Origin of the sequence: Streptomyces sp. NPDC093221 (genome assembly GCF_044753885.1) — a bacterium.
GTDB lineage: Bacteria > Actinomycetota > Actinomycetes > Streptomycetales > Streptomycetaceae > Actinacidiphila.
In genome coordinates, this window is the sequence record NZ_JBIVOA010000001.1 from 227170 (window position 1) to 284517 (window position 57348).

Below are 57348 nucleotides of genomic sequence, written 5' to 3' on the forward strand. Positions count from 1 at the left end.
GCGTGGGCAACTGCTCCCCGCCCGCGCGGGGCTGTTCCCCCATCTGGACGGCGAGGATCTGGGCCTGCTCGCTGCTCCCCGCCCGCGCGGGGCTGTTCCCAGGGCGCCGACCTGGATGCCGCGCCAGGTCGCCTGCTCCCCGCCCGCGCGGGGCTGTTCCCCTGCGGTCCAGCCGTAGCCCGCGCCAGGTCGCCTGCTCCCCGCCCGCGCGGGGCTGTTCCCTGCGTGCTTCCGGAGCCCTGCGGATAGGCGTACTGCTCCCCGCCCGCGCGGGGCTGTTCCCCGATCGGCGAGGCACACGGACCCGGGTGGCAGCTGCTCCCCGCCCGCGCGGGGCTGTTCCCGACTGGCCGGGCCGCCTCGGGTACGTCCACAGCTGCTCCCCGCCCGCGCGGGGCTGTTCCCGATCCGCTCGATGGCGTTGCCCTTCACGTCGACTGCTCCCCGCCCGCGCGGGGCTGTTCCCTCGTAGAGGGCGTCCGCATGGAAACCCATGCACTGCTCCCCGCCCGCGCGGGGCTGTTCCCTGGCGGTCACCGGACCCCTGGGGGTAGGCGTACTGCTCCCCGCCCGCGCGGGGCTGTTCCCCCCGCCGGGCCGTGCGGCCCGGCCACCGAAGGCAGCTCCCCGCCCGCGCGGGGCTGTTCCCACGTCCAACACCGTCGCGGAGCGCACCCGTTCCTGCTCCCCGCCCGCGCGGGGCTGTTCCCGCTTACGTTGGACGTGTGCTCCCCGCGCGCGGGGCTGAACCCCAGGTGCAGGCGATCACGGCGAACCTCTTGTAGTGCTCCCCACACACGTGGGGTTATTCAGCCGGGTCGGTCTGCATCGAGAACTTCCGCTGTGTGGCGCAAACTTGGCTTGTCGGACTTGATGGCGGCAACTGGGCGGCGCCTCAGCCTGTCGACGCTCTACTCGGCGTCGGTCTTATGAGGGTTGCTCCGTAGGTCTGCATCTCGCGCACCGGCAGCGTGCGACAGGAGGTCGGGTCAAGACTCGCGTCCCTGTTGGTTAGACCCTCGGCGTTGGCCCCTACCTGGGTCCGTGCCGGGATCCGTGCCCTGGGAGGCGTGCAGGCGGCACGCGGTTTCAGTAGATCTATGCCGAGCAATCAGGGTTCGCTGAGGTCAATTAACCAGGTACAGGTAGAACAAGGCGGACCTCCCTGTGTAAAAGGCAGTGAGTGCCACCTTCATGTGCGTGCGGTGTGCGCGTGCGGCTCGTCATTGCTGCTACGCCTCCAACGACCCGTCAGCACAACACCGTTGGCGAGGCGAGAGCGAGAGGCGTGCTCCAGGAGAGCATGCTCTTCGTCAAAAAAATGACCGGGCCCATGTGTGCGATCCGTTCCAGCGGAGGCACGAGCCCGGTCATGTCCTTCCCCCTGAAGTAGCACCTGCAGAAAGGAAGAACCGCAGGTTAGCAAACCGTCGACAAAGCAGGCCGCCCCGCACTGTCCAGCCGGTGGATGTGCCAAGTGGTCTTGTAACACTGGTGGTTACGGGAGGCGGTGCCTCCCTGCCCGTCGGGGCGTGGCTTCGCGTCGCGGTGCTCGTGTTCGTGTTCGTGTTCGTGATCCAGGTCATCCTGGTAATGCCGCGAGCATACCGATCATCCTGGTCGCCGGTGCGGTTCTAAGGACACCTTGTGTGTGCGGTGAGTAGCTTCGACTCACCGCACACACGGCAAGTGACGGGTTCGATCAAACATCTACCATCGGACAGCCGTGGGTGAAGAATCGTTGGCACCGGTGATCACTATTGGTCAACTTGCGCAATGGTGTTGTCGGACGGGGATCGACGGTGTCGAATATGCCGATGGCTCAGCCTCGAATATCACTCCTGAGGTCTGCCTTCTCCCTCTCTGTCGCGGCGCGGAGCGCGTGGGGGAAGCATGATCGGGACACCGATGGGTGGCTGCCGTTGTGGCGGCACATGGCGGACAGCGGGGCTGTGGCCTGCCGGTTGTGGGATGCGTGGCTGCCGGGGAATGTGAAGGCGCTGGTGGGGGAGGCGCTGCCCGGAGGGGTGGAGGACGGGCGGCGGTTGGTGGGGTGGCTGGCCGGGGTGCATGACATCGGGAAGGCCACGCCGGCCTTCGCGTGCCAGGTCGATCCGCTCGCGCAGGTCATGCGGGACCACGGTCTCGACATGCCGTCGTTCGAACGGCTCAGGGAGGACCGCAAGTTGGGCCCCCACGGGCTGGCCGGTCAGCTCTTGTTGAGTGAGTGGCTCAATGAGAGGCACGGGTGGTCCAACCGGGTCAGCGGACAGTTCGCCGTGGTGATCGGCGGCCACCATGGTGTGCCGCCAGGGCACCAGCGCATTCACGATCTCGCGCTGCATCCTGAGCTGATACGTACGCGGGGGAAGAACGAATCGCGCTGGAAGGCCGTGCAGTTCGAGCTGATGGCCGCCTGCGCGGAGGTGGCGGGCATCCGTGCGGACGACTTCAGCGCGTGGAAGTCGGTGAAGCTCTCCCAGCCGGTCCAGGTCACGCTGACCGCGATCGTGATTCTCGCGGACTGGATCGCCAGTTCGGCAGACCTGTTTCCGTACATCACGGCGGAGGGGACGCGGCGGTCGCAGTCGGAACGGTTGGAGGCGGCCTGGCTGGGCCTCGACCTTCCCGGCCCCTGGGAGCCGGACGAACCGGCGGGTACAGCAGCCGACTTGTTCGCCGCGCGCTTCGACCTACCGCAGGGCGCGTCCGTCCGCCCCGTGCAGGAACAGGCGGTCGGCATCGCGCGGGAAATGGACCCGCACGGCCTGTTGATCATCGAAGCACCCATGGGTGAGGGCAAGACGGAGGCGGCTCTCGCGGCGGCAGAAATTTTGGCCGCGCGCACCGGGGCGGGCGGTTGCATGATCGCATTGCCCACGCGGGCGACCGGCGACGCGATGTTCGCCCGGTTGATCGACTGGATCGGCCGACTGCCGTCCGACGGGCCGCAGTCCGTCTTTCTCGCCCATGCCAAGTCCGCGCTCAACGACACCTGGGCGGGCCTCGCCAGCCGCAGTGCCCGCACGGTCGCGGCGGTCGATCTCGACGGCGGGGACGAGTTCGACGGCCCCAACGCCCGGCAACGACGTCGTCCTTCCGGACTCCAGGCCCACCAGTGGCTACGTGGACGGAAGAAGGGGCTGCTCGCGTCCTTCGCGGTGGGGACGATCGACCAGGTGTTGTTCGGCTCGTTGAAGAGTCGCCACTTGGCCCTGCGCCACCTCGCATTGGCGGGCAAGGTCGTCGTGATCGACGAAGTCCACGCCTATGACGCCTACATGAGCACGTACCTGGAACGTGTGCTGGAATGGCTGGCCGCATACCGGGTTCCGGTCGTGCTGCTGTCGGCGACCCTGCCCGCCGGTCGCCGCCGGGCGCTCGCCGAAGCGTACGCAGGTCACCCTGTGTCCGAGGCCGACCGGTCCGGCGACACGTCCGCCGCAGCGTCCGCCGGGACGTATCCACTGCTGACCGCCGTCTCGCCCGGCGGCCCCACCGTGGTCCGGCAGCCTCCCGCCGCGTCCGGCCGCCGCACCGACGTCCATGTTCAGCCGCTCGACGACGACGTGACCATCCTGGTCGACCGCTTGGAGGACGAACTCAGCCAAGGCGGTTGCGCACTGGTGGTACGTAACACCGTCGACCGCGCGCAGGAAGCGGCGGGGCGGCTGCGGGAGCGCTTCGGTGAGGAGCGGGTCACGGTCGCCCACTCGCGCTTCGTCGCTGCCGACCGGGCCCGCAAAGATGTTGAGCTGCTCGACCGCTTCGGCCCCAGGAGCAGACGCCCCGAAGGCGCGCACATCGTCGTGGCGACCCAGGTTGTCGAGCAGTCCCTCGACCTCGACTTCGATCTCTTGGTCACCGACCTTGCCCCGGTCGACCTGATATTGCAGCGGATGGGTCGGCTCCACCGGCACGACCGACCGCGCCCCCCTCGCCTCCGGGACGCGCGCTGCCTGATCACCGGCATAGCCGACTGGGCACAGGATCCGCCGGAGATCGCCCGCGGCTCGGTCAAGGTCTACGACGGAGAACACCTGCTGCTGCGCTCGCTTGCCGTCCTCCGGCCGCACGTGGAAGGGCGCCCCTTACGTCTGCCCGAGGACATCAGCCCACTCGTACAGGCGGCGTATGGCGATGATCCGCTCGGCCCGGACAGTTGGGCCGCAAAGATGGCGCAGGCCAGAGTCGCCTACCGCGCGCTCCTGGCCGAGAAGTCCGACCGGGCCGAGGCATTCCGGCTCGGTCCCGTACGCCGCGCGGGTCGACCGATCATCGGCTGGATCGACGCCGGAGTCGGCGACGCCGACGACACCGCGGCAGGACGCGCCCAGGTACGCGACACCGACGACACGCTCGAAGTCCTCGTGATCCAGAGGCGAAGCGACGGAACGCTGACCACATTGCCGTGGCTGGACAAGGCAAGGGGCGGACTCGACCTGCCCGAGCACGCCGTACCGCAGGGGAGAGCGGCCCGCGCCGCCGCCGCGAGTGCGCTGAACCTCCCCTGGCACTTCTCCAAATCCTGGGTGATCGACCGGACGATCCGCGAGTTGGAGAAATTCTGTCCTGCGGCCTGGCAGGTGAAGGAAAGCCCTTGGTTGGCAGGGGAGTTGTTCCTGGTCCTCGACGAGGACCGCCGAGCCCGGCTGGTCGGTGCCGAGGTCCGCTACAGCCCGTCCGACGGGCTTCTCGTGGTGCCGGAAGGTGCCCACGACGTAAGGGTGGTAGACGGAGTGCCCTCATTCGACCTGGTGTCCCGGCCCTGGATTCCCGTGCAGCGACTGGACGGGACGACGGACGAGATGTCCCTGCGCGACGTCTTCGCAGAGGCTGCCGGGCTGCGGCGGATCGTCGGCGACGTACCGACGCAGGAGTTCGCCCTGATTCGACTACTGCTCGCCGTCCTGCACGACGCCGTGGACGGCCCGCGAGAGATCGAGGACTGGGGTGAACTGTGGGAGTCCGACGAGCCCTTCACCGCGGTACCGGAGTATCTCGACCGGTATCGCGACCGATTCGATCTGCTCCATCCTCAGCAGCCGTTCCTCCAAGTCGCCGGTCTGCACACGGAGAAGAACGACATCGGTCCACTGAGCAGAATCGTCGCCGACGTTCCCAACGGCGATCCCTTCTTCAGCATGCGTCAACCCGGTCCCGATCGGCTCGGATTCGCCGAGGCGGCGCGCTGGCTCGTGCACACTCACGCTTTCGACACGTCTGGGATCAAGTCGGGAGCCGTTGACGATCCGAGGGCGAAAGGCGGCAAGGGCTACCCGTCAGGTGCTCTGGGCGTCGGTTGGGCCGGGAACCTCGGCGGCGTCTTCGCCGAAGGCGACACCCTCAAGGAAACCCTGCTGCTCAATCTGATCTCTGCGGACAACGACTTCCTCCAGGTCCACACGGACGACAGGCCCGTATGGCGCCGACCTCCCCTCGGCCCGCAGCCGATCGCGGCGGACCCCGACGACCCCCGCCCGTCCGGCCCTCGTGACCTCTACACCTGGCAGAGCCGACGCATCCGTCTGCACCACGGCGACGGCGAGGTGACGGGTGTCGTCCTCTGCTACGGCGACCCCTTCGCCGTGCGCAACCGGCATCGGCGCGAACCCATGACCGCCTGGCGCGACAGTCCGACTCAGGCGAAGAAGTGGGGCGAGCCTCAAGTCTTCATGCCGAGCCAGCACGACCCGAGCCGCGCGGCGTGGCGCGGTCTCGCCGCTCTTCTCGGTGACAAGGGCCGGGGGAGGGAAGGCGCCGAGCAGCGGCAGAGAGCAGAGCGCACTCTGCCGCCCGGAGTCGTCCAGTGGCTTGCCCGGCTCACGTACGAGGAGTATCTGCCGCGACTCGGCCTGCTGCGCACCCGGATCGTCGGGGCCAAGTACGGCACACAGCAGTCGGTCATCGACGAGATCACGGACGACGAGATCCTGCTCCCGGTCGTCGCGCTTCACGCGGAGCGACCCCTCTACGGGAAAGTCGCAGTCGCTGCCGTCGCCGACGCCGATGACGCGGTGAGGGCGCTGGGCCACCTCGCGGGCAACCTCGCCCAGGCAGCCGGTTCCGACCTGGGACCGGCCACGGCCACAGCCCGTGACCTCGGCTTCGCCGCGCTGGACAGCCCGTACCGGGCGTGGCTCAGCGGCCTGCGGAACATCTCCGACCCTGAGGAGTACCGCGGTCAGTGGCAGCGGACGGTCGGTACGACGATCCGCGCCCTGGGGCGAGAACTCCTCAACGACGCGGGGCCGGCGGCGGCCGAGGGACGGTACGTGGACCTGCCGGACGGCAATGGCCGACGCTGGCTGAATGACGCACAGGCCGAACTGTGGTTCCTGGTGAACCTGAGGAAAGTCCTGCCGTTGGCGCCGAGTCCGTCCGTCGCGCCCACCGGCGCCGCGATCGGCTCGGGCGGTGCGGAGTCCGGTGAGGAAACAGTGCTCGTCGCTCACTACGCGGCCGGCACACAAGACGCAGCAGACGCAGCAACGGAGCCCGCGTGATGACCACAACCGTCCCCAACCCGTCCGGCGCCCGCGGATACGACCTCATTGGCACAGCGACCGACCGCTGCATCCGCAGGCTCCAAGGCGGCTACCGAAACGACCGGCCGGCCGCGGTCGCGACCGTGGCCAGGCTGCGGCGCGGCGTCGGCCGTCCCGCCTACGACGTACAGGACCTCTGGGGACTGACCGGCACGGAGGAACTCGCTCTCGTCATCGCCGAATCCGCGACCGGCACCGTACAACGGCCGGACGAGGAGCGAGCGGACGAGGCGCTGAACATGGCCGTCACCTTGTGGGCCCTGCACCAGCAGTCCCACCGCGACACCGACACACACGTCCCCGGTTACGGGCTCGGCCGGTCCGTGCGCCTGCTGATGGTGCCCGCGGCCGTCAGGACAGTGGGCGGTCCGGCCCCGGCGTCACCGGTCCCTGTGCCTTCCGAACCGGAGATCGACGAGGTGATCCGCCGACGGTTCGTGCGGGTCGGCACCGCCACCACCCTCGATGTCCTCGCCCAGCGCCTGCGGGAGATCGTCCTGCTGCTTCGGAAGAACTCCATTCCGCTCGACTACGCGCTCCTGGCCGATCAGCTCTACCGCTGGCAGCGGCCCTCGGCCCAAGCCGACGTCCGCAGGACATGGGGCCGGGACTTCCACGCGGCGGGTGTGGTGCCCGGCCGCCGAACGCCAAAGGACTGAAAGCGCGCACGCCGGGCAACGCCAAACGCGCTGCTGGCTTCTGACGTTCCCTCAGACACTCATCCGCACTTCCATGCGACAGGACTCAGGACCGTGACCCGAACCATCATCGACGTGCACATTCTTCAGACCGTTCCGCCGAGCAACATCAACCGCGACGACACCGGATCGCCCAAGACCGCGGTCTACGGAGGTGTCCGTCGGGCCCGGGTCTCCAGCCAGGCATGGAAGCGGGCCACACGAAAGGCGTTCGACGACCTCGTTGACCCTGCAGAATTGGGCGTGCGAACCAAGAAGGTCGCTGAAGCGGTCGCGGAGCGGATCCTCGCGCACGAGCCGGCCCTCGACCGTACGGCCGCGCTCGCGCTGGCCGCCGAGACGCTGCGTACCGCCACCGGTTCGAAGATCGATCCGCCCAAGCGCAAGGCCAAGGAGGGCGAGCCCGAACCAGCGCCGGAAGCGTCGTACTTGATGTTTCTCAGCGCCCGCCAGCTCGACGCGCTCGCGGAACTCGCCCTCAAGGGCAGCGAAGGCAAGGGCGATGTCGCCGTCCTCAAGGGCTTCTTCAAGAACAAGGACAACAAGGCTCTCGCCAAGCACCTGGTGGACACCCGCCACTCGGTCGACATCGCACTCTTCGGCCGAATGGTCGCCGACGATGCCGGACTCAACGTCGAGGCGGCCACCCAGGTCGCCCACGCCCTGAGCGTGCATGCCGTCGACAACGAATCGGACTACTACACGGCCGTGGACGACCGGAACACCGGCGCGGAACCCGGCGCGGGCATGATCGGCGTCATCGACTTCAACTCCGCGACGCTCTACCGGTATGCGGCTCTGGATGTCGACCGCCTGCATGCCAACCTCGGCGCGGGACTGCGCGAGGAGGAGCACGCGGCGGCTCCGACCCGTCGCGCCGTCGAGGCGTTTCTGGAGGGCTTCATCACGTCTCTGCCCAGCGGCAAGGTCAACACCTTCGGCAATCACACGCTGCCGAGCGTCGTCCTCGTCAAACTCCGTTCGAAGCGGCCCGTCAGCTTTGTGGCGGCCTTCGAGCGAGCCGTCGCCCCGAAGCGCCGCGAGGACGGCTTCGTCGAGGAGGCGTGCCGCCGACTGGCCGCTCACGTACCGGAGTTGGAAGCGGCGTACGGCATCGCGGGCGACGAAGGAACCTGGCTTGTGCGGGTGGGCGAGGGAACCGGGCCGCTCGCCGCCCTTGGCGAGAGCATCAGCATTCCCGAACTGGTTTCGTCGATCGGCGAGTCGGTGGCTGAGCGGTTGATCCATGGCACGGCGGATTCCGCAGGGCGGGAGTCCGGCGCGTGAGCGTGCTCCTGCTGCGCCTGGCCGGTCCATTGCAGGCATGGGGCTCAGCCGCGCGATTCGCCCGCCGCACCACCGAGAACGCCCCCACCAAGAGCGGCGTACTCGGCTTGCTGGCCGCTGCCGAGGGCAGGGAACGCGATGCCGACCTCAGCGATCTGACGGAGCTGCGCTACGGCGTCCGCGTCGATCAACCCGGCACGCGTATCAGGGACTTCCAGACCGCGCACCACTTCGACACGGACAAGGCGATGCCGTTGTCGGAGCGCTTCTACCTGGCCGACGCCGTATTCGTGGCGGCGGTCGAGGGGGAACCCGCGCTGATCGGGCGCTTGAACGCGGCCGTACGGGCACCGGTGTGGCTGCCGTATCTGGGACGCCGCTCGTGCCCACCGTCCCAGCCGCTCGACCTGGGTGTGTGCGACGACGCGGACATTGTGACGGCGCTGGGAGAGGTGCCCTGGCAGGCATCGGGCTGGTACCGGCATCGTCACGGCACGCCGCGCGAGCTTGCGCTGCTGCTCGACTGCCCGCCCGGCACGTCCCCCGACCAGAGCTTCCGTGACGCGCCGGTCAGCTTCGACCCGCGGCACCGGCGTTACGGGCTGCGCGGTGTGGTGGCGGACCGTGTTCCGAACCCGTCTGTCGAGCGCGCCTCTGTTCACGATCCGACGTCGGCCCTGGGAGCCGTGTGATGTTTATGACCCGGTTTCGCCTCAACACCGCCCGCCGTGACGGCCGCGCATTGCTCGGTTCGCCGCACCGGATGCACGCCGCCGTCGCGATGGCGTTCCCCGAACTGCCCGTGCGAGACGGCTCAGGGCCGCGTGTGCTCTGGCGCGTCGACCGCAACTCGGCCGCCGAAGTGGTGCTGTTCGTCGTCAGCCCCACCCGTCCTGACCTGACACATCTGGTGGAACAGGCCGGCTGGCCCGCCGCCTCGGACACACCGGGCTGGCAGACGTACGACTACGGGGCCTTCCTCGCCCGGCTGTCCGTCGGGAGTACGTGGACCTTCCGGCTCACCGCCAACCCCGTGCACTCCATCCGTCGCACGGACGACGAGCAACGCAAGCGCACCGCGCACCTCACCGCCCGCCATCAGAAGGCGTGGCTGCTGGAGCGGCAGGCCACATCGGGCTTCGCCGTCGTCGAAAAGCCGCCCGAGACAAGGCTGTTGGAGTACGGCGACGAACTCCAGCTCGTCCTCCGGGACAAGCGGGACCTGCGGTTCGCAAAAGCAGCCGAGCGCCGCACCGTCTCCCTCACCTCGATCACGTACGACGGCCGGCTCACGGTGACCGACCCGGACGCGCTGCGCCGCACCCTCACCCAGGGTCTGGGCAAGGCGAAGGCGTACGGGTGCGGGTTGATGACTCTTGCTCCGGTGGGCTGACCGATGAGCACGGTCGGCAGGCGCGGTGCCGCCACGCCGCGCGAACTCACCCGTATCGGGGACCGGTTGTCCTTCATCTACCTGGAACGGTGCGTCGTCCACCGTGACGACAACGCCATCACGGCCGAGAGCGCCGACGGCGTGACACACATACCGTCCGCCACGATCGGCACGCTGCTGCTCGGTCCCGGCACGCGTATCACCCACCAGGCGATGAGCGTCCTCGGCGACTGCGGGGCGGGCGTCGTCTGGGTCGGGGAGCACGGCGTCCGCTTCTACGCGGGCGGGCGCGCTCTGACCCGCTCCTCCGGACTGGTCGAGGCCCAGGCTCTCGCGTGGGCGAATCCGCGGCGACGGCTGGACGTCGCCCGCGCGATGTACCGTCTGCGGTTCCCCGACGAAGACCCGGCGGGCAAGACGCGCCAGGAACTCCTCGGCATGGAGGGGCGCCGCCTGCGCCAGTGCTACCGCGCCGAATCCGAACGCACCGGCGTTCCGTGGCGCCGCCGTGAGTACAACCGGGACGACTTCGCGGCTGGTGACCCGCCCAACCAGGGTGTCACCGCTGCCGCTCAGTGCATGTACGGCATCGCGCACGCCGTCGTCGCCGCCCTCGGCTGCTCGCCGGGCCTCGGGTTCGTGCACTCGGGTCACGAACGCTCCTTCGTCCTCGATATCGCCGACCTCTACAAGACCTCGGTGGGCATTCCCGCGGCCTTCGACGCGGCGGCGGAAGGACCGGAAGACGTGGCGTCCCGAACGCGGCGGGCCGTCCGGGACCGGGTCAACAGAACGCGGCTGCTGGAGCGTTGCGTACAGGACATCAAGGACCTGCTGGGCTACGACGCCGTGCGGGAGGATTCGGACACCGCGGCAGGCGACCGCGTAAGTCTCCAGTCCGACCACGGCGTCGAAGTCGAGAGCGGCCGCAACTACGACTCCGAGATCGTTTGGTGAGGGCATCCCCGTGACCGTCATCATCCTCACCAACTGCCCGGCCGGTCTCCGTGGCTTCCTGACCCGCTGGCTCCTGGAGATCTCCCCGGGCGTCTTCCTCGGCACCCCGTCCGCCCGTCTTCGCGACGTCCTCTGGGCCGAGGTCCGCCAATACGCCAACCAGGGCCGTGCCCTCCTCGCCTACCAAACCGACACCGAGCAGGGCTACACCTTCAAGACCCACGACCACGCCTGGCACCCGATCGACCACGAGGGCCTCACTCTCATCCACCGCCCCCACCCCGGCCGCCGCTCGGACTCCTCCCGCTCCTCCACCTCCCCACCCACCACCGGTTGGAGCAAGGCCGCGAAGCGCCGCCGCTTCGGCGGCGGAAGCTGAGGGGTGCGCGATGCGGTGGCGCGGAACCCGCGCCGCGCCGTGCGCGGCGCGCGAGCGACGGGGACATCGAGGCGATATGTCCGAATCTCTCAACTTAAGTAAAATCCGGTGCTGGCCGTTCCAAAACACCAGGCCAAACACTGTGCTCCCCGCGCCCGCGGGGCTGTTCCCCGCAGGCGCACCGAGGCGGCCTGGTGGGCCTGGTGCTCCCCGCGCCCGCGGGGCTGTTCCCCAGACGGCTTTGGCGAGGTCGGGCTTGAGAATGTGCTCCCCGCGCCCGCGGGGCTGTTCCCCGTCCGATCGTCGGCCCGATGTCGGGATGGGAGTGCTCCCCGCGCCCGCGGGGCTGTTCCCTGGCCGCCGCGAGAGAGCGCTAGCCCGTACGCGTGCTCCCCGCGCCCGCGGGGCTGTTCCCACCGGGTAGTTGATGTCGTCCTCTGGCAGCAGGTGCTCCCCGCGCCCGCGGGGCTGTTCCCCTCGTCGACAACTTCGAGATCAACCCCGCCTTAGTGCTCCCCGCGCCCGCGGGGCTGTTCCCTGATCGAGGGAGACAGGGGGCGGCCTACCGGGGTGCTCCCCGCGCCCGCGGGGCTGTTCCCGGAACCATGCTGCCGGAGTGGTCGAGGACCAGGTGCTCCCCGCGCCCGCGGGGCTGTTCCCCGGCCGCACTGGCGGAACGTGATCGTGTCCTAGTGCTCCCCGCGCCCGCGGGGCTGTTCCCAACGTGTACGACGCCCGCGGCTCCTCGGTCTAGTGCTCCCCGCGCCCGCGGGGCTGTTCCCGGCGGGAGCATCGGGGCGAGATCGAGATGGAGGTGCTCCCCGCGCCCGCGGGGCTGTTCCCGACAGCGGTCGGGTCGCGCGGCTTCATCACCAGTGCTCCCCGCGCCCGCGGGGCTGTTCCCTCCGGGGGGGCCTGTCGGCGCCGTCCGCGCCGTGCTCCCCGCGCCCGCGGGGCTGTTCCCACCGAGGTCGGCAGCCTGGTCCGGGTCAACCGGTGCTCCCCGCGCCCGCGGGGCTGTTCCCGTCAAGGAACTGCGGCAGAACTACGCGCAACTGTGCTCCCCGCGCCCGCGGGGCTGTTCCCATGATGCAGCGGCCCGGCGACGCCGCGAAGCTGTGCTCCCCGCGCCCGCGGGGCTGTTCCCTCCCAATCTCGCCCTCGTCACCTCTGGTCAGCGTGCTCCCCGCGCCCGCGGGGCTGTTCCCAGGGCGCGCACACGGTCGATGGCGCCCTCGGCGTGCTCCCCGCGCCCGCGGGGCTGTTCCCAACGATGCTGGACGAGACGGGCGCCTTTGAGGGTGCTCCCCGCGCCCGCGGGGCTGTTCCCCGTTTGGCCGTTGCCACGTCCGTCTGCAACTGGTGCTCCCCGCGCCCGCGGGGCTGTTCCCACGACCTTGCAGTTGACCGGGGAAAACACCGAGTGCTCCCCGCGCCCGCGGGGCTGTTCCCACTGTCGGCCGCGTCGGCTGGGACGTCAGCCTGTGCTCCCCGCGCCCGCGGGGCTGTTCCCTCCCAATCTCGCCCTCGTCACCTCTGGTCAGCGTGCTCCCCGCGCCCGCGGGGCTGTTCCCAGGGCGCGCACACGGTCGATGGCGCCCTCGGCGTGCTCCCCGCGCCCGCGGGGCTGTTCCCAACGATGCTGGACGAGACGGGCGCCTTTGAGGGTGCTCCCCGCGCCCGCGGGGCTGTTCCCCGTTTGGCCGTTGCCACGTCCGTCTGCAACTGGTGCTCCCCGCGCCCGCGGGGCTGTTCCCACGACCTTGCAGTTGACCGGGGAAAACACCGAGTGCTCCCCGCGCCCGCGGGGCTGTTCCCACTGTCGGCCGCGTCGGCTGGGACGTCAGCCTGTGCTCCCCGCGCCCGCGGGGCTGTTCCCAGGGCGCGCACACGGTCGATGGCGCCCTCGGCGTGCTCCCCGCGCCCGCGGGGCTGTTCCCAGGGCGCGCACACGGTCGATGGCGCCCTCGGCGTGCTCCCCGCGCCCGCGGGGCTGTTCCCAACGATGCTGGACGAGACGGGCGCCTTTGAGGGTGCTCCCCGCGCCCGCGGGGCTGTTCCCATCGAGTCGCACACCTACGACAACACGGTCGCGTGCTCCTCGCGCCCGCGGGGCTGTTCCCGCGCCCACCTGCGGATTCATCCGATCGGCAGGGTGCTCCCCGCGCCCGCGGGGCTGTTCCCTGTGCCGCCAGGCTCCCGAGCTCTTGCGACCGGTGCTCCCCGCGCCCGCGGGGCTGTTCCCGACGCGACCGCGCGGGGGCCGGTGACTGGTCCGTGCTCCCCGCGCCGGTCTCTGTGCCGGGGGCGTCGGTGGGGGAAACCGTCATGAGTTGGCCAGAGAACGCCTGGTGGTGGGTGATGTCGGCCAGCTCGGTGGCGAACCGCTGGGGCGGTACGTCGCTCGCGCTCGGGTCGTCTCTCGCCGACGCGGGCAGGTAGCCGGTCGCGGTGTAGCCGATGGTCGTGGTGATGGTCCACGTCGGCTGTCCATTGCCCCGGCTCGTTGCGCCGGACCCCGCGCTCGTGCGTTCCGGCGTTGCTCCGCTCATGGGTCACCGTCCTTCCCCGGCCGGTCGGCCGGATGCGGGTAAGGCCGGCGCTTCGGGCGAGTGCTGCTCGATCGCCGCGGCGACCTTCTGCCAGGCCGTGAAGACGTTCATCACTTCGTGCTCGGGGGCGTGGGTGAGGTCCAGGAGGAAGCGGCGGATCAGGACTTCGTTGCTCAAGGTGTTCTGGATGCGGGCGATCGTCCACAGGCTGTGGGTAGCGGGTGCCGCTGTCGACGGTCGGCCGGGGGTCATGAGGCGTCCTTGGCGTGGGTGAGGTGGGCGGTCACGGTGTGGCCGTGCGGTCGCCGCGAGTCTCGACGTGGTGGGCGAGGGCGGTGACCATGGCCAGGCCGCGGCCGGGCGTGTCCTCGGCGTCGGGGGGTTCGACGGTCGGTGCGCTTTTCGTCCCTCCGGAGTCGGTCACCGAGATGGAAACCACCGCAGGGGAGACGGCGAGGCTGACGTGGAACGCTCCCGTGCCCCCGCTGGCGGTGTGGAGCACGGCGTTCGCACTCAGCTCCGTGACGATGAGCGCCGCGTCGTCCGCGTAAGGAGAATCGCGCAGCACATCGCGGGTCCAGCGGCGTACGCGGCCAACTTCTTCGGGTGAACCTGGGCACGTCAGTCCCCAGACTCGCGGCCTACTCATATACTCGTGCATACAAGTTACTGCTGGTGGGCGGCCATGTGCGAACGGTTTGAGTTAGACGAGTTTGACGCCGTCGTGCGCGCGCACGGCCGGCGGGGACTTCGCGTCCAGGGCGTCGAGTACGCGGATCGCGTACGCCTCGTCCGCGAGTTCGGAGACTTCAGGTCGGGTGACCCAGCGCAGAGCGCTGGTCTCACTTCCGGTGGAGGGCTCGCCGTCGATCGCCTCGCAGCGGAAGACGAGCGAGACGATGAGTCCGGTCATGTTCTTGTAGACACCCGTCAGGGTGGCGGGCACAGCGATCTTGACGCCGGTCTCCTCCAGGACTTCGCGCTGGAGCGCGTCGGGGATGGTCTCCCCCGCCTCAAGGACTCCGCCGGGCGGTTCCCAGTGACCGTTGTCGCGCCGCCTGATCAGCAAGGCGCGACCGGCGTCATCGACGATGACCCCGGCGACGCTCACCGAGTGCGGGCGCTCGATCGCCACGTGCCTCATCCTCTCGGGTGGCTAGGCTGCCCACCGTAGCAACAAAGGTCGGCCACTCGTCTAGATATCCAAAGGAGTACGCATGCCCGTTCTTCCCTCCGGCGTCCTGGGGGCGCTGGACCCGACGAGCGACCGCGCGGTGTTCCGCCAGATCGCCGACCAGTTGCGAGAAGCGATCGACAGGGGCACGTTCGGCGAGGGCGACAAGCTGCCCTCCGAGACGGAGTTGGTCGAGCACTACGGCGTCTCGCGGATGACCGTACGGAACTCGCTGTCCGTCCTCCAGGGCGAGGGCCTGGTGGTCTCCGAGCACGGCAAGGGCGTCTTCGTACGGCCCCGCCCGCCCGTGCGGCGCCTCGCCTCTGACCGCTTCGCCCGCCGGCACCGCGAGCAGGGCAAGTCGGCGTTCATCGTGGAGACCGACGCGGCGGGCAGCCACCCCACCGTCGACAGCCTGGAGATCAAGGAAGAACGGCCGAGCCAGGACATCGCCACCCGGCTCGGCGGCCCCCGTCGCGTACTGGCCCGGCGCCGCCGCTATCTCCTCGACGGCCGCCCGGTCGAGTTCGCGACCTCCTACCTTCCGTTGGACCTGGCCCGTGGGACTCCCATCGCCGAGCCGAACCCCGGTCCCGGTGGCATCTACGCCCGACTCGAAGAACTGGGCCACCGCCTCGACCACTTCGAGGAGGAGATCCGCGCCCGCATGCCCGCGCCGACTGAGGTCAAGACGCTCCAGCTCGCGTCCGGCGTGCCGGTGATCCATCTGGTCCGCACGGCGTTCGACACCGAAGGGCGTGCCGTGGAGGTCTGCGACACGGTGATGGCGGCGGATGCGTACGTGCTGGCGTACCAGCTTCCGGCCACGTGACCTGGGCGGACGGTGCGCGACACGGGCGGGGGCGGCCCAACTCCCGTGACTCGTACGCCTTTTCGGCAAACTCATATAGACGAGTAGCCAGGGTTGTGCGGCACAGTGGTTCTCGTGCCCGGTTCGTCGGGTGCACTAGGCGACGCTTGTCTAGACGACTAGCTGTCATGAGTGAAGGGAAAGCGTCGCGTTCCATCCGTGTGGAGACATCGGCGGCAACGATCCTGCTGACCGAAGCTCCGGAGGCGAGGATCAAGGACCGGCAGACCGGGGAGATCGCCACCGACGCGAACAGCGGTAAGCCGCTGATGACGGTCGGCGTGGTCTACATCGAGGACGGTGAGTCCTCGCTGCTCAAGGTGACCGTCCCGCAGAGCGGTGTGGGCGAGGGGCTGGCCCTCGGTGCGCCGGTCGCGCTGCCGGGACTGGTGGCCCGGCCGTGGGAGAGCACGTTCAACCCCCAGGTGGGGGTCTGAGTCCGATGTCGGACCTGATAACGCTGGTGGAGGTGGGTGGTGCCGTCACGGCTGTTGGCGGGGGCACCGCCTACCTGCGGGTTGAGCAACCGGCCGCGTACTGGTCCACCCCCTGCTTCCGCCAGCCCGCCGTGACAACAACGTCGGCACCTGAGCGTGGTGCGCGGCCTTCCGTCCTTGCATCCCCTTGGCCGTTCGTGGCCCCAGGGGCGGCGATGGATGCTCAGGATGTTGTGGAGCCGTACCTCCAGCCTGCACATCGGCAGACTATTGCGATAAGGAAGGTATGTCCGAATCTCATCAAGTGAGTAAAATCGGCCGCCGGACCCAGTAAAGCCTCAGGTCATTTACTCTGCTCCCCGCGCCCGCGGGGCTGTTCCCCTCCACGTTCAGCCTCCCGGCGCTCGACCAACACTGCTCCCCGCGCCCGCGGGGCTGTTCCCTGCGCGCCTCGATCGAGAACCGGGCCCGCTACCTGCTCCCCGCGCCCGCGGGGCTGTTCCCGGTACTGACCTGCGAGTGAAGACCGTCGACCACTGCTCCCCGCGCCCGCGGGGCTGTTCCCCCGATCGCGGGGGTGGCGTTCTGATGTCCCAACTGCTCCCCGCGCCCGCGGGGCTGTTCCCGGCCGCGCCGCCATCTGCTGCTGCCCGCCCTTCTGCTCCCCGCGCCCGCGGGGCTGTTCCCGCCACCCCCGCGATCGGGTTCTTGTTGATGACCTGCTCCCCGCGCCCGCGGGGCTGTTCCCGCGCCGTCCTCGGATTCGTCGGCGACGCGCGCCTGCTCCCCGCGCCCGCGGGGCTGTTCCCCCACGATTCGGCCCACGAGTTCGGGACCTCGTCTGCTCCCCGCGCCCGCGGGGCTGTTCCCGGTGGCCGGTCCAGGACTGTGGCCGGGCGGCGCTGCTCCCCGCGCCCGCGGGGCTGTTCCCATGCGCATGCTGCCGAAGCACCACATGCTGCTCTGCTCCCCGCGCCCGCGGGGCTGTTCCCCCCTACGTGATGCTCCAGTTCCCGGAACTGGGCTGCTCCCCGCGCCCGCGGGGCTGTTCCCACGGTTGCGTCGAACGCGCTGACGGCGTCCCACTGCTCCCCGCGCCCGCGGGGCTGTTCCCCGCCCCGAGGCGACGTGGTAGTCAAACGCTCGCTGCTCCCCGCGCCCGCGGGGCTGTTCCCGCCGGGACGTTCGGCACCAAACCGGTGCTCGTCTGCTCCCCGCGCCCGCGGGGCTGTTCCCGATGACGGTCGCCTCACACCTGCGGCACGCCCCTGCTCCCCGCGCCCGCGGGGCTGTTCCCCCGCCCTTGGACTCGTACCGCTTCCGTCCGTTCTGCTCCCCGCGCCCGCGGGGCTGTTCCCCGGCCCGCCGCCCTGACCGTCTCGGCCTCGGCGTGCTCCCCGCGCCCGCGGGGCTGTTCCCAGGCCCATCAACTGGTCCCGCCGGACCTGCTCGCTGCTTCCCGCACCCGCGGGGCTGTTCCCCGAGGCGGCCTGCTCCCCTCCTACCTCGTGCGCTGCTCCCCGCGCCCGCGGGGCTGTTCCCATCGACCGGTACCAGTTGATGCCGATCAGCACCTGCTCCCCGCGCCCGCGGGGTTGTTGCTCGGGGTGGGAGGGCGTTGGTTCTGCGCCCGTGTCGCGGTCATGCGTGTGGGCGACCTGTGGTCGGGGCGTCGTCTTCTTGAGAGGAAGGGCCAGGCTCTTCGTAGGAAGGAAGCGGGGCGAGTCTGTATGGCCGAGCGGTTTTGAAGGCCGTCGTGGCAGCGATGTCACCGTGGGTTCAAATCCCACAGCCTCCGCGGTAGGTAGTGAACATGCAGGTGGGGTCGGGTCTCGATGCGATCGGGAGCCGGCCCCACCTTTTGTGTGTCCCGTCGCGCTCCCCGTGCCGTCGGTTTCCGGTGGTGACCGGAAAATGGCTGAAAAGGGGCAGGAACGTTTTGGCGCTTGGGGGGACTGGGGGGTGGAGGGGGTGGGGGGTGCGGGTGGGGGAAAGGTGGGGGATGGGGGGTTTGTCGACAGATCGTCACGCTTGCGGGGGAAAAGAGGGGGAGGGGCGGGTTCGGGAGGGGTGGGGTGGGCAACTCTGGTCTCGGCGACGCCGCTCGAAGAAGCAAGACGGCACCGCGGTCGGCCAACCGCGGTGCTCCGGATCGGACCGGGCTTCCACAAGTCCGGACAGTTCAACTAGTCCCGCAACATGTCCCCTTGGAGGGAACACCATGGCAAGCATCCGTACCGTCCGTGCCCTGGCCGCCGTTGCCGCACTGCCGCTGGCGGCCGTGCTGTTCGCCGGCACGGCCTCGGCAGACGACGGCGCGTTCGCGGGTGGCCACTCGAACGCGACGGTGGTGAGCAACTCCGGCGGCAACGTGGGGGGTGGCAACTTCGGCAATGTGACGACGACGCAGCAGGCGGCCACCGGGGCCGGGGCGTCGAACCAGAACAACACGGCGAGCGTGGCCGGTTCCGGCTTCACCGCCATCCACCAGGACAACGTCAGCATCCACTTCGCGCAGCTCTGGTGACCCGCGCCGCGGGTTCGGCGGCGGCGTGAGGGGGCGCCCCGCCACTCCTGACCGGTGACGCGTACGCGCGGCGGCACGCCATGTGCCGCCGCGCGCACGCGTTCCACGGCAGGATGATCGAAGCGGGGAACGGCAAGGACGGTGAACGGTGGGCAGGAGTACGGCGGACGGCGTGACGCTGCTGGTGGTGGGGTCGGCCAACGCGGACCTGGTGGTCAGGGTCGACCGCCATCCCGCGCCCGGCGAGACGGTGCTCGGTACGTCGGGCGTGGCCGTGCACGCGGGCGGCAAGGGGGCCAACCAGGCCGTCGCCGCGGGCCGGTTGGGCGCGCGGGTGGGTTTCTGCGGGCGGGTCGGGGCGGACGCGTACGGGGAACGGCTCACCGCCGAACTGCGGTCCGCCGCCGTGGACACGACCGCGCTCGGCACCGAGGAGACGGTGCCCACCGGCATCGCGCTCATCACGGTCGCGGCCGACGGCGAGAACGCGATCGTGGTGGTACCGGGCGCCAACACCGCGCTCACGGCGGCCGAAGTGACCGCCGCGGTCGGGCCGGCCGTGCGCGTGGTGTCCGCGCAGTGCGAGGTCCCGATGGACGCGGTACGGGCCGCCGCCCGCGCGGCCGAGCGGCACGGCGCCCGCCTGGTGCTCAACCCCTCGCCGCCCGAAGCCGTCAGGGACGATGCCGAGTCGGGTCAACTCCTGTCCTGCGCAGACCCGTTGGTGGTCAACGAGCACGAGATGCGCGTCCTGCTCGGCGCTGCTTCCGCCGCGGAGGCCGACCCGCGTGACCTGCTCCGGCTCGGTGTCCGGTCCGCCGTCGTGACCATGGGCGGCGCGGGCGTGACCGTCGTCGAGCGCCAGGACGTGAGCGAGGACGTACGCGAAGACGTGAGCGGGGACGTGCGTGCGGGCGTACGCGAAAACGTACGCGCGGACGCGGAGCCGCCCTGGGGACGTACGACGCGACTGCCCGCCGTCCCGGTCGAGGTGGTCGACACGACCGGTGCGGGTGACGCCTTCACCGGGGCGCTGGCCTGGCGGCTGGCGGAGGGGGACGGGCTGGTCGAGGCGGCGGGCTGGGCGGTACGCGTCGGGGCGGCGGCGGTCGGCGAATCCGGTGCCCAACTTTCGTCCACAGCCTGTGGAAAACTTCTGGCCGAGAGTGAGGGGGGTCGCGGGCCGGGCGGAAAGCCCGCACAAGAGTCCGCCCCCGCCGCTGTCCCCGGGCCCGCCTCCGGGCCCGCCCCCGCCTCCGGGCCCGCCCCCGATCCCGAGCCCGGCACGGAAGAGCCCCCGGCCTGAACCCGCCACCCCCCGCACGCCCATTGACAACAGCCGCCCTGCCGTCCGAATCTGACGGACAGTCAGATTGTCGAGGGAGGGCGGCGCCGCCATGGACGGATCGGACGGAACGGCAGAAAGCGACCCGCTCCACGCCGAGTTGCGCCGCTACGAAGGCACCCCGGCCGCCACGGGCGGCATCGGCAAGGACCCCGTCAACGCCCCGATGATCCGCCACTGGTGCGAAGCCCTCGGCCACCCCGTACCCTCCGACGGCACCGCGCCCGCCACCATGCTCCAGGTGTGGACGATGGGCGGCCTGTCCGGCCACGAAGGACGCACCCCCGGCTACGACGACCTGCTCGGACGGCTGGACGAGGCCGGTTACGCGGCCGTCGTGGCGACCGACTGCGAGCAGGAGTACGTGGCGCCGCTGCGGCCGGGTCAGCGGGTCACCTTCGACGCGGTCGTCGAATCCGTCTCGCCGCGCAAGTCCACCAAGCTCGGGGCCGGTTACTTCGTCACCACCCGCACCGAGGTCCGCGCCGACGGCGTCCTCGCGGGCACCCACCGCTTCCGCATCCTCAAGTACGCACCCGTGCAGGCAACTTCGGCGCGGGACCCGGATCCCGCCCCCGCCCGTACGAAGTCCGCGACCCGCCCCCGCCCGGTCGTCAACCGCGACAACGCCGCTTACTGGCAGGCCATCCGCGAGGACCGCCGACTCCTCATCCAGCGCTGCACCGCCTGCGGCACCCTGCGCCTGCCGTGGCTCCCCGGCTGCAACGCCTGCGGCTCCCCCGACTGGGACACCGTTCCCGCCTCCGGCACCGGCACCGTCTTCTCGTACGTGGTGATGCACCACCCGCCGTTCCCGGCCTTCGATCCGCCGTACGCGGTCGCGCTCGTCGAACTGGCCGAGGGCGTAAGGCTGTTGGGGAACGTCATCGGCGTCCCGTACGACAAGGTCCGGATCGGCGCGCCCGTCCTGCTCGACTTCCTGGACGCGGACGACGACCTCACCGTGCCGGCCTTCCGCGCCGTCGACACGGAACCCGCCGATACGGGACCCCTCGACGCGGGACCCGCCGACACGGAACCCTCCAGTACGGTCACCACCCCTGAAGCGGAGGCCCCCGCATGACCGCCGTCGGCGACACCCTCCCGCCCCGCCGTATCGACGTCACCCGCACCCTCGTCGTCGCCGGGGCGCTGGCCACGCGCGACTTCCAGGACGTGCACCACGACCCCGAACTCGCCCGCGCCAAAGGCTCTCCCGACATCTTCATGAACATCCTCACCACCAACGGCCTGGTCGGCGGTTACGTGGCCGCGCACTTCGGCCCGGACGCGGTGACGACGGCGGTACGCATCCGGCTCGGCGCGCCCAACTACCCCGGAGACACGATGGAGTTGACGGGTACGGTCACGGCGGTCGCGGACCGGACGGCGACCGTCGAGGTGGTGGGCGTGAACGCGCTCGGCCGGCACGTCACCGGCACGGTCACCGTGCAGATCCCGCAACTCCCGGAGGCGTCATGAGTGTTCGGCGGCGGGACGCGCTCGGCGGGCGGGCGGCCGTCGTCGGGATCGGGGCGACGGAGTTCTCGAAGGACTCCGGGCGCAGCGAGTTGACGCTGGCCGTCGAGGCGGTGCGGGCGGCGCTGGACGACGCGGGGCTGACGCCCGGGGACGTCGACGGCATGGTGACGTTCACCATGGACACCAGCCCCGAGATCACGGTGGCGCAGGCGGCCGGAATCGGCGAGCTGTCCTTCTTCTCGCGCGTGCACTACGGCGGCGGCGCGGCGTGCGCGACGGTGCAGCAGGCCGCGATGGCGGTGGCGACCGGGATCGCGGAGGTGGTGGTCTGCTACCGGGCCTTCAACGAACGCTCCGGCCGCCGCTTCGGCTCGGGCGTCCTCGGGCGCGAGCCGTCGGCGGAAGGGGCGGCGCTCGGCGTCAACCTGCCCCCCGGTCTGCTCACCCCCGCCTCGTGGGTGGCAATGTCGGCAAACCGATATTTGTCCGTCTACGGACTGGAATCGTCGGTTTTCGGCCATGTCGCGGTCGCCGACCGCAGGCACGCGGCGAACAACCCGGCCGCGTACTTCCACGGCCGCCCGATCACCCTCGCCGACCACGCCGCCTCGCGCTGGATCGTCGAGCCGCTGCGGCTGCTCGACTGCTGCCAGGAGACCGACGGCGGCCAGGCGATCGTCGTCACCTCCGCGGAACGCGCCCGCGACCTGCGGCACGCACCCGCCGTCGTCACGGCCGCCGTGCAGGGCGCGGGCCGCGCGCAGGAGCAGATGACCAGCTACTACCGGGACGCCGACGACCTCGCCCGGCTGCCCGAAATGGGCGTGGTGGCACGGCAGTTGTGGCGCACGAGCGGCCTCGGTCCGGCCGCCGTCGACGTGGCGGTGCTCTACGACCACTTCACGCCGTTCGTGCTCATGCAGTTGGAGGAGTTCGGCTTCTGCGGTCCCGGCGAGGCGGCGGACTTCGCCGCGGACGGCGGCCTGGAGATCGACGGCCGCCTCCCGGTCAACACCCACGGCGGCCAGCTCGGGGAAGCGTATCTGCACGGCATGAACGGCATCGCGGAAGCCGTCCGCCAGGTGCGCGGCAGCAGCGTCAACCAGGTCGCCTCCGTCGGCCACACCCTCGTCACGGCCGGCACCGGCGTCCCCACCTCGGGCCTGATCCTGTCGGCGGACGGGGCCTGAGGCAGGCACGGGGCGTGGGGCACGGAGCCTGAGGCGGGCACAGGGCACAGGGCACAGGGCACGGGGCACGGGGCATGGGGGTTCCGAAGGTCCGACGGTCCGGGGGCCCGGTGGGATCGGGGTCCCGGACCCCCGGAGGGAAGGGCGGCGGCCGACCGGCCCAGGCCGTCGGCAGCCGCCGGAATCGTGTCAGGCCGTCGGAATCGCGCGCGTCGGGCAGTAGTCGGGATTCGGCGCGTTGAACCAGGCGTCGCCGCTGAACGCGTTGTACCGACAGGACAGCTCGGCGTGCGGGCTGTAGCTGCACACCAGCCAGCCCTGCCCGTACGTCCACACGTACAGACCGTGCGCGCCGTCGTTGAGGAAGTAGGGGCACATGTACGGGGTGGGCGGGGTCGACGCCTGAGCGGACGGGGCGGTGCCTGCGACAAGCCCTGCGGCGGCCAGCGCCACGGCGGCGCCCGCGGCGGCGATACGAGCACGGAGCACGAGAAGGTCCTCCCTACTGGGCCACGCGGTCGACGCCGAAGCGGCCCCGCCCGCGTGGGTGCAAATAGCGACGGGGTGACCGTAGCAATCCGACGTCATCATGCAAATAACCCACGTACTACGGTAATTTGCGTATCGGGGCCGCGTGTCGTCGGCGTATCCGAGTGCCGGGAAGCGCGCACGCGCAGCCGAGCGCGGTAGCGGGTCAGCGGGTCCGGGAGGGGGGAGGGACGGCCCCGACCTCGGGTTCGGCGCCAGGCCCGGCGGAGCCGACGCGGCGGCAGTGCCCGCCGCCCGAGCGGTTCGGGGCCCGTACGGCCCGACCCGGCGGCGTGTCTCCGCCCGTGCGGGCCGCCCGCCACGTTGACTCGGCGAATGACCGAAACAAGTAGGTTTATCCGTTACGCGCACCGCGTGCGCCGTACGCGCCGCACTCGTTACGTCCTCGCCGCCGCGCTGACGCTGACCGGTCTGCTGTTTCCCGCGGTGTCGGCCGTCGCCGACAGCGATGTCCCGGCGGCCAGCGCGGGCCCCGCGAGCGCGGGGGCAGCGGCGGCCGACGGGCACATCGACCCCGTCGACAACAGGACGGACCCCGCCGGCTGGATCGCGGACGCCGAAGCCCAAGCCGCGGCCGCCGAAGCCCAGGCGTCGGACGACGGCCAAGCCCCGGACGACGGCCAAGCCTCGGACGACGGCCAGGTTCCGGACGGCGCCCAGGCTCCCGACGACGCCCAGGCCCCCGACGAGACCGGATTCCCCGGCACCGACGACGCGTCCGACGACGCCGCCACCTTCCCCGAGGACGCCGCCGTCGCCCCGCGCGTCTTCAAGGGCCGCGGCTTCGACACCTGCCAGGCCCCCGACCTCGCCACGATGCGCGCCTGGCGCGCCTCCTCCCCGTACCGCGCCGTCGGCATCTACTTCGGCGGCCGGGCCCGCGCCTGCAAGACGCAGCGCAATCTGACGAACAACTGGGTACAGCAGACCACCGCGGCGGGCTGGAGCCTGCTGCCGATCTACGTCGGTTCGCAGAGCCCCTGCGTGAGAGGGTCTAACAAGAACCCGTTCCGCATCGACCCCCAGCGGGCGACGGCCCAGGGCACGAGCGAGGGCGCGGACGCGGCGAAGGCCGCGGGCGCGCTCGGCATGAAGCGCGGCAGCGCGCTCTACCTCGACATGGAGGCGTACGACCTCAGGAAGGCGAGCTGCGCGAACGCGACGCTGTCCTTCGTACGCGCCTGGGACCGCCAGGTGCGGGCGCGCGGTTATGTGCCCGGCTTCTACAGCAGCGCCGACTCCGGCATCGCGCACATGGAGAAGGCCCGCAGGGCGGGTACGTCCGACCTCCCGGGCGCCATTTGGTACGCCCGCTGGGGCGTCGCCCCCACCCTCACCGCCGAACCGGTCCTGCGCCCCTCCGCCTGGGCCTCGCACAGCCGCATCCACCAGTACACAGGCGCCGTCACCGAGACGCACGGCGGTCACAAGCTGTCGATCGACCGCGACCTGATCGACGCGCCGGTCGCCAAGCTCTGAGCGCCCGAGTCGTGAGCACCTACCGCTGAGCACCGGTCCGAGGCCGGTCCGAGCTTCCCGGACGCTCGGACCGCGCTGATGTACGACCACGGGCTGACGCCGAGGTCGTACGGGGCTGACCCGGGGATGACACCGGGACCGCCCCGGGGCGGACGTCAGGGCCGACCCCGGCGCGGCCCGTGGCGGCGACGGCCCGCACGCGTACGGCGATGCCCCCCCGCGTACGGCGACGGCCCCGCGTACGGCGGCAGCCCGCACACGTAAAGCGGCGGTCCGCCCGTACGGCCACCAGGGCAGCGCCCGTACGGCGGCCACGGACCCGCTCAGGGACCGTGTCCGCCCCCCGGACCCCGCTCTTCTCCGGAGGAACCCCTGCGGGACCCCGGCCCCCGGCTCCCCCCTCGGGGGGTGGGGACAACCCCCGTCCTACGACCTGAGAGTGATCCCGCTTCGGCACCTGCGGCCGATCCGCCACGGGCATGTCGGCTCCTAACGTGAAGCCATGACCACGCCTGTGTGCACCAGCGCCAATACGACGCAGTTCACGGCCTACGTCCGGACCAAGGGCCCGACGCTGCTGCGCACCGCGCGCTCCCTGACCCCCAACCCTTCCGACGCCGAGGACCTGCTCCAGACCGCCCTGACCAAGACCTATCTCGCCTGGGACCGGATCGACGACCACCGGGCCGTCGACGGATACGTCCGCCGTACGCTCGTCAACACGCGCACCTCGCAGTGGCGCAAGCGCAAGGTCGACGAGTTCAGCACCGACGAGGTGCCGGAGCCCGCCGCGACCGGCGCCCCCGACATCACCGAGCAGCAGGCCCAGCGGGACGCGCTGCTCCGCGCGGTCGGACGGCTGCCGCCGCGCCAGCGGGCGATGGTCGTCCTGCGGTACTACGAGGACATGAGCGAGGTGCAGACGGCGGAGGCGCTGGGCGTCTCGGTCGGCACGGTGAAGAGCGCGGTCTCGCGCGCCCTCGGCAAGCTGCGCGACGATCCGGAGCTGGAGCTGTGCGTCGCCTAGGGCCTGCCCGGGCCCTGGGGCGGGCGTCGCACACATCCCCACGACACGTGCCGCGCCGTCCGGCGGGCCGCGCCCCGGTCCCCCCGACCGCCGCGCCGCCCGGAACGAACCGGCGGCAATACCGCGCGGGGTAGTGACGTACCGATCGGTATGCACGCAGAATCGCGAGGACATTACCCTCGCGTAGCCGCCGGAGGCCCCCTGTGCTCAGCACGATGCAGGACGTACCGCTGACCGTCACCCGCATCCTGGTCCATGGGACGCTGGTCCACGGAAAATCGCAGGTCACGACCTGGACCGGGGAGGGTGAGCCGCAGCGCCGCTCCTTCCGCGAGGTCGGTCTGCGCGCCGTCCGGCTCGCCAACGCGCTGCGTGACGGGCTCGGGGTCGCCGAGGGCGACCGGGTCGGGACCCTCATGTGGAACAACGCCGAGCACCTTGAGGCGTACTTCGCGATCCCCGCCATGGGCTCGATCCTGCACACCCTGAACCTCCGGCTGCCCGTCGAGCAGCTCACCTGGATCATCAACCACGCCGCCGACCGCGTGATCCTCGTCAACGGCTCGCTGCTCCCGCTGCTCGCGCCCCTGCTGCCGCGGCTCGACTCGGTCGAGCACGTCGTCGTGGTCGGCCCCGGCGACCGCTCGGTGCTGGACGGCGTACGTCCCTCCGTGCACGACTACGAGGAGCTGCTGGACGGGCGGCCGACCACGTACGCCTGGCCCGAGCTGGACGAACGCAGCGCCGCGGCCATGTGCTACACCTCCGGCACCACCGGCGACCCCAAGGGCGTCGTCTTCTCGCACCGGTCGATCTACCTGCACTCGATGCAGGTCAACTCCACCGAGTCGATGGGGCTCAGCTCGCACGACACGTCGCTGCCCGTGGTGCCGATGTTCCACGTCAACGCGTGGGGGCTGCCGCACGCCGCCTTCATGTCCGGCATCAACCTGCTGATGCCGGACCGTTTCCTCCAGCCCGGCCCGCTGGCCGAGATGATCGAGAGCGAGCGCCCCACGCACGCCGCTGCCGTCCCCACCATCTGGCAGGGGCTGCTCGCCGAGCTGACCGCCAAGCCGCGCGACATCACCTCGCTCAAGCAGGTCACCATCGGCGGCTCGGCCTGCCCGCCCGCCCTGATGAAGGCGTTCGACGAGCAGCTCGGCGTACGCCTGTGCCACGCGTGGGGCATGACGGAGACGTCGCCGCTCGGCACGGTCGCGCAGCCGCCCGCCGGGGTCACCCCCGAGGAGGAGTGGGCCTACCGGATCACCCAGGGCCGCTTCCCCGCCTCCGTCGAGGCCCGGCTCATCGGCCCGGACGGCTCCGTCCAGCCGTGGGACGGCGAGTCCGCCGGTGAGCTGGAGGTGCGCGGGCCCTGGATCGCCGCCGCGTACTACGGCGGCGTCGGTGAGGAACCGGTGCGGCCCGAGGACAAGTTCAGCCCCGACGGGTGGCTGCGCACCGGTGACGTCGGCGTCATCTCGGACGACGGTTTCCTCACCCTCACCGACCGGTCCAAGGACGTCATCAAGTCCGGTGGTGAGTGGATCTCCTCCGTCGACCTGGAGAACCACCTCATGGCCCACCCGGACGTCGCCGAGGCCGCCGTCGTCGCCGTCCCCGACGAGCGCTGGGGCGAGCGCCCGCTCGCCACCGTCGTCCTGCGCGAGGGCGCCACCGCCGACTACGCCGCCCTGCACGACTTCCTCGCCGGGCGCGTCGCGCGCTGGCAGATCCCCGAGCGCTGGGCGATCGTTCCGGCGGTGCCGAAGACGAGCGTCGGCAAATTCGACAAGAAGGTCATCCGCAAGGCGTTCGCCGAGGGCGAGTTGGACGTCACGCAGCTCTGACGGCGTCCCGGCAGGGGGGTGGTGAGCCCCCGGAGTGCGACCGCTTGGCGACGGGCGGCTCCTACGAAGTGACCGTCCTTCGTACGCCTGTCGCCACGGCGGGCCGTGCCGCTTCGCAAACTTTCCCGGTTGCGCAATGATCAGGTAAAACGATCTGCTGGTGCGGCGGGAAGAGCCTGGTCGGCTCGGCGGACGCCGCTTTCGACGCGCCCTCGGCCAGGACGGACACGGGTACTCCCATGACGCACCGATGATCAGCGACGGCGGGTCCGAGGGTGTGCCTGACGGCGGGTCCGGCGGTGTGCGCGGCGGCGGGTCCGACGGCACGTCGTACGCCGGGGGCGCCGCGCGCCCGTGGCTCGCCGCCGACGCCCGCGGGTGGCGGGCGGCCGGGCCCAGGGCGGCGTGGGTGCGGCCGACGCTGCCCGCCGTGGTCCTGCTGGTCGCCGTGTTCGCCGCGGTCCTGATGAGTCCCGACCCCACCTGCACTCCGCAGGCGCCCTGCGGCGAGGAATGGGTGGACAAGACCGGCACGATGCTCTTCCTGCCCCACCTCGTGTGCCTGTTCTTCCTGCCGGAACTGGCCGTCCTGACCGCCCCGCTGCTCCTGCTCTACCTGGCCCGGCCCGGCCAGTGGGAGGGCGGGGCCGGCGAGAAGGTCGCGGCCGCGGTGGTCGTCGCCGCGCTGTGCTGGGGCTGGCTGGCCGTGGCGCAACGGCTGCGGGCCCGCCGCCGCCAGCGCGCCCTCATCGCGGAGGCCGCCGGGGGCGTCACCGCGTCCGCTCCCATGCCGGACGGCATCGAGCCGGGGCAGCGGGGCCTGTTCCGTCGGGTCGCCGGGCTGCTCATGTGCGTGGTGGGCGCCGCCCTGATCGTGACCGTCGTCGTACAGGACCGGTCCGATGACCGTACCGCGCGGGTGGCCGTGACCCGGGACGTTCCCGTCGTCGCCTACAACCCGGACGATTACCTGCTCACGGTGCGCATGCCCGACGGCTCCCGTCACCGCTTCGACGTGGACGGGGACTACCGGGACGTCGGCACCGTGACCGTACTGCTCCACGGCGACTGGGTACGGCTGGCGGGCGAGCCGTACCCCGACGACCTGTCCCACTTCCTCCGCCAGGCCGGCGGCATGGCCCTCGTAGGGCTCGGCCTCGCCTCGGCGCTCTCGGGGCAGCTCGCCCGCCGCCGCGTGGTCGCCCTCCGGCGCGGCCCCGTACCGGTCCTCCGGGCGCGCGCCCGGACGAGGGCGGACGGTTTCACCGAGATATACGGCGCCGATGGCCTCGGGCTCGAACCCGTGCTGCACTACGAGCCGTTTCCGCACGCCCGTTCCGGCGTACGCGACGTCCTCCTCTACGGCGCGCTCAGCGAGGACGGCGCCCTCGTCCTGACGTCCGCCGAGAGCGGCCCCGCCGCGAAGCCGTCCGTCGAGGTGTCCCTGTCCCCGATACGCGGCGGGCCGGCCGTCGACCACGGCGACGCGGGCTCGACGGCCGGGCGACGCGAGGCCGGACACCGTCAGGCCGCCGAGATCGACGTCCAGCGCGCCCTCGGCACCGTGGTGGCCGCCGCCGGGCCGGTGCGCTGGCACGCGGGGCCTGTCGCGCGCTGCGTCGGTGCGGTCATGCTCGTGACCGGAGCCGGAGCGGTGACGTCCGCCGCCGTCGGCGGCTGGCCCTGGTCGCGCGTGCTCTGGTTCTCCTTCGTGGCCCTCACCTGGTTCTACGGCGGCTGGTGCCTCATGACCTGGCAGATCACCGCGGACAGCGTCGGCCTGCGCGTCCGCGGTCTGCTGTCCTCCCGCGCCCGCCACATCCCCTGGGACGCGGTCGGCCATGCCCGCTACGGTCGCGGCGGCGCCCTGACCATCACGTGCGTGGAGGCCGACCCCGAGGGTTCCGGTGCCCCGGGTGGCTTCGACGAGGGTTCCGGTGCCCCGGTCGGCTTGGACGAGGGTTCCGGTGCCCCGGGTGGCCCCGGCCGTCACCGTGGCCTCGGCGGTTCCGAGGAGATCTCCCTCGGCGTGGTCGGCTGGCCCTTCGCCGAACGCCTCCTCAAGCGGCCCGGCCGTGCCGCCGTCGCCGCCGCCGAGATCACCGCCATGATCCGCCAGCCTGGCCTCCGGCCCGGCCCTCCCGAACACCTTCCCTGACCCACGCCGCGTCTGCCCTGCCGGGGCGGGTGGTGACGTGCGCGCTCGTTGTGGTTGAGCGCGCAGTTCCTCGCGCCCCTAAATGCCCGTGCCTGGCCCTCGGCCGAGAGGCGGTGCGGGCCGTTAGGGGCGGGAGCGTCGTGGCTGAGCGTGCCCGCGCGGCGGCGGCCGCAGATTGAACACAGTCCCGCGCCCCTGAAAAGACCGGCCCACCGCCCGGCCGAGAGGCGGTGCGGGCCCGTCAGGGGCGCGGGGAACTGCGCGGGCAACCCACCACCGGCCGGTGGTCCGGGGGCGACGGGATTGCCCCGTTGGGGCGGGTGGTGACGTGCGCCCGCGTCGTGGCTGAGCGCGCCCGCGCGGCGGCAGCCGCAGATTAAACACAGGCCCGCGCCCCTAAATGCCCGTGCCTGGCCCCCGGACGAAAGACGGTGCGCCCCGTCAGGGGCGCGGGGAACTGCGCGGGCAACCCACCACCGGCCGGTGGTCCGGGGGCGACGGGATTGCCCCGTTGGGGCGGGTGGTGAGGTGCGGGAGCGCCGTGGCTGAGCGCGCCGCCCGCGCGGCGGCTGGCGCAGATTAGACACGGTCCCGCGCCCCTTGAAGGATCGGCTCGCCGCCAGGGGGAGGGAACCGCGCTGGGGCCGCGCCCCCAAAGACGGGGGACCTCCCCGGAGGGGTCAGGCTCCGATTTTGGCGAGCAAGTCGACGATTCGGGCCTGGACGTCCGGGCTGGTGGAGCGCTCGGCGAGGAAGAGGACGGTCTCGCCGGAGGCGAGGCGGGGGAGCTCGGCGGGGTCGATGTCGGCGGAGGTGTAGACGACCAGGGGGGTGTTGTTGAGGCGGGCGTTGCCGCGCAGCCAGTCGACGATGCCCTGGCGGCGGCGCCGGATGAGCATGAGGTCCATGACGACCAGGTTGGGATGCATCTGGGCGGCCTTGGACATGGCGTCGGTCTCGGAATCGGCGTGCGAGACCTGCATGCCGCGCCGTTCGAGCGTGGCCGCGAACGCCTGGGCGATCGGCTCGTGGCTCTCGACGAGCAGAACCCGCGGGGGGTGCTGCTCGCTGTCGCGCGGGGCGAGCGCCTTGAGGAGTACGGCCGGGTCGGCGCCGTACGCGGCCTCGCGGGTGGCCTGCCCGAGACCGGCCGTGACCAGGACGGGCACGTCGGCCGCCGCGGCGGCCTGCCGTAGCGACTGGAGGGCCGTACGCGTGATGGGCCCGGTGAGCGGGTCCACGAAGAGCGCGGCGGGCGGCTCGGCGATCTGCGCGTCGACCTCCTCGCGGGAGCGCACGATCACCGGCCGGTAGCCGCGGTCGGTCAGGGCCTGGCGGGTGGAGGTGTCCGGCTCGGGCCACACCAGCAGGCGGCGCGGCTCGTCGAAGGACTCCTCCATGCGGTCGTCGGCGATGTCGGTGACGTCGACCGCGCCATTGGGGCCGTCCAGCGGTTCGGGACCCTCGGCGGCGCCCTCCGCGGGCGCGCCTATGGCGTACGCCCGGCCGCCCGCCTCACGCGGCACCGGCGGCTGGGACTTCGGAACGGGATCGGCCGCCGGGACCGGCCGCAGCAGCGCCGTCTCGCGGTCGTCGTCGTCCGGCGCCGGGGCCTGGCCGGGGATCGCGGACCGGCCCGCGCCGCGCTGCGGCTGGGGTTCGGGGCGGCGGATGGGGAGTTGACCGCTGTCCGGGTCGGCCTGCGGGTGCTGACGGGCCTGCGTCTCGCCGCCGGGACCGTGCTGTTGCTGTTGCTGTTGCTGTAGCTGTTGCTCGGGCCGGCCGTTCTGCTCGGGCTGACCGTTCTGGACGGGCTGACCATTTTGCTCGGGCTGACCCGGTTGTACGGGCTGCGGCTGCTGCGGCGGGTTCAGCCTGCGGCGGCGGCCGGAACCGCTCGCCGTCACCTGCGCGGGCAGCCCCGACTGGGCCTGCACCGCCTGCGTCTGGGTCTGCGGATCGCCCGCCTGCTGCCCGAACGGCATGCCCTGCCCGAGCGTACGCACGCTTATGGCACGGCCGTGGCTGCTCTGCGACGGGTCCTGCTGCGGCGCCGGGCCGCCGCGCTGCGGGGACGGTCCCGCCGTACCCGGTCCGGCCGCCGACGCGGCCGGAGCCTGCGGCGGCTGACCCTGGCCGGGCGACGGCGGCTGCGAGGACGGCGCCTGCTGCTGCGACGGCAGCGAGGTCGACGGCTGCGGATTCTGCGGCGCCGCGGGCCACGCGGTCGGCTGCGGCTGCGGGGGCTGCTGCGACGGCGCGGGCCACGACCGCGGCGGTACGGGTCCTTCCGGCTCCTCGTCCGCCGCCTGACCCGCGCTCTGGCCGGGGCTCGGCCAGGTCTGCGGCTGCGGCTGCCGCGGCGGCTCGGGCGCGTGGCCCTGCTGCTGCGGTACGACGGCGGCGCCGCTGTCCGGCGCGGCGGTCTCGATGGCGCGGCGCGCGCGACGGCCGGTGCCCGCCTCGGGAGCGGGAAGCCCGCGCGGGTCCTGGCCGGGGCTCTGCTGAACAGGCGGCTGAACGGGCGGCTGGACGGGCGGCAGGGCGTGCGGGACCTGGGCCTGCGGAAGGTGGGTCTGGGGGAGCGGGCTCTGCGGTAGCCCCGCCTGGGCCTGCGGAAGCTGGCTCTGCGGAAGCCCCGCCTGCGGAAGCGCGAACTGCCCCTGCGGAAGCGCGGACTGCCCCTGCGGGAGGGCGGGTTGACCCGCCGCGCCCCCGGCGGGTTGACCCGCCGCACCCCCGCCTCGTTCCTGCTCCTGGTCGTCGGTCCTGGCCCGCCGCGCCCTGCGGCCGGTGGGCTGCGCCCCGTCGGCGGGCGCGATCTCGCGCCCCGCGCCGCCGTTGCCGCCCGCGCTCCCGCCGTCCGACTCGTCGCCGGGCCGACGCAGCGCGCGGCGCCGCCCGGTCGGGGCGGAGTCCTGGTCGGGCGCGGCCGGGATCGACCAGGGCGCGACCGCCGCCCCGCTGTCCTGCGGCGCCTGCCGCTGGTGCGGTGCCCGCCGTACGCCGCTCCCGGAGTCCGGCCCGGCGCCATTGCCCGCGCCCGGCGCCGCGTTCGACCCCTGCCCGGTGGTCCCGCGCATCGGCTCGGTCGGCAAGGGCATCACGGTGGTCTCGGACTCACGCGGCTGCTCCGACGCGTCGCCCGACCCCGACGTACCCGAGCCCGTATCCGTACCCGTACCTGATTCCGTACCGCCGTCCGTACGGCCACCCGTGGCCGATTCCGTACCCGTACCCGAGGCGTCGGAAGCGGCGGCCGAGCCGTTCTTCTGACGGGCGCGGCCGACCGGGACCTCCAGGACGTACGCGCTGCCGCCGGGCACCTCGTGGGTCTGGAGCACGCCGCCGTGGCGTTCCACGATGCCGCGGGCGAGCGGGAGATGGACGGGGTCGCCGCCCGCGTGCGGGCCGCGGACGTCGATCCTTATGACGTCGCCGCGCTGGGCCGCCGCGACCACGATCGTCGAGTCACCGGCGTACGCGATGGCGTTGCCCGCCGAGTCGACGCCCGCGACGTCGGCGACGAGGTGGGCGAGGGCCTGCGCCATCCGCTCGGCGTCCAGGGACGCCTCGATCGGCGGCGCGTGCACCGCGTACTGCGCGCGTCCCGGCCCGATCAGCTCGACCGCGCCCTCCACGGCCGCGGCCACCACCTTGTCGAGCCCGACCGTCTCGCGCCGCAGCTTGTCCTCGCCGCGGTCGAGCCGCTGGAAGGCCAGCACGTTGTCGATGAGGGTGGTGATGCGGGAGTAGCCGGCGGACAGGTGGTGCAGGATCTGGTTGGCCTCGGGCCAGAGCTGCCCGGCCGGGTCGGCGGCCAGGCCCGTCAGCTCGCCGCGCAGTTCGGCCAGCGGCCCGCGCAGCGAGGTGTCGAGCAGCGCGCCGAGTTGCAGTGCGCGGGCGGCGAGCGCGTCGTACGCCGTACGGTCGGTGAACGTCATCACCGCGCCGACGAGCTGGTCGCCGTCCCGTACCGGCGCCGTCGTCAGGTCCACCGGCACCGCGCGGCCGTCCTTGCGCCACAGCACCTGGCCGCGGACGCGGTGCTTGCGCCCGGAGCGCAGCGTGTCGGCGAGCGGGGTCTCCTCGTACGGCAGCGGAGAACCGTCCCTGCGCGAGTGGTGCACCAGCGGGTGCAGCTCCTTGCCGCCCAGGTCGGTCGCCCGGTGGCCGAGGATCTGCGCGGCCGACGGGTTGACGAGGACGACCTTGCCCGCGGTGTCCACACCGACCACGCCCTCGGCCGCCGCGCGCAGGATCATCTCCGTCTGGCGCTGCTGGCGGGCCAGTTCGGCCTCGGTGTCGAGCGTGCCGGTGAGGTCGCGGACCACCAGCATCAGCAGCTCGTCGCCGGTGTAGTGGGGCGGCTGGGGCTCACCGAAGTCGGCGTACGGGGTGCGCGGGTCCTCCAGATTGGCGCTGGTGACCTCGACCGGGAACTCCGTGCCGTCGGTCCGCCGCGCCACCATCCGGGTGGGCTTCGTGCGGGTGTCCTCCGCGGCCTCGCGCGGGCTGCGCATCGAGCCGGGAATCCGCTTGGAGTCAAAGGAGGGCAGCAGGTCGAGCAGGCCCCGCCCCACCAGCGCCGTACCCGGCGACTCGAACGTCTCGATCGCTATCGCGTTGGCGTTGACCACCGTGCCGTTGACGTCGACCAGCAGCAGCGCGTCGGGCAGGGCATCGAGTATCGAGGCGAGGCGAGCAGCGCCTCTGGATGGCCTGCTGCTCACGAGACGCGTCCTCCCTGTTACCGCACGTGCCGCACTGTCCTGCGCCGCCGTTTTCCCGCGCTGATGTCCGCTCTTGCTTGCGCTTTCGTTTCCGCTCTTGTGCTGCCAGCTCTCACGGGCGGGCGGCTTGTCACGGGCGGCCCATCTTGCCGCCACCCCCGGGACATGTCACTAGACCGAGTGTACGGGTCGGGCCCCCTCGCGCGGCCCCGGATGTCCATGTGCCCCTTGGGAGCGGGGTGTTCGGGCGCCGCGTTCGGCCGGGGGCGCGCGGGTGTGGCGTACGTCACGAACGTACGGTCGTGTCCGTCCGCGTACCTCCGGCGCTCGCGTCGGCGCTGTTCACCGCGTCGCTCGCGGTATTCGCGCCGTTCAGGCCGTTCGCGCCGTTCGCGGCCGGGAGCGCGGGCACCATCCGCTGCCAGCGCGACACCTCGCAGCCGTTCGTCCTGCTGTACTCCTCGTCGACCGTCCGGCCCCGCCACACGCCCGTCACGTGGGCCGTCTGCGGTCCCCCGTAGATCATCGAGCACATCTGCCCCGCGGGCACCGCACGCTCCGGTCCCCCGATCTCCACGAGATGCTCACACGCCGGGTCGGTCTCCTCCCTCGCCCCGGCGGGGCCGCAGTCGAGGGTGTACGTCCGCGGCTGGGCGTCGGGCGCCGCCGCGTACGTCACGGTCAGGCGGCTCTCCATCAGCCGCTCGACGGGGGTGGGGCGCGGGACGCCGACCGCCGCGGCGCCGCCGGCGGCCACGAGGGGCGCGGCGAGGGGCGCGGCCAGGGTGAGGAACGCGAGGACGGTACGGGTGCCCTGGGGCGCGCGGGTGCCCTTCGGGGCGCGGTTCCGCGTCGTACGGGGTGCGGTGGCTCGGGGGTTTCGCATGCGCCCCTCCCTACCCGCGCGGGCCCGCCCGCCCCCGCAACCCACTCCTTCGTGGGCGCGTCCCGGCACTACCCCTTTGCCCTGCCCACCGGCGGCCTTGTACCGTAGTCTGCGATTGGTCGCGGCCCGCACGGCTGTGTCATCATCTGCACACGCGCCCGCTCACCCGGGCACGTACCAGGAGGCGTCGCCTAGTCCGGTCTATGGCGCCGCACTGCTAATGCGGTTTGGGCTTTACCGTCCATCGAGGGTTCAAATCCCTCCGCCTCCGCCACCACCCCGGAGCCCCGCCCGTCCTCCACCGACGGCGGGGCTCCTCCCGTTCCACCCCCCCGGCCCCCACCCCATTCCCGCAGGTCACCCCGCCTCCCGGTTATGGATTTCACCTCCCGCCACACCTCATGTAATGTTGTTCCCGCAACGCCGACCGGCCCAAAACCCCGCGAAGCGCTCGCACTCGTAGCTCAACGGATAGAGCATCTGACTACGGATCAGAAGGTTGCAGGTTCGAATCCTGCCGAGTGCACAGCAGATCAGAGGCCCTGTGCCCCTTCGGGGGTGCGGGGCTTCTGTCGTAATTTCTCACAATCGCCGAATGATCTTGCGTCAGCGCAACAGCTCGGCAGGCTTCTCCGAACCGGCCCGCAGTGACTGAGGGTCAGGGCGCACGTAAGTCCGCTTCGTGAACGACAGATCCGAGTGACCCGCCCACGCCGACACGGAGGTTTCCGGGCGCCGGGCGGGCAGCGGGCGGGCCTCGAAGCTGGGCACCGGGTTGGCGTACTGATGGTGCTTCGGATCGAGGCTCACGACATCCTCGCTTTCAGGTCGCTCTGGATTCGGGTGGCTCGGAGCTGGCCGACGCCGTAGCGGTCCTTGAGTACGCGGATCGACGCCGCGCGGCCCTGCGGGTGGCAATCCGCGTCCACCGGGCACGGGTGATCTGCGCCGCGTCCCGCCGGGCCATCAGCGCCATGGAGAACAGCGCCACCTCGGCGGCGGCGAACGCGGCGGTCACGACCGCGACCGGCGGGCGGGTGGTCGCCTTACGGACGGTGCGGAGTACGAGGGCGAGTACACCTACGAGTACGGCGAGTGCGCCAGCGAGGTACACCGGGGTACGGCCGGGGTACGGGCCGCCTCGGCGAGTACGGGCAGAGTCATGGGGTGCTCCGAGAGGGGTCGGAAAGGCCCGCTACGGTGGCAGCCATGGAAAAGCGGGGGGACGGGTCGCCGCTGAGCGCGATCAAGTGGGCGTTGGTCACGGGGGTGGTGCTGGCCGCGGGGGCGCTGGTGCCGATGCTGTGGGGCAACGCCACCTGGCCGCAGTCGCGGCACGCGCTCTGGGTCACCGTGCCGGTGCCGGTGGTGGCGGTGCTTGTCGTCAGGCTGGTGCTGCCCTGGCGCGAGCGGCGGGCGGCGCGGCGGGCGGCGGATCGGGCTGCGTTCACTTCGTCCTCCGGATCGAATGACCAGTGATTCGCGGCCGGGCCAGCAGCCCGGCGGTGAACGCCCACAGGACGGGCTGGCAGGCCACCCAGTGGGCGGCCGTGGCGGCGGGGTCGGCGCCTTGCCCGGCCAGGTGCGGGAACGCCAGCGCCAGGCCGAGCAGGGCACCGAGGACGATGTGTCTCATGACGGCTCACCCGCCCGGACGGCGTCGAGGCGGCTGCGGCCGGGACGATGCGCCGGGCGGCGTCCAAGGCGAGGAGCGCGGCACCGCGCTCGACCGCGTCGGCCAGCTCCCGCAGGTTGGTGGCGAACGCGACGGCGTCGGCGCGGTTGGTGGTCCGCAGCAGGCCGCGGCCGTCGTTGCCCTCCCAGATCACCAGGTGCGTGGTCCGGTCCTCCTCGGAACTGACGTTGACGACGAGCGTCGCGTCCGGCGTGGTGATGTCGGCGAAGGTCGCCTCGCACACCCCTTCCTGGTGCCACACGCCGTCGCAGCCGGGGATGCGGTGCTGGTCGACGGTCTGGTCGACGGCACCCATGTCCGGCCGAGCAACGGTTGCGACGTAGTCGGCGATCCGCGGGTACGTGGCGAACGCCTTGTCGAGCACGGCGGCCTCGTCGGGCAGACAGCCGTTCACGCGGCGCCACTCGTGTCGGCCGTGGCGTTCGCGTGGCGGCGTGAGGTGACGGTCCGGCAGATGTGAAGAGGGGTAAGCACAGTCGGGGGCGGCGGGGGGTGAGCGACGCGCCGGGGGGTGTGGTCTGAACGGGGCAAAAATGGTGTGAAGGTGTGTGAATAAGTCACATTATTCGTATCTATGACTTCGTTGGGCACGTACGTCCCCCTTCTCGGGCCATCAGGGTCCGAGGGCGTGCCCTCGCGAAGGAGTCCCATGCGTTCCGCTCGTGCTCTCGCCGCTCTCGCCATCTCCAGCATTGCCCTCAGCGGCGGCGCTCTGGCGCTCTCCGCCCCGATGGCGTCCGCCGAGACGGGTCCCCACTCGGAGATCTGTGAGCAGGCCCAGGTCAAGACCCATGAAGCGCAGAAGGAGCTCGACCGGCTGGAGAAGCTGCCGAACAAGACGCCGGAGATCCGTAAGCAGATCGCCACGGCCGAGGAGATCCTGGAGCAGGCGCAGGTCGGCGAGCGGGACGCGTGCGCGAGCGTCACCGGTCCGGTGCACGCCGGTTCCGGCGGCCTGGCGGGCGGGATCAGCGGCACCGAGATGACCGCGGGCGCGGCTGTGCTCGCCGTCGCGGCCGCCGGTGGCGTCGTGATGATGCGCCGCCGTTCCGTCGAGGGCTGACCTCGGTTCCACCTCCGCCCCTTGTGGCCGCGCGCCCCGCTCGAAGCGGAGCGCGCGACCGCAGGGGGCGTCATACGTCCGCAGCTCGTTCGGCGTCAGACACCAGGCACCAGGCACCAGGCGCTAAGCGCCAGGCATCAGGCGCTAAGCGCCAATCGCTAAGCGCCAGGCGCCAGGCGCCACGCGCTGATCGCTGGGCCCCGGCCAGAGGCGGACGGACGCAGACTTCGAGAAAGGCCCGCCCCGCATGCAGCACCCCCGCGCCGCCCACCGCCGCCGCCAGGCGGGCCTCGCACTGCTCCTGGCAGGCATGGCCGTGGGCGGCTTCCTCGTGGTCGACAGCGCCTCCGGCACCGGACTCACCCCGCCCAGGCCCTCGGCCGCCGACGCCTTCTCCGGCCCCGCCGCACCGGCCGTCCCGGCCCCCGCGGTGGACCCGCTGCCGCCGTCGCCGCCCACCCGCATCACGATCCCCGAGATCGGCGTCGACGCGCCGATGACCGGTCTCAGCACGGACAAGGACCACACCCTGCAACCCCCGCCGCCGGACGACAAGAACCTCGCCGGGTGGTACCGGAACGGCCCCACGCCCGGCAGCACCGGCACCGCGGTCGTCGTCGGACACCTCGACACCCACAGCGGCCCCGCCGTCTTCTACCGCATCGGCCAGCTCCACAAGCAGAACACCCTCACCGTGCGGCGCCAGGACGGCCGCACCGCCGTCTTCACCGTCGACGCCGTCGAGCAGTACGAGAAGAGCGACTTCCCCAGCGAGAAGGTCTACCGGCAGGCCACCCGCCCCGAACTCCGCCTGATCACCTGCGCCGGCACCTACTCCCGGGCCACCAGCTACAGCGCCAACATCGTCGTCTACGCCCACCTCACGAAGGTCGGCCCGCCCGCTCCCGCCCCGGTGGCGTCTCCCGTGGCCACGGCGGCCCCGGCCTCCCCCGCGGCTCCGTGGACCGCGCCGTGGTGAACGGGAGGAGCTGAGCCGTGGTCTGCGGCGGCGACGCAGCCGCAGCCGCGGCCTCGTCCGCGTCGACCACTTCGCCGCCGGGGTCGGCTGGAGCCGCGAGCGCCTGTGGACCCGCTACCACGCCCAACTCGGCTTCCTGCCCGAACCGTTACGGCGCGGGCGCGGGCGCGGGCCGTCGCGGCGGGCGAGGTGATCCTCAGTGGCGGAGTCGAACCCGGCGCCCTCGTGGCCTCGTTGACCCGCCTCTCCTACCCCCCGGCCTCTCCTGCCTCCCCGGCCTCGCCCCGGACGCCGCCCGGACGATCGCCCACCGCCTCGGCGCCCGGCCCCGGCGCGCCGCGCACCACCCGTAAAGCCCTCGCGCCCCGCCCGACCGGGTCCGTAGCATCCGGCCCGTGCTGACGATCCCCAGTCGGGAACTGACCCCCGCCGACCACGAACTCATCGCGTACGCCCGCGCCATCGTCGACGAGAACACCGACGGCGACGGCGGCGTCCACACCATGGGCGCCGCCGTCCGTGACGCGGACGGACGCATGCACGGCGGTATCAACCTCTACCACTTCACCGGCGGCCCCTGCGCCGAACTCGTCGCCCTCGGCCACGCCCGAGCCTGCGGGGCGCGGCAGTTGACCACCATCGTTGCCGTCGGGAACCTCGGCCGCGGCCCCGTCGGCCCGTGCGGCCGCGACCGCCAGATCCTCTTCGACTACCACCCGTCCATCCGCGTCCTCCTGCCCACCCCGGACGGCGTCCGGAGCGCCCGCGTCACCGACCTGATGCCCCTCGCCGCCCTCTGGACCCCGGACGAGGGCACCCAGCCCTTCGACCCGGCGCTCTTCACCGACCCCGCGCCGGAGGATCCTCCACCTGGAAGGTGACGCCTTCTGCCTCGGCCGCGCCGCAGACGCGGAGCATGCGGTGTTGCGACGGGGTGCAGCGCACCGTCGTGCCCCGGGGGAGGCGGAGGGTGGTGCCGGCGCAGTGGGCGTCGAGGAAGGAGAGCGGGGTGAGGTCGAGGAGGGCGGGCGGGGGGTCGCTGGTGAAGGCGGCGCGGAGGGCGAGGTCGAAGTGGAGGCGGGTGGCGAGGTCGGCGGTGCCGGTGAGGCGGAGGCAGGAGCCGGTGCGGTCGGCGTGGAGGGTGTCGAGGGAGGGCAGGACGGCGAGCGGGTGCAGGGCGGCGATACGTGAGAGCAGGGGCGCCGGGACGGCGCCGTGGTCGTACTCGCAGATCGCGGTGAAGCCGGTCCTGGCCGAGAAGGGCGTCAACTCCGCTTCGTAGGAGGAGAGTTCGGACTCGGGGAGGCCGGAGTGCGCGGCGGCGGCCCACGTCATGTCGCCGACCACCCGCATGCCGGTGAAGCCGCGCCGCCGCGCGGTGCTGGTGCCCGCCGCCCAGAAGGCCGTACGGGCCGCCGGGTCGAAGGCGCCGGACGCGGGGTCGTAGCCGGGGGCTTCGGAGGAGAGCGCTAACTGCCCGGTGCGCGCGCAGCGTTCGGCGGGGACGCCGTGCGCGGAGAGATGGGCGAGGGCGTCAGGACCGGCGGTGTCCCCGCCGGTGAAGATCATGACGCGCTCACCGAGGGCGAGGCCCGCGACGGTGAAGGCGGCGCGCACCGCCCACCGGTCGTCGTCGCCGTGGATTCCGAGGCAGGCGTGGTCACCGGGGCCCATACGGTCGACCGCGACCGCCCGCGGTATCGCCTCGGCCACCGACGTACACCCGGCCCCGCTCCCGTCATGGCCGCCTGCCGCGACCGACCGGTCGCGCTCCGCGCCCACGGGGTCACCGCGGCCACCCCCGCCGCCCGCCATGCCACCTCCCATGGACCGAACGTACGCCGCCCGCACCAACCTTTCGGCCCGCGCATCGCATATCGGCCGCCCATGACGAAAAGTGCCCAGGAAGATGCCCAGAACGACCGCCGAACCGTCCGCCTCCGACCGTTCACCCCTTGATCGTTCACCCCTTGATCGTTCTCCGCGCCGGAGTCGGCACCCGGTCCCGCGCGGCACCCGCCGCCGTGCGCACCGCCGTGCGCAACTCCGTACACACCGCCGTACGGCCCGCCGTGCGCAACTGCGTACGCACCGCCGCGCGCACCGCCGCAAACAACCCTCACCCCGATTCTCAGACGATTCACAGAATCGGCCAAGGCTCCTCTCATAGCGCGCGCACAGGGTGAACACCATGCCTTCCACATCGATGAGCACCGCCACCGCAGCCCCCGCGACCGCGCACGCGGCCACCACCGCCACCGCCACCGACCTCGCGCGCCCCGACGGCTCGCCGGTGCGCGTCCTCGTCGTCGACGACGAGGCACCGCTCGCCGACCTGCTGTCGATGGCGCTGCGCTACGAGGGCTGGCAGGTACGCACCGAGGCCGACGGCGCGGGCGCGCTGCGGGCGGCCCGCGAGACCCGGCCCGACGCGGTCGTGCTCGACGTGATGCTGCCGGACATGGACGGCCTGGAGGTGCTGGCGAAGCTGCGCCGCGACACCCCGGACGTCCCCGTGCTGTTCCTGACCGCGAAGGACGCGGTCGAGGACCGGATCGCCGGGCTCACCGCGGGCGGCGACGACTACGTCACCAAGCCGTTCAGCCTGGAGGAGGTGGTGGCCAGGCTCCGCGGCCTGCTGCGCCGCTCGGGCGCCGCCGCCGTACGCAACGAGTCGCTGCTGGTCGTCGGCGACCTCGTACTGAACGAGGACAGCCACGAGGTCAGCCGCGGCGGCGACAACGTCCACCTCACCGCGACCGAGTTCGAGCTGCTGCGGTACCTGATGCGCAATCCGCGCCGGGTGCTGAGCAAGGCGCAGATCCTCGACCGCGTGTGGTCGTACGACTTCGGCGGTCAGGCCAACGTCGTGGAGCTGTACATCAGTTACCTGCGCCGCAAGCTCGACGCCGGCCGCGCGCCGATGATCCACACCCGGCGCGGCGCGGGCTACCTGATCAAGCCCGGCGAGCCCGCCGCCTGACGACCCCGGAAGCCGAGACGATGCCCCACGCCTCCCCGCCCCCCACTCCGCGCGCCGACCCGAAGCCCAACTCCCGTACCCGCAAGCGCCCCTGGTCCCGCCCCTGGTCCCTGCGCCGCAGGCTCGTCGCGTCCTGCGTCGCGCTCGTCGCCGTCGTGTGCGCGGTCATCGGCGCGGTCACCATATTCGCGCTGCACGACTTCCTGTACGGGCAGCTCGACGGCAAGGTGCAGGACGTGGCGGTACGGGCGGCGGGGCCGCACGGCGGCCCCGGGGACGGCCCGGAGGCCAACCGGGCGGCACGGCTTCCGCAGAGTCCGCTCAACGAGCGGCCGTTCGGATTCCTGGCGGGCGGCGGCCAGCCCGGCGAGACCGTCGGGGCGATCGTCGGCGCGAACGGCACGGTCACGCGGGCCGCGGTCAGCGCGACACCGTCCGGCGGCGGCCTGCTCGAAGCGGACCCGCTCACCGCGCGGCAGACCGCCGCCTTCGCCTCCGTACCGAGGGACGGCAAGGCCCACACCCTCAGCGTCCCCGGCCTCGGCACGTACCGCGTCGCGTCGGCGCAGCAGTCCTCGGACGGCAGCACCGTACTGGTCGGCCTGTCCACCAGCGGGATCGAGGACACCCTCAACACCCTGATCTGGGTGGAGTTCTCGGTCGCCGCCGCCGGTCTCGTCGCGGCGGGCCTCGCGGGCGCGGCGCTGATGCGGATCGCCCTGCAACCACTGCGCCGGGTCGCCGCGACCGCCACCCGCGTGTCCGAACTCCCGCTGCACAGCGGCGAGGTGGCGCTGCACGAACGCGTTCCCGACTCCGACACCGACCCGCGGACCGAGGTCGGCCAGGTCGGCGCGGCGCTCAACCGCATGCTGGGGCACGTGGGTTCGGCCCTGCACGCGCGGCAGGAGAGCGAGACACGGGTCAGGCAGTTCGTCGCGGACGCCAGCCACGAGCTGCGGACGCCACTGGCCTCGATCCGCGGCTACGCCGAACTCACCCGCCGCGGACGGGAACCCGTCGGCCCCGACACCCGGCACGCGCTCGGCCGGATCGAGTCCGAGGCCGGGCGGATGACGACCCTCGTCGAGGATCTGCTGCTGCTGGCCAGACTGGACGCGGGCCGCCCGCTCAGCTTCGCCGAGACCGACCTGTCCCCGCTGGTCGTGGACGCGGTCAGCGACGCCCGCGCGGCGGGCCGCGACCACGTCTGGCGGCTCGACCTGCCCGACGACCCGGCGACCGTGCACGGCGACGCGCAGCGCCTCCACCAGGTGCTGACCAATCTGCTGGCCAACGCCCGCACCCACACCCCGGCCGGTACGACGGTCACCGCCCGCGTCGTACGCGACGGGCCCGGCGTCCTGCTCCAGGTCCAGGACGACGGCCCCGGCATCCCCGCCGACCTGCGACGCCATGTCTTCGAGCGGTTCGCGCGCGGCGACGCCTCCCGTACCCGGACGGCCGCCGCCGCGCGGTCCGGCAGTACGGGGCTCGGCCTGGCGATCGTGCGCTCGGTGGTCACCGCGCACGGCGGCGAGGTGTCCGTGGACAGCGTGCCCGGGCGTACGGTCTTCACCGTCCGGCTGCGCGCCGCACACTCACAGCCGCCGCTCAGGCTCGCCACAACGTCGTGACAGCGCGCCCGCCGAGGGTCGGATCATGCGAACCCAACTCGGCAATCTGCCCGCCCGGCAGCACCTGCCGGCCGCGGGCACAGCTCCGGAACACCCGGCCGGGCCCGGTGCCCAGGCGGCCCCGGTCCTCGACGTCGTCATCCCCGTGTACAACGAGGAGAACGACCTGGAGCCCTGCGTCCGCCGCCTGCACGCGCATCTGTCGGGCACCTTCCCCTACCCCTTCCGGATCACCGTCGCCGACAACGCCAGTACGGACCTGACGTCCGCGGTGGCGAAGGCGCTGGCCGCGGAACTCCCCGAGGTCGAGTCCTTCAGGCTCGAACAGAAGGGCCGCGGAAGGGCGTTGAGGACGGTGTGGTCCGCCTCCGACGCGCCCGTGCTGGCGTACATGGACGTGGATCTGTCCACCGACCTCAACGCGCTGCTCCCGCTGGTCGCGCCGCTGATCTCCGGCCACTCCGACCTGGCGATCGGCTCGCGGCTCACCCGCTCCTCGCGGGTGGTGCGCGGCGCGAAGCGGGAGTTCATCTCCCGCGCCTACAACCTGATACTGCGCGGCTCGCTGGCCGCGCGCTTCTCCGACGCGCAGTGCGGATTCAAGGCCATCAGGGGCGATGTCGCCCAGCGGCTGCTGCCGATGGTCGAGGACACCGGCTGGTTCTTCGACACCGAGATGCTGGTGCTCGCCGAACGCGCGGGCCTGCGCATCCACGAGGTGCCGGTCGACTGGGTCGACGACCCGGACAGCAGCGTCGACCTCGTCCGCACCGCCACCGACGACCTGCGCGGCGTGTGGCGGGTCGGCCGGGCCCTGGCCACCGGGCAGTTGGCGCTCGACCGGCTGCGGCGGCCCTTCGGGGACGACCCGCGCGACCGCGAACTCACCGGCGTGCCCGCCGGGTTGGCGCGGCAGCTCGTCGGCTTCTGCGTCGTCGGGGCGCTCAGCACGCTGGTCTACCTGGCGCTCTTCTCGCTCTTCCGGCTCGGCACCGGCTCCCAAGTGGCCAACGCACTTGCGCTGTTGCTCTCCGCCTTCGGCAACACCGCCGCCAACCGGCGGCTCACCTTCGGCGTACGCGGGCGCGACCAGGCCGTACGCCACCAGGCGCAGGGCCTCGTCGTCTTCGCCATCGGCCTCGCCCTGACCAGCGGTTCACTGGCCGCCCTGCACGCGGCGACCGCCCACCCGGACCACGGCACGGAGCTGGCCGTCCTGATCGCGGCGAACCTCGCGGCGACGGTGCTCAGATTCCTGCTCTTCCGGGCGTGGGTCTTCCCCGAGGGCGCGACCGGCGGTGCGGCCTTCCGCGACGGTGAGACGGTCACGGCGGCCTTCCGCGACGGTGAGACGGTCACGGGGGCCTTCCGCGACGGTGAGACGGTCACCGGGGCCGGCCCCGTCTCGTACGAGGCCCGGTCCGCCGACCTCCCGGCCCACGAAACCCCTTCCCCCCGCGACGACTTGAGGAGGGCGCGATGAGCGCGCCGGGCAATACCACGGTGGACACGGACGTGTTCGGGCATCCGGTCGCGGAACCGGCGCCGCGACCAGCGGGGCACCGGGGAGGGCTCGCGCGGCGGACCTGGCGGGGCCGGGCGGAGGACGCCGCCTGGGTGCGCCCCGCGTTCTTCGCGCTGCTGCTCGGCACCCTGGTCCTCTACCTGTGGAATCTGAGCGCCGCCGGATACGCCAACTCCTTCTACTCCGCGGCCGTCCAGGCCGGGAGCCAGAGCTGGAAGGCGTTCTTCTTCGGCTCCTCCGACGCCGCGAATTCCATCACCGTCGACAAGCCGCCCGCCGCGCTGTGGCCGATGGCCCTGTCGGTGCGGCTGTTCGGCCTCGGCTCCTGGCAGATCCTCGTGCCGGAGGCGCTGATGGGCGTCGCCACGGTCGGCGTGCTCTACGCGGCCGTACGCCGCCGGTTCAGCGCGGGCGCGGGCCTGATCGCGGGCGCCGTCCTCGCGCTCACCCCCGTCGCGGCGCTGATGTTCCGCTTCAACAACCCCGACGCGCTGCTGGCGTTGCTGATGGTCGTCGCCGTCTACGGCGTGCTGCGCGCGCTGGAGGACGCCCGGACGAAGTGGCTGCTGATCGCGGGCGTCGCGCTCGGCTTCGCCTTCCTCACCAAGACCCTCCAGGCGTGGCTGATCGTGCCGCCGCTCGCACTGGTCTACGCGGTCTGCGCGCCGACGACGCCGCGCCGCCGTATCGGCCAACTCCTCGCCGCGGGCGGTGCGATGGTGGTGTCCGGCGGCTGGTGGGTGACGATCGTCGAGTTGTGGCCGACGTCGTCCCGCCCGTACATCGGCGGCTCGCAGGACAACAGCTTCCTGTCGCTGACCTTCGGCTACAACGGCTTCGGCCGCATCACCGGCAACGAGACCGGCAGCGTCGGTGGAGGCGGCGGGGGCCGCGGTGGTGGCGGCGGCGGTGGCGGGATGTGGGGCGAGACAGGCATCGGGCGGCTCTTCAACTCCGAGATGGGCGGCCAGATCGCCTGGCTGCTGCCCGCGGCCTTCGTCCTGCTCGCCGCGGGACTGTGGCTGACCTGGCGCGCCAAGCGCACCGACACCGTCCGCGCGGCGTTCCTGGTGTGGGGCGGCGCGCTGCTGATCACCTTCGCGACCTTCAGCTTCATGTCCGGGATCTTCCACCAGTACTACAACATCGCCCTCGCCCCCTACATCGCCGCCGTCGTCGGCATGGGCACGGCACTGCTGTGGGCCCGGCGCACGCACATCGCCGCCGCGGCCGTGCTCGCCGTGACCGTCGCGGGCACCGGCGTGTGGTCGTACGTACTCCTCGACCGTTCCTCCGACTGGCTCCCGTGGCTGCGCGGCGCGGTCCTGATCGGCGGTTTCGTCGCCGCCGCGGGGCTGCTCGCGGGTGCGATGCCCGGGGTACGGGTCGCCGCCCGGCTCGGCGTGATCGCCGCGTTCGTCGGCGTCGCCGCGGCGCTCGGCGGGCCCGTCGCGTACACCCTCAACACCGTGAACACCGGTCACTCCGGCTCCATCGTGACCGCGGGGCCCGCCGTCCAGGGCGGCATGGGCGGCTTCGGCGGCGGCGGACGTCCCGGCGGCGGTGGCGGTGGCCGCGGCGGCATGCCGCCCGGCATGGGCGGCGGCCCCACCAACGGCCAGGGCCAGGGCCAAGGGCAGGGGCAGGGCATGCCCGGCGGCCAGAACGGGCAGACCGGCCAGGGCGGCCCCTTCGGCGGCGGCCAGAACGGCCAGAACGGCCAGGGCGGCCAGACCATGCCCGGCACCGGCCGCACCGGCCAGAACGGCGCCCCGGGCGGCAACGGCGGCAACGGCGGCGGCATGGGCGGCCTGCTCAACGGCACCCAGGTCAGCTCCGCCATGAAGAAGCTGCTCCTCACCGATTCCGGCGACTACACCTGGGTCGCCGCCGCGATCGGCTCCCAGAACCAGGCCAGCTACCAGCTCGCCACCGGAAAGCCGGTGATGTCCATCGGCGGCTTCAACGGCAGCGACCCCTCGCCCACCCTCGCCCAGTTCCAGAAGTACGTGGCCGCGGGGAAGATCCACTACTTCCTCGGCGGCGGCCAGGGCGGCGGCGGTGGCATGGGCGGCAGCGGTACCGCGTCCGCCATCACCACCTGGGTCGAGGCCCACTACACGGCCAAGACCGTGGGCGGCACGACGGTCTACGACCTGACCGCGCCCACGTCCTGACGCTCTCGTCCCCCGACCGCGCCGCGGCGGCGCCCCGCACACCCGGGGGCGCCGCCGCGGCGCATTCCTTTACGGCTTCGCAATCCCCCCCATGTTTAGCTGAACCCGGCGCGACGGTTGCGACGGCCACGACGTACCCCCACGCACGCCGTACGCGGCACGCACGCCGTACGCGGCACGCGTGCCGTGCGGCCTGCGCCGGGAGAGCATCGCGGCCGACGTGGTGCACGACGGCGACCCGACCGCCGCCCTGAGCGGCTGAGGGCAACGACCGCTCAGGGCGCGGGAGTCGGAACCCCCGACGGGACGGGGAGTGCGCGCTACGCCAGCCGGGCCGGGAAGCCGCCGGTGGCGATGGGGCCCCACCGCTCCGGGGTGACGCGGATCAGGGACTTGCCCTGCCGCACCATCGCGGAGCGGTACTCGTCCCAGTCGGGGTGCTCGCCCGAGATGTTGCGGAAGTACTCGACCAGCGGCTCGACGGACTCGGGGCTGTCGATGACCTCGGCGGTGCCGTCGACCTGCACCCAGGGGCCGTTCCACTCGTCGGAGAGGATCACGACCGAGGCGCGCGGATCGCGGCGGGCGTTGCGCGTCTTGGCCCGCTCGGGGTAGGTCGACACGACGATCCGGCCGGAGTCGTCGACCCCGCAGGTGAGCGGGGACGCCTGCGGGCGGCCGTCGGAACGGGTGGTGAGCAGGATCGCGCGGTGCCGCGGGCGCACGAACTCCAGCAGCTCATCCAGCGTGACGGACGTATTCGTGGCGATGTTGGGAGCCATGCCAGCACCCTACGTCGGGCACCCGCGGATGCGGCCGCAGGCGCCTGCGGCCTTACGCCGAAACGGCGTCCGACGAGAGGGGGCGGGCCGCCGTGCCGTGACATCGGCTCCGGCGGCACGCCCTTCGTGCTGGGTCCCGGTGGACGGCCTCGGCCGTCCCCTGCTCCGGCCGTCCTCCGGGACCCGGTCCCGTCCGCCGCCCTGGACCTCTCCGCTGTGGGAACAGGACAGTCGGCCGGGAGTTCCTGCGGGCCGGGTGACCGGCCCTCCCGGTTACCGGGTCTGGTCGCCCGACCGGTCCCGGACGGCTTCCGCCTCGGGCGTGCCCGTCTGGGTGGCGGCGATGTCCGCCGCGCCGGTCTCGGCCGCCGCCAGCTCCGCGACGGCGACTTCCGCCGCCCGGCCCGTACCCGCCTCAGCCTGCTGCAAACCGCTGCGGGTGCGCAGGGCGGTCTCCTTGACGAAGATCACCAGCAGGAAGGAGAGCAGGGCGAAGGGCGCGGCGTACAGGAAGACGTCGCCGATGCCGTGGCCGTACGCGCTCTCCACGATCCCCCTGACGGGGGCGGGCAGTTGCTCGACGTCCGGGATGCCGCCGCCGGTCCCGGCGCCGGTGATGTGGTGGTCGGCGAGGCCCGTGGTGACGAAGTGCGTGACGCGGTTGCCGAGCACCGCGCCGAGCGCGGTGACGCCGACCGCGCCGCCCAGCGAGCGGAAGAAGGTGACCAGGGAGCTGGCCGAGCCGAGGTCCGCGACGGAGACCTGGTTCTGCACGGCGAGCACCAGATTCTGCATCATCATGCCGACGCCGAGGCCCAACAGGGCCATGTAGACGGCGACTTCCCAGTACGGGGTGTCGTTGCGGATCAGGCCGAGGGTCGCGGAGCCCGCGGTGAGCAGGACCGCGCCGGAGACCAGGAACGCCTTCCAGCGGCCGGTGCGGGTGATGATCTGGCCGGAGACGGTCGAGGCGATGAACAGGCCGCCGATCAGCGGGATCGTCATGATGCCGGACATCGTCGGGGTCTTGCCGCGGGCGAGCTGGAAGTACTGGCTCAGGAAGACCGTCCCGGCGAACATCGCGATGCCGACGAAGAGGCTCGCGATCGAGGTGAGGGTGATCGTCTTGTTGCGGAACAGCCGCAGCGGGACGATCGGTTCGGCCGCGCGGGTCTCGGTGTAGACGAACAGCGCGCCGAGCACGAGGGACAGCGGCACCATCACGTAGCTCTGCCAGGACACCCACGCGTAGCTCTCGCCGGCGAGCGAGATCCACACCATCAGCAGCGAGACGGCCGCGGTGATCAGGAAGGCGCCGGTCCAGTCGATCCGCACCTTCCGCTTGACCACCGGCAGGTGCAGCGTCTTCTGGAGCACGACCAGCGCGGCGACGGCGAACGGCACACCGACGTAGAAGCACCAGCGCCAGCCGAGCGTGGAGTCGACGATGACACCGCCGATCAGCGGGCCGCCGACGGTCGCGATGGCGAAGGTCGCGCCGAGGTAGCCGCTGTAACGGCCGCGCTCCCGGGGCGAGATCATCGCGGCCATGATCACCTGCGACAGCGCGGACAGACCGCCCGCGCCGACGCCCTGGACCAGACGGCAGGCGATCAGCATGCCGGGGTTGGTGGAGAAGCCGGCCACGATCGAGCCGACCACGTAGATCACCAGCGAGAGCTGGATCAGCAGCTTCTTGCTGAACAGGTCGGAGAGCTTGCCCCAGATCGGGGTGGTCGCGGTGACCGCGAGAAGCGAGGCGGTGACCACCCAGGTGTACGCGCTCTGCCCGCCGCCGATGTCGGCGAGTATGCGGGGCAGGGCGTTGGAGACGATCGTGGACGACAGGATCGCCACGAACAGGCCGAGCAGCAGCCCGGACAGCGCCTCCATGATCTGCCGGTGCGACATGGGCGCGGATTCCTGGCCGCCGTGGCCCGGTTCCGGTGCCTGCCCGTCCCGCTTGCCGGCCTGGGTTGTTGTTGCCATCTTCAGTCCTCTTCAGCCCGTCTGGGCGCGCGATATGTGGTGGGCGCCGCCGCGCGAGGCGGCGGAGCGGCAGTCGCCGAAGCTGTCACGCAGCCGGGCGAGCAGTTCGGAGAGCCGGGCCACGTCGGCGTCCGGCCAGTCGGCCAGATGGTCGGCGACCACGGCGGCGGCCCGGTCGGACGAGGACCGCAGTGTCCGCGTGCCGTGTTCGGTGAGCCGCAGCAGCCGTGAGCGGCGGTCCAGCGGGTCGGGGGCCCGGTCGATCCAGCCGCGCTCGACGCCGAAGGCGACATGACGGCTCGTCACGGACATGTCGACGTCGAGGAGTTCGGCGAGCCTGCTCATCCGCAGCTCGCCGTGGCGGTCGAGGGCGCCGAGCACCATGACCGCCGTGAGCGGGGTCTCGGGCGGCAGCCCCCGGGCGATCTCGCGGCTGACGACGAAGGTGGTGCGGAGCTGGTGTGCGAGTTCCACGCACTGCTCGCGGTCCGCCATGCGACGGTCACCTGTCCTTCCGCTGCGGGAGCTGCCTGTGAGTCCGCTGTGATCTTTGGTTGCCTGAAGCAACTGTAAAGTAGTTGGTTGTGCCAGACAAATTCTTTGCCCGGAATCGCGGCAAAGATTCAGCAAAGGAAACGCCTGTATCCGCCCAAGAGGTACGTGTCTGGGTTGCCTGAACGGCTCGGGCCGGAGGCCGTGTGGCCGCCGGGCGGGCCGGGGGTGCGGGCCCTTCCGTCGAGACGCTAGGGTCAGGCGGCATGTCGAACCCTGAGAACAACTACGACCCGGCCGGCAACACCCAGATGTTCCGTGCCTTCGTCGACGAGCAGCCGCCCGCCGCCGAGGTGCAGCGGGCGCAGGGCCGCAGCAAGGTCGGCCTCGTGATCGGTGTGATCGTGGCGGTGGCCGTGGTCATCGGAGTGGTCGCGCTCGCGATGCGCTGACCGCCCGGCCTGCCCGTCCCTACGCAGCAGGATGTGCCAACGGGGGCATATCGCCACGGATGTCCGTGGACAGGTCGGCAGGCAGGTCGGTGGGCAGGTCCGCGGACGGGTCTGGACGGGTCCGTTGTGGGGGCTGTCATGGGGTCCACGGGCGGATCGGGGGACAGGCCGGGACCGGGTCGGCGCCAGGACGGCGCCGGTCAGGACAGCGTGACGTCCCTGGTCTCGATGTGCATGCCCAGCGGCACCCGCCAGGCGTCCACGCACAGGTCCCAGGACGCGGTGCGCGACGCCCCGCCCGCCAGCGGCACCGGCACGGGCTTCGCCGTCTCCACGGTCGCCCAGTCGATGCCGAGCCCGCCGATGATGTGGGTGCCGAAGGTGACCGTGCCCGCCGTCACCGGCAGACCCCCGGCGTTGGTGAAGGTGACGGCGACCTTCTCGCACCAGCGGTCCGCGTCCGCCGTACGCGTGGGCGCGCTCACGGTCAGCCGCGCGGCCGTCGGCGGCGCCGTGGTGGCCCCGCCGGACCCGCCGCCCGAGCCCGTACCGCCCGAGCCCGTACCGCCCGAGCCCGTACCGCCCGAGCCCGTACCGCCCGGTCCCGTGCCCCCTGAACCCGTGCCCCCTGAACCCGTGCCGCCGCCCGTAGCCGAGCCCGGTCCCGTACCGGAGTCCGTGCCGCCGCCCGCTTGGGCCGTCGAGCCGCTGGCCGGTCCGCCGGGGGTCGTGGGGGTCCCGTGGGGCGAGGAGGGTGTCCGGGGCGCTCCGGAGGAGGGTGTACGCGGCCCCGTGCCGGTGTCCGTGCCCGAGGGCGTACGGGACGGCTTCGCGGCGCCGGGGGCCGGGCCGTCGAGCGGGACCAGGACCACGTCGCCGTCCGGGGGGACGTCGTGGGGAGCGCTCGGGGAGGGGCCGACGCCGCCGATCGCGACATGGCCGGTGGTGCCGCCGCCCGCGCAGCCGGTGGCCATGACGAGCAGGCCCAGCGCGGCGAGCGCCGGAGCCGTGGTGCGCAGCAGTGCTTGGGTCTTCCTCAACGCGACGTACGAGACCAACGCGACCATCACGTCAGTTTACTGACGGGGTGTCAGGTCGTCACCACCCCGTCAGTGCCACCTCATGCCTCTGCGGTGAGGCCGTCACGGAGCTGTGCGAGGGTGCGGGTGAGCAGCCGGGAGACGTGCATCTGGGAGATGCCGACCTCCTCGCCGATCTGCGACTGCGTCATGTTCGCGAAGAACCGCAGCATGATGATCTGCCGTTCGCGCGGCGGCAGTTGGGCCAGCAGCGGCTTGAGCGACTCGCGGTACTCGACGCCTTCGAGCGCGGTGTCCTCGTAGCCGAGGCGGTCCGCGAGGGTGCCCTCGCCGCCGTCGTCCTCGGGCGGCGGGGAGTCCAGCGAGCTGGCGGTGTACGCGTTGCCCACCGCGAGGCCGTCGACGACGTCCTCCTCCGACACCCCGAGGCAGACCGCCAGTTCGGCGACCGTCGGCGACCTGTCCAGCTTCTGGGAGAGGTCGTCGCTGGCCTTGGTGAGCGCCAGCCGCAGTTCCTGGAGGCGGCGCGGGACCCGGACCGACCAGGAGGTGTCGCGGAAGAATCGCTTCACCTCACCGACGATCGTCGGCATCGCGAAGGTCGGGAACTCCACCCCGCGCTCGCAGTCGAAGCGGTCGATCGCCTTGATCAGGCCGATCGTGCCGACCTGGACGATGTCCTCCATCGGCTCGTTCCGACTGCGGAAGCGAGCGGCTGCGTACCGCACGAGTGGCAGATTCAGCTCGATCAGCGTGTCACGTACATAGGTGCGTTCCGGGCTGTCCACCGGCAGTTCCGCGAGGCGCAGGAACAGCGATCGGGACAGCGTGCGGGTGTCGATGGCCTCGCCGTGAAGAGCATCGTGCGGTGCGGTCGCCGTGTCGGGCTTGAGCACCTTGGGACTGCCCACCTGTACGGACATGCCACCCCCTTGAGGTCGCGGACGGGTGTCGCGAGCGACGGTTGTTCCTCCACTGGAATACCGGAGGCCGGCTCGCGACAAACGCGGTACCCGCAGAATGTCACATGTCGGCAACACGCTGTAGCGCCATGTCGACATATCCGTGCAGGTGACTTAATCCTCTTCAGCTACGCTTCGAGCTGGTTTGCGGACCTCAGCCGCGCGAAGCTCCGGGACAGCAGACGGGACACGTGCATCTGCGAAACCCCCAGTTCCGCACTGATCTGGGACTGCGTCAGGTTGCCGAAGTAGCGGAGCAACAGGATGCGCCGCTCCCGCTCGGGAAGCTGGACCAGAAGATGGCGGACGAGGTCGCGGTGCTCGACCCCGGACAGCGCCGGGTCCTCGTAGCCGAGCCGGTCGAGCAGGCCCGGCGCCCCGTCGCCCTCCTGCGCCGCCTCCAGTGAGGTCGCGTGGTAGGCGCGGCCCGCCTCCAGGCACGCCAGCACCTCCTCCTCGGCGAGCTTGAGCCGCTCGGCGATCTCGGCCGTCGTCGGCGACCTGCCGTGCAGCACGGTCAGGTCCTCGATCGCGCCGCTCACCTGGACCCACAGCTCGTGCAGGCGGCGCGGCACGTGCACGGTCCGCACGTTGTCCCTGAAGTAACGTTTGATCTCGCCGACGACGGTCGGCATCGCGAAGGTCGGGAACTGCACGCCGCGCTCCGGGTCGAACCGGTCGATCGCGTTGATCAGGCCGATCGTGCCGACCTGGACCACGTCCTCCATCGGTTCGTTGCGGCTCCTGAAGCGGGCCGCCGCGTAGCGCACCAGCGGCAGATTCACCTCGATCAGCGCGGCCCGCACCCGTGCGTGCTCGGGGGTGCCGGGCTCCAGCTTGGTGATCTGCTCGAAGAGCACCTGGGTGAGCGCTCTCGCGTCCGCCGCGTTGGCACTGGGCGTACGGGTTCTGCCTCGGGGATACGTTGTTGACGCCGTATGGGCCGACACCGGCACACCACACCCCTTATCGGTCCACTCATCCGGCAAAAGCGGTCATAGCATCACAATTCATGTCCGCTTTGTGCAAGCACCGCATATTGCCGTGTTGTACGAACCGGCGGCCCGGAAGTCCCCCGTCCGGCGGTGTGAATCCGGAGCGAAGGGTGCGCGGAGGTGGCGCGCGAGGGGGCTCAAAGGGCGCGAAAACGCCCCCCACCGGTCGGCGGGGGGCGCGCGAACGCTCGTCGTGCGCTCGGCCGGGAGGTCAGATCTCCAGGTCCGCGATCACCCAGGTGGCGAACTCCGACCAGAGCGCGACGGCCGCCCGGTGCTCCGGGTGTTCGAGATACGCCGTCAGCGCCGCCGCGTCCGCGACGGTGGAATTGATGGCGAAGTCGTAGGCGATCGGGCGGTCCGTGATGTTCCAGCCGCACTCCCAGGAGAGCGTTTCCGGCACCTTCTCGCCGAGCTCGGCGAAGGCCCGCGCGCCCGCCTGGACACGCGGTTCTTCCTGCCGCACGCCCTCGTTGAGCCTGAACAGGACCAGATGCCGGATCATGGGACTCCCTCGCCGCCGGCATGCCGCCGCGTGCCGCTGGGTACTGGTGGTGCGCCGCCGGAGCGGCCGGGACGGCCCGCCGGTCAGTTGGCCAGGTCGTGCATGAACTTCCCGATGCTCTTCGCGGCGTTCGATATGCCCTGGAAGCCTACCTGGACGAGATCAGCGGCTCGGGCCGGCTGATTGATGATCGTGTAGAGGATGAAGATCACCAGTACGTACATGGTGATCTTCTTCGCCTGCGCCATGCGCCTTTGCCCTCCCCAGCCCGCAGCCCGCACCGACGGTCACAAGTGTGCAATCACGGAAGTCTATCCATCAGATGGCGTAATCAGACGGCCTGTTGTCCCAATCATCCTCTTAGAAGATGAAGGTCGGGCTCGGGTTCGTGGCAGGTCCGGAGCGTGGGATCGGCCTGTCGGCACCGCTTGCCGCCGCTTGCCGCGGCTTACCGCCCCTTGACCTCGCTTTGCCGTCGCTTTGTTTCCGCCCGCCCGCTGTCACGTCCTGCGGCGCCGGAGCAGCAGCAGCCAGGTGCCGCCCGCCGCCGCCAGCAGCACCACCAGGGCGGACCCGCCGGCGATCTCCGTGCCGGTCAGCCGGGCGCCCGGCCCCGAGGCGGCGGGCGCGCCCGTACGCGGTCCCGCCGTCGTGGCGTCCGCGGCCGACGCCGCGCCCCTGCTCGTACCGCTGCTCGTACCCGTGGTCGTACCCCTGCTCGTACCGCTGCTGGTACCCGTGGTCGTACCGCTCGCCGTACCGCCCGACGCGCCTTCCGGGAGCGGGGTCCTGCGGCCGGGCGCCACTCGTACCGGCACGGTCTTCGCGACCGAGCCGTCCGCGTTCAGCAGCACCGCGCGCTGCTGGGGCCGGGCGAAGTCGAACATCGGGTCGAGCGGGTGCGCGGTCGCGTCGAAGGAGCCGTCGCCGATCCGGCCCGTACCCCAGTTGTCCTCGATGAAGCGCAGGACGGACGACTGGGTGGTCAGCGCGTGCTCGACGTGATCGCGCCGGGTGTAAGGGGACACGACCAGCAGCGGCAGCCGGGGTCCCGGACCGCAGCGGTCGAGGTAGCCGCCCGCGGCGGGCGGGCCGTGGGCGCACATCGCGGTGTCCGCGCCCGCGTCGGTGGAGCCGTTGGTGATCGCGGCGGCGACCTGGTCGTACCAGCCGTCGGAGTCGTCGTACGCCACGATTACCGCCGTGCTCGCCCACTGCGGCGACCGCTGGACCGCGTTGATCTCGCGGACCAGGAAGTGCTGCTCGTCCAGCGGGTCGGAGTAGCCCGCGTGCCCGTCCTGGTACTCGGCCGCCTTCAGGAACGACACCGCGGGCAGATTCCCGGCCGCGAGCGCCGTGTCGAAGTCGGTCAGGTCGTACTGGTGGTTGGCCCGGTCCTGGCGGCCGATCATCGCGGCGGACGTCGGCGGCAGGTGGTGCGGATTCGCCGTCGACTCGTAGTACTGGAACGGCTCGTGGTGCGGCGAGTAGTCCACCGACGCGTTGCCGCCGACATTGGCGTGGGTCGCGCCGCAGACCGCCGTGCCGCCCGGCGAGGACGTCGGCGCGAAGCCGCCCTGGAACCAGCCCCAGCTCACGCCCTTGTCGTTGAGCAGGTCCCCGACGTTGCGGCCGCGCATCGCGGTGAGCTGGCCGGTCGCGGTGTGGTTGTTGTCCGAGCAGTCGTCGTACGCCGGGTCCGGGTCGGTGACGACCGTGCCGACCCCGGTCGTCGGGTCGGGGCTGCGTACGGTCGTGGACCGCTCCACCGGGACCTGCTCGCCGGTCTTCGGGTCGATCGAGACGCCGCCGTGCGTCTGCCCGGAGACCAGGCCGAGCGCGCCGGGCGTGGAGGGGCCGAAGACGTCGCCGAAGCTGTTGTCGCCCAGCGTGTAGTTCTGGGCGTAGTTCCACAGCGCGGTGACGGTGTTCCCGTCGAAGTAGTCCATCGTCAGGCCCGGACTCCCGTACAGGCCCGAGCACTTGTCGCTGCTCGTGTGCTGCACGAATTGGTCCATCGCGCCGCCGTCGTACGCCTGCTGCTCGGGCGTGTAGCTGTGGTTCTGGTCGCAGGTGAGCGCCTGCGACGGGCTCAGGCGGCGCGGCTGGTACTGGTTCGGGTTGTGCGTCAGCAGCCGGGAGCCGTCGCTGAGCAGATTCACCGGGGCGGGGGTGCCGGGGGCGGCAGTGAAGCGCGTGCCGTCGGTGTTCGCGGCCTGCGGATACGTACCGAAGTAGTGGTCGAAGGAGACGTTCTCGTCGAAGATGACCACGACGTGTTTGACCGGCGTGGCCGTCGCGGCCTCGGGTCCCGGAGCGCCGGACGCCCCGGACGCCCCCGGCGCCACGGCCAGCACGGCGGCGGCGGTCAGGGCCGTCGCGGCCAGCGCGATCCGCCCGCGGTGCGCGTGTCCGCGGTGCGCGTACCCCTGATGTGCGTACCCCTGGTGTACGTGTCCCTGGTGTACGTGTCCGCGCCGGACCCGCCCTCGGCTTCTCGTCCGCTCAGCCAGGTCCATGCTCCCGATCCCACCTTCGCTCTCGTG

43 protein-coding genes, 2 tRNA genes, 3 pseudogenes and 3 CRISPR repeat arrays (1 of these 51 only partly in view) are annotated in these 57348 nt (G+C 71.9%); of the genes and pseudogenes, 30 read left to right on the plus strand and 18 right to left on the minus strand.

Annotated features, from left to right (window positions below):
* Nucleotides 1-710: direct repeats of the CRISPR family, unit length 28 nt; unit sequence CTGCTCCCCGCCCGCGCGGGGCTGTTCC (it extends 1028 nt beyond the left edge of the window).
* Nucleotides 711-1811: 1101 nt separating this feature from the next.
* The 7 genes from casA to cas2e all read left to right on the plus strand — a co-directional run bounded on the left by casA (nucleotide 1812) and on the right by cas2e (nucleotide 11262).
* Nucleotides 1812-6506, plus strand: a complete 4695-nt coding sequence (gene casA, locus ACIQCJ_RS01040) for a type I-E CRISPR-associated protein Cse1/CasA (protein ID WP_402710315.1) — start codon at nucleotides 1812-1814, stop codon at nucleotides 6504-6506.
* Complete coding sequence (gene casB / locus ACIQCJ_RS01045) at nucleotides 6506-7207, plus strand: type I-E CRISPR-associated protein Cse2/CasB (RefSeq protein WP_355336566.1); 702 nt, start codon at nucleotides 6506-6508, stop codon at nucleotides 7205-7207. The genes casA and casB overlap by 1 nt, the downstream gene beginning before the upstream one ends.
* A 93-nt stretch (nucleotides 7208-7300) precedes the next feature.
* Nucleotides 7301-8533 (plus strand): type I-E CRISPR-associated protein Cas7/Cse4/CasC, encoded by a 1233-nt coding sequence (gene cas7e / locus ACIQCJ_RS01050; RefSeq protein ID WP_391042170.1) that lies wholly within the window; start codon nucleotides 7301-7303, stop codon nucleotides 8531-8533.
* A complete protein-coding gene (cas5e, locus tag ACIQCJ_RS01055; protein ID WP_402710316.1) occupies nucleotides 8530-9225 on the plus strand; it encodes a type I-E CRISPR-associated protein Cas5/CasD in 696 nt (231 codons plus the stop codon). Before cas7e ends, cas5e begins: the two co-directional genes overlap by 4 nt.
* Nucleotides 9225-9926, plus strand: coding sequence for a type I-E CRISPR-associated protein Cas6/Cse3/CasE (cas6e, locus tag ACIQCJ_RS01060; protein ID WP_402710317.1), 702 nt, complete (start codon nucleotides 9225-9227; stop codon nucleotides 9924-9926). The genes cas5e and cas6e overlap by 1 nt, the downstream gene beginning before the upstream one ends.
* Before the next feature lie 3 nt (nucleotides 9927-9929).
* Nucleotides 9930-10883, plus strand: coding sequence for a type I-E CRISPR-associated endonuclease Cas1e (cas1e, locus tag ACIQCJ_RS01065; RefSeq protein ID WP_355336562.1), 954 nt, complete (start codon nucleotides 9930-9932; stop codon nucleotides 10881-10883).
* A gap of 10 nt (nucleotides 10884-10893) precedes the next feature.
* Nucleotides 10894-11262, plus strand: a complete 369-nt coding sequence (gene cas2e / locus ACIQCJ_RS01070; protein ID WP_402710318.1) for a type I-E CRISPR-associated endoribonuclease Cas2e — start codon at nucleotides 10894-10896, stop codon at nucleotides 11260-11262.
* 142 nt (nucleotides 11263-11404) lie between these two features.
* Nucleotides 11405-13507: direct repeats of the CRISPR family, unit length 29 nt; unit sequence GTGCTCCCCGCGCCCGCGGGGCTGTTCCC.
* A 310-nt stretch (nucleotides 13508-13817) separates the two neighbouring features.
* On the opposite strand, the gene ACIQCJ_RS01075 is transcribed toward cas2e, so the two are convergent.
* From ACIQCJ_RS01075 to ACIQCJ_RS01085, 3 genes and pseudogenes are all read right to left on the minus strand, one after another.
* On the minus strand, nucleotides 13818-14066 hold the full coding sequence (locus ACIQCJ_RS01075) for a hypothetical protein (RefSeq protein ID WP_402710319.1): 249 nt from the start codon (nucleotides 14064-14066) through the stop codon (nucleotides 13818-13820).
* Nucleotides 14063-14475 (minus strand): annotated as a pseudogene (locus ACIQCJ_RS01080) (ATP-binding protein). Before ACIQCJ_RS01080 ends, ACIQCJ_RS01075 begins: the two are co-directional and overlap by 4 nt.
* A 42-nt stretch (nucleotides 14476-14517) precedes the next feature.
* Nucleotides 14518-14925, minus strand: coding sequence for an NUDIX hydrolase (locus ACIQCJ_RS01085; protein ID WP_402710836.1), 408 nt, complete (start codon nucleotides 14923-14925; stop codon nucleotides 14518-14520).
* Between the two features lie 106 nt (nucleotides 14926-15031).
* On the opposite strand from ACIQCJ_RS01085, the gene ACIQCJ_RS01090 reads away from it, so the two are divergent.
* The 7 genes and pseudogenes from ACIQCJ_RS01090 to ACIQCJ_RS01120 all read left to right on the plus strand — a co-directional run bounded on the left by ACIQCJ_RS01090 (nucleotide 15032) and on the right by ACIQCJ_RS01120 (nucleotide 22840).
* Complete coding sequence (locus ACIQCJ_RS01090; RefSeq protein WP_402710320.1) at nucleotides 15032-15820, plus strand: GntR family transcriptional regulator; 789 nt, start codon at nucleotides 15032-15034, stop codon at nucleotides 15818-15820.
* Between the two features lie 167 nt (nucleotides 15821-15987).
* Nucleotides 15988-16284 (plus strand): annotated as a pseudogene (locus ACIQCJ_RS01095) (hypothetical protein); the annotation flags it as partial.
* A gap of 364 nt (nucleotides 16285-16648) precedes the next feature.
* Nucleotides 16649-17899: direct repeats of the CRISPR family, unit length 29 nt; unit sequence CTGCTCCCCGCGCCCGCGGGGCTGTTCCC.
* 618 nt (nucleotides 17900-18517) lie between these two features.
* Complete coding sequence (locus tag ACIQCJ_RS01100) at nucleotides 18518-18823, plus strand: hypothetical protein (RefSeq protein WP_355336560.1); 306 nt, start codon at nucleotides 18518-18520, stop codon at nucleotides 18821-18823.
* A 148-nt stretch (nucleotides 18824-18971) separates the two neighbouring features.
* Nucleotides 18972-20129 (plus strand): PfkB family carbohydrate kinase, encoded by a 1158-nt coding sequence (locus tag ACIQCJ_RS01105; RefSeq protein ID WP_402710321.1) that lies wholly within the window; start codon nucleotides 18972-18974, stop codon nucleotides 20127-20129.
* 91 nt (nucleotides 20130-20220) lie between these two features.
* Nucleotides 20221-21252: a bifunctional MaoC family dehydratase N-terminal/OB-fold nucleic acid binding domain-containing protein gene (locus tag ACIQCJ_RS01110; RefSeq protein ID WP_402710322.1), complete on the plus strand. Its 1032-nt coding sequence runs from the start codon at nucleotides 20221-20223 to the stop codon at nucleotides 21250-21252.
* The gene (locus tag ACIQCJ_RS01115) at nucleotides 21249-21650 is read left to right on the plus strand and encodes a MaoC/PaaZ C-terminal domain-containing protein (protein WP_402710323.1); all 402 of its coding nucleotides are present in this window, start codon (nucleotides 21249-21251) and stop codon (nucleotides 21648-21650) included. Before ACIQCJ_RS01110 ends, ACIQCJ_RS01115 begins: the two co-directional genes overlap by 4 nt.
* On the plus strand, nucleotides 21647-22840 hold the full coding sequence (locus ACIQCJ_RS01120; RefSeq protein ID WP_402710324.1) for a lipid-transfer protein: 1194 nt from the start codon (nucleotides 21647-21649) through the stop codon (nucleotides 22838-22840). Before ACIQCJ_RS01115 ends, ACIQCJ_RS01120 begins: the two co-directional genes overlap by 4 nt.
* 189 nt (nucleotides 22841-23029) lie before the next feature.
* On the opposite strand, the gene ACIQCJ_RS01125 is transcribed toward ACIQCJ_RS01120, so the two are convergent.
* Nucleotides 23030-23329, minus strand: coding sequence for a hypothetical protein (locus tag ACIQCJ_RS01125; RefSeq protein ID WP_355336556.1), 300 nt, complete (start codon nucleotides 23327-23329; stop codon nucleotides 23030-23032).
* A gap of 375 nt (nucleotides 23330-23704) precedes the next feature.
* On the opposite strand from ACIQCJ_RS01125, the gene ACIQCJ_RS01130 reads away from it, so the two are divergent.
* The 4 genes from ACIQCJ_RS01130 (at nucleotide 23705) to ACIQCJ_RS01145 (ending at nucleotide 29906) form a co-directional block, all read left to right on the plus strand.
* On the plus strand, nucleotides 23705-24868 hold the full coding sequence (locus ACIQCJ_RS01130) for a DUF1906 domain-containing protein (RefSeq protein ID WP_402710325.1): 1164 nt from the start codon (nucleotides 23705-23707) through the stop codon (nucleotides 24866-24868).
* Between the two features lie 502 nt (nucleotides 24869-25370).
* Complete coding sequence (locus ACIQCJ_RS01135) at nucleotides 25371-25895, plus strand: SigE family RNA polymerase sigma factor (protein ID WP_391126948.1); 525 nt, start codon at nucleotides 25371-25373, stop codon at nucleotides 25893-25895.
* A gap of 203 nt (nucleotides 25896-26098) precedes the next feature.
* A complete protein-coding gene (locus ACIQCJ_RS01140) occupies nucleotides 26099-27748 on the plus strand; it encodes a long-chain fatty acid--CoA ligase (RefSeq protein WP_355336553.1) in 1650 nt (549 codons plus the stop codon).
* A 250-nt stretch (nucleotides 27749-27998) separates the two neighbouring features.
* Nucleotides 27999-29906 carry a hypothetical protein gene (locus ACIQCJ_RS01145; RefSeq protein ID WP_402710326.1) on the plus strand — a complete coding sequence of 636 codons (1908 nt, stop codon included), beginning with the start codon at nucleotides 27999-28001 and terminating at the stop codon, nucleotides 29904-29906.
* Between the two features lie 680 nt (nucleotides 29907-30586).
* On the opposite strand, the gene ACIQCJ_RS01150 is transcribed toward ACIQCJ_RS01145, so the two are convergent.
* Complete coding sequence (locus tag ACIQCJ_RS01150) at nucleotides 30587-34639, minus strand: PAS domain-containing protein (RefSeq protein ID WP_402710327.1); 4053 nt, start codon at nucleotides 34637-34639, stop codon at nucleotides 30587-30589.
* 286 nt (nucleotides 34640-34925) lie between these two features.
* Nucleotides 34926-35525, minus strand: a complete 600-nt coding sequence (locus ACIQCJ_RS01155) for an SSI family serine proteinase inhibitor (RefSeq protein ID WP_402710328.1) — start codon at nucleotides 35523-35525, stop codon at nucleotides 34926-34928.
* Between the two features lie 180 nt (nucleotides 35526-35705).
* Between ACIQCJ_RS01155 and ACIQCJ_RS01160 the strand changes: the two genes are divergently transcribed.
* Nucleotides 35706-35799: transfer RNA gene (locus ACIQCJ_RS01160), tRNA-Ser, on the plus strand.
* 179 nt (nucleotides 35800-35978) lie between these two features.
* Nucleotides 35979-36051 (plus strand) — tRNA-Arg (locus tag ACIQCJ_RS01165).
* 80 nt (nucleotides 36052-36131) lie between these two features.
* Here the strand turns inward: ACIQCJ_RS01165 and ACIQCJ_RS01170 are convergent.
* Nucleotides 36132-36335, minus strand: coding sequence for a hypothetical protein (locus ACIQCJ_RS01170; protein WP_402710329.1), 204 nt, complete (start codon nucleotides 36333-36335; stop codon nucleotides 36132-36134).
* Nucleotides 36336-36734: 399 nt separating this feature from the next.
* Between ACIQCJ_RS01170 and ACIQCJ_RS01175 the strand changes: the two genes are divergently transcribed.
* Nucleotides 36735-37004: a hypothetical protein gene (locus ACIQCJ_RS01175; RefSeq protein ID WP_391158988.1), complete on the plus strand. Its 270-nt coding sequence runs from the start codon at nucleotides 36735-36737 to the stop codon at nucleotides 37002-37004.
* On the opposite strand, the gene ACIQCJ_RS01180 is transcribed toward ACIQCJ_RS01175, so the two are convergent.
* Nucleotides 36973-37161, minus strand: coding sequence for a hypothetical protein (locus ACIQCJ_RS01180; RefSeq protein ID WP_402710330.1), 189 nt, complete (start codon nucleotides 37159-37161; stop codon nucleotides 36973-36975). The genes ACIQCJ_RS01175 and ACIQCJ_RS01180 overlap by 32 nt on opposite strands.
* On the opposite strand from ACIQCJ_RS01180, the gene ACIQCJ_RS01185 reads away from it, so the two are divergent.
* The 4 genes from ACIQCJ_RS01185 to ACIQCJ_RS01200 all read left to right on the plus strand — a co-directional run bounded on the left by ACIQCJ_RS01185 (nucleotide 37160) and on the right by ACIQCJ_RS01200 (nucleotide 40144).
* A complete protein-coding gene (locus tag ACIQCJ_RS01185; RefSeq protein ID WP_402710331.1) occupies nucleotides 37160-37681 on the plus strand; it encodes a hypothetical protein in 522 nt (173 codons plus the stop codon). The two genes, ACIQCJ_RS01180 and ACIQCJ_RS01185, sit on opposite strands and share 2 nt — an antisense overlap.
* 189 nt (nucleotides 37682-37870) lie before the next feature.
* Nucleotides 37871-38284: a hypothetical protein gene (locus ACIQCJ_RS01190; protein ID WP_355336547.1), complete on the plus strand. Its 414-nt coding sequence runs from the start codon at nucleotides 37871-37873 to the stop codon at nucleotides 38282-38284.
* A gap of 247 nt (nucleotides 38285-38531) precedes the next feature.
* Nucleotides 38532-39263: a class F sortase gene (locus tag ACIQCJ_RS01195; RefSeq protein WP_402710332.1), complete on the plus strand. Its 732-nt coding sequence runs from the start codon at nucleotides 38532-38534 to the stop codon at nucleotides 39261-39263.
* A 395-nt stretch (nucleotides 39264-39658) separates the two neighbouring features.
* Complete coding sequence (locus ACIQCJ_RS01200) at nucleotides 39659-40144, plus strand: cytidine deaminase family protein (RefSeq protein WP_402710333.1); 486 nt, start codon at nucleotides 39659-39661, stop codon at nucleotides 40142-40144.
* On the opposite strand, the gene ACIQCJ_RS01205 is transcribed toward ACIQCJ_RS01200, so the two are convergent.
* Nucleotides 40104-41090 (minus strand): MEDS domain-containing protein, encoded by a 987-nt coding sequence (locus ACIQCJ_RS01205; RefSeq protein WP_391042283.1) that lies wholly within the window; start codon nucleotides 41088-41090, stop codon nucleotides 40104-40106. The two genes, ACIQCJ_RS01200 and ACIQCJ_RS01205, sit on opposite strands and share 41 nt — an antisense overlap.
* A gap of 379 nt (nucleotides 41091-41469) precedes the next feature.
* Here ACIQCJ_RS01205 and ACIQCJ_RS01210 point away from each other — a divergent pair, with 379 nt between their 5' ends.
* From ACIQCJ_RS01210 to ACIQCJ_RS01225, 4 genes are read left to right on the plus strand one after another with little or no spacing between them, the layout of a single operon-like run.
* Entirely contained in the window at nucleotides 41470-42246 is a 777-nt protein-coding gene (locus tag ACIQCJ_RS01210; RefSeq protein WP_355336754.1) for a response regulator transcription factor, read from the plus strand.
* Nucleotides 42247-42266: 20 nt separating this feature from the next.
* Nucleotides 42267-43883 (plus strand): sensor histidine kinase, encoded by a 1617-nt coding sequence (locus ACIQCJ_RS01215; protein WP_402710334.1) that lies wholly within the window; start codon nucleotides 42267-42269, stop codon nucleotides 43881-43883.
* Between the two features lie 25 nt (nucleotides 43884-43908).
* Nucleotides 43909-45366: a glycosyltransferase gene (locus tag ACIQCJ_RS01220; RefSeq protein ID WP_402710335.1), complete on the plus strand. Its 1458-nt coding sequence runs from the start codon at nucleotides 43909-43911 to the stop codon at nucleotides 45364-45366.
* Nucleotides 45363-47585, plus strand: coding sequence for an ArnT family glycosyltransferase (locus ACIQCJ_RS01225; protein WP_402710336.1), 2223 nt, complete (start codon nucleotides 45363-45365; stop codon nucleotides 47583-47585). Before ACIQCJ_RS01220 ends, ACIQCJ_RS01225 begins: the two co-directional genes overlap by 4 nt.
* A gap of 320 nt (nucleotides 47586-47905) precedes the next feature.
* Here the strand turns inward: ACIQCJ_RS01225 and ACIQCJ_RS01230 are convergent, their stop codons facing one another.
* From ACIQCJ_RS01230 to ACIQCJ_RS01240, 3 genes and pseudogenes are all read right to left on the minus strand, one after another.
* Entirely contained in the window at nucleotides 47906-48367 is a 462-nt protein-coding gene (locus ACIQCJ_RS01230) for a TIGR03618 family F420-dependent PPOX class oxidoreductase (protein WP_391042297.1), read from the minus strand.
* 303 nt (nucleotides 48368-48670) lie between these two features.
* Nucleotides 48671-50356: pseudogene (locus ACIQCJ_RS01235) on the minus strand (MDR family MFS transporter); the annotation flags it as partial.
* A 12-nt stretch (nucleotides 50357-50368) separates the two neighbouring features.
* Nucleotides 50369-50851 carry a MarR family winged helix-turn-helix transcriptional regulator gene (locus tag ACIQCJ_RS01240; protein WP_355336535.1) on the minus strand — a complete coding sequence of 161 codons (483 nt, stop codon included), beginning with the start codon at nucleotides 50849-50851 and terminating at the stop codon, nucleotides 50369-50371.
* 263 nt (nucleotides 50852-51114) lie between these two features.
* On the opposite strand from ACIQCJ_RS01240, the gene ACIQCJ_RS01245 reads away from it, so the two are divergent.
* The gene (locus tag ACIQCJ_RS01245; RefSeq protein ID WP_355336534.1) at nucleotides 51115-51300 is read left to right on the plus strand and encodes a hypothetical protein; all 186 of its coding nucleotides are present in this window, start codon (nucleotides 51115-51117) and stop codon (nucleotides 51298-51300) included.
* A 200-nt stretch (nucleotides 51301-51500) separates the two neighbouring features.
* Here the strand turns inward: ACIQCJ_RS01245 and ACIQCJ_RS01250 are convergent, their stop codons facing one another.
* The 6 genes from ACIQCJ_RS01250 to ACIQCJ_RS01275 all read right to left on the minus strand — a co-directional run bounded on the left by ACIQCJ_RS01250 (nucleotide 51501) and on the right by ACIQCJ_RS01275 (nucleotide 57321).
* A complete protein-coding gene (locus ACIQCJ_RS01250) occupies nucleotides 51501-52367 on the minus strand; it encodes a hypothetical protein (RefSeq protein WP_402710337.1) in 867 nt (288 codons plus the stop codon).
* 53 nt (nucleotides 52368-52420) lie between these two features.
* Nucleotides 52421-53263 carry an RNA polymerase sigma factor SigF gene (locus ACIQCJ_RS01255; protein ID WP_093712083.1) on the minus strand — a complete coding sequence of 281 codons (843 nt, stop codon included), beginning with the start codon at nucleotides 53261-53263 and terminating at the stop codon, nucleotides 52421-52423.
* Nucleotides 53264-53430: 167 nt separating this feature from the next.
* On the minus strand, nucleotides 53431-54252 hold the full coding sequence (locus ACIQCJ_RS01260) for a SigB/SigF/SigG family RNA polymerase sigma factor (protein WP_391042301.1): 822 nt from the start codon (nucleotides 54250-54252) through the stop codon (nucleotides 53431-53433).
* A 256-nt stretch (nucleotides 54253-54508) separates the two neighbouring features.
* The gene (locus tag ACIQCJ_RS01265; protein ID WP_401305270.1) at nucleotides 54509-54802 is read right to left on the minus strand and encodes a Dabb family protein; all 294 of its coding nucleotides are present in this window, start codon (nucleotides 54800-54802) and stop codon (nucleotides 54509-54511) included.
* Nucleotides 54803-54885: 83 nt separating this feature from the next.
* Nucleotides 54886-55050 (minus strand): hypothetical protein, encoded by a 165-nt coding sequence (locus ACIQCJ_RS01270; RefSeq protein ID WP_188284483.1) that lies wholly within the window; start codon nucleotides 55048-55050, stop codon nucleotides 54886-54888.
* A gap of 252 nt (nucleotides 55051-55302) precedes the next feature.
* On the minus strand, nucleotides 55303-57321 hold the full coding sequence (locus ACIQCJ_RS01275; RefSeq protein WP_402710338.1) for a phospholipase C: 2019 nt from the start codon (nucleotides 57319-57321) through the stop codon (nucleotides 55303-55305).
* Nucleotides 57322-57348 lie beyond the last annotated feature (27 nt).

Coding starts and splice junctions, on each gene's coding strand:
- casA (WP_402710315.1), top strand. CDS start 1,812: ATGCCGATGGCTCAGCCTCGAATATCACTCCTGAGGTCTGCCTTCTCC.
- casB (WP_355336566.1), top strand. CDS start 6,506: ATGACCACAACCGTCCCCAACCCGTCCGGCGCCCGCGGATACGACCTC.
- cas6e (WP_402710317.1), top strand. CDS start 9,225: ATGTTTATGACCCGGTTTCGCCTCAACACCGCCCGCCGTGACGGCCGC.
- cas1e (WP_355336562.1), top strand. CDS start 9,930: ATGAGCACGGTCGGCAGGCGCGGTGCCGCCACGCCGCGCGAACTCACC.
- ACIQCJ_RS01075 (WP_402710319.1), bottom strand. CDS start 14,066: ATGACCCCCGGCCGACCGTCGACAGCGGCACCCGCTACCCACAGCCTG.
- ACIQCJ_RS01090 (WP_402710320.1), top strand. CDS start 15,032: ATGCCCGTTCTTCCCTCCGGCGTCCTGGGGGCGCTGGACCCGACGAGC.
- ACIQCJ_RS01100 (WP_355336560.1), top strand. CDS start 18,518: ATGGCAAGCATCCGTACCGTCCGTGCCCTGGCCGCCGTTGCCGCACTG.
- ACIQCJ_RS01110 (WP_402710322.1), top strand. CDS start 20,221: ATGGACGGATCGGACGGAACGGCAGAAAGCGACCCGCTCCACGCCGAG.
- ACIQCJ_RS01115 (WP_402710323.1), top strand. CDS start 21,249: ATGACCGCCGTCGGCGACACCCTCCCGCCCCGCCGTATCGACGTCACC.
- ACIQCJ_RS01120 (WP_402710324.1), top strand. CDS start 21,647: ATGAGTGTTCGGCGGCGGGACGCGCTCGGCGGGCGGGCGGCCGTCGTC.
- ACIQCJ_RS01130 (WP_402710325.1), top strand. CDS start 23,705: ATGACCGAAACAAGTAGGTTTATCCGTTACGCGCACCGCGTGCGCCGT.
- ACIQCJ_RS01135 (WP_391126948.1), top strand. CDS start 25,371: ATGACCACGCCTGTGTGCACCAGCGCCAATACGACGCAGTTCACGGCC.
- ACIQCJ_RS01145 (WP_402710326.1), top strand. CDS start 27,999: ATGATCAGCGACGGCGGGTCCGAGGGTGTGCCTGACGGCGGGTCCGGC.
- ACIQCJ_RS01155 (WP_402710328.1), bottom strand. CDS start 35,525: ATGCGAAACCCCCGAGCCACCGCACCCCGTACGACGCGGAACCGCGCC.
- ACIQCJ_RS01175 (WP_391158988.1), top strand. CDS start 36,735: ATGGAAAAGCGGGGGGACGGGTCGCCGCTGAGCGCGATCAAGTGGGCG.
- ACIQCJ_RS01185 (WP_402710331.1), top strand. CDS start 37,160: ATGACGGCTCACCCGCCCGGACGGCGTCGAGGCGGCTGCGGCCGGGAC.
- ACIQCJ_RS01180 (WP_402710330.1), bottom strand. CDS start 37,161: ATGAGACACATCGTCCTCGGTGCCCTGCTCGGCCTGGCGCTGGCGTTC.
- ACIQCJ_RS01190 (WP_355336547.1), top strand. CDS start 37,871: ATGCGTTCCGCTCGTGCTCTCGCCGCTCTCGCCATCTCCAGCATTGCC.
- ACIQCJ_RS01195 (WP_402710332.1), top strand. CDS start 38,532: ATGCAGCACCCCCGCGCCGCCCACCGCCGCCGCCAGGCGGGCCTCGCA.
- ACIQCJ_RS01205 (WP_391042283.1), bottom strand. CDS start 41,090: ATGGGAGGTGGCATGGCGGGCGGCGGGGGTGGCCGCGGTGACCCCGTG.
- ACIQCJ_RS01210 (WP_355336754.1), top strand. CDS start 41,470: ATGAGCACCGCCACCGCAGCCCCCGCGACCGCGCACGCGGCCACCACC.
- ACIQCJ_RS01215 (WP_402710334.1), top strand. CDS start 42,267: ATGCCCCACGCCTCCCCGCCCCCCACTCCGCGCGCCGACCCGAAGCCC.
- ACIQCJ_RS01220 (WP_402710335.1), top strand. CDS start 43,909: ATGCGAACCCAACTCGGCAATCTGCCCGCCCGGCAGCACCTGCCGGCC.
- ACIQCJ_RS01225 (WP_402710336.1), top strand. CDS start 45,363: ATGAGCGCGCCGGGCAATACCACGGTGGACACGGACGTGTTCGGGCAT.
- ACIQCJ_RS01230 (WP_391042297.1), bottom strand. CDS start 48,367: ATGGCTCCCAACATCGCCACGAATACGTCCGTCACGCTGGATGAGCTG.
- ACIQCJ_RS01240 (WP_355336535.1), bottom strand. CDS start 50,851: ATGGCGGACCGCGAGCAGTGCGTGGAACTCGCACACCAGCTCCGCACC.
- ACIQCJ_RS01245 (WP_355336534.1), top strand. CDS start 51,115: ATGTCGAACCCTGAGAACAACTACGACCCGGCCGGCAACACCCAGATG.
- ACIQCJ_RS01250 (WP_402710337.1), bottom strand. CDS start 52,367: ATGGTCGCGTTGGTCTCGTACGTCGCGTTGAGGAAGACCCAAGCACTG.
- ACIQCJ_RS01255 (WP_093712083.1), bottom strand. CDS start 53,263: ATGTCCGTACAGGTGGGCAGTCCCAAGGTGCTCAAGCCCGACACGGCG.
- ACIQCJ_RS01265 (WP_401305270.1), bottom strand. CDS start 54,802: ATGATCCGGCATCTGGTCCTGTTCAGGCTCAACGAGGGCGTGCGGCAG.
- ACIQCJ_RS01270 (WP_188284483.1), bottom strand. CDS start 55,050: ATGGCGCAGGCGAAGAAGATCACCATGTACGTACTGGTGATCTTCATC.
- ACIQCJ_RS01275 (WP_402710338.1), bottom strand. CDS start 57,321: ATGGACCTGGCTGAGCGGACGAGAAGCCGAGGGCGGGTCCGGCGCGGA.